Raw genomic sequence first — 57,411 nt, forward strand, 5'->3', positions numbered from 1 at the left:
CGCGCCCGCCCCCCGCCCCGCGGCGCGGGGGGGCCGGCGCCCCCCGCCCCGCGCCCCCCCCCCACTTCAGCGTTCAGGCGGCCGTCGCGAGGCCCGGGGCGCCGGTCGCGGCCCGGCGCGGCGCGCGCACCCGGTCCCAGCCGAGCGGCGGCCGGTCGAGCTGGGCGTACCAGAGGCAGAACACCATGACCGCCCAGACCTTGCGGGCGTGGTCGGCCTCCCCGGCGCGGTGCGCGCGCAGCAGGCCGCGCGCGTAGTCGAGGTCGAGCAGGTGTCCGCAGCCGCTCGCGGCCAGCACGTGGTCGGCCCACTCGAACATGGGCCCGGCCAGCCACTGCCGGTGCGGGGTCGGGAAGCCGAGCTTCGGACGCTCGACGATGGCGGGCGGCACGAGTTCCGCGACGGCCCGGCGCAGCGCGGTCTTGGTCTGGCGGCCCTGCAGCCGGTGCTCGACGGGGATCCGCGAGGCGGCCTCCCACACGACGCGGTCGAGGAACGGGACCCGCAGCTCCAGGCTGTGCGCCATGGACATCCGGTCGGCCTTGACGAGGATGTCGCCCTTCATCCAGGTGTGCAGGTCCAGCTGCTGCATGCGCGTGGTCGGGTCGAGGTGCGCCGACTCGTCCCAGACCGGGTCGGTGACGGCGCGGTGCGGCGGGCCCTCCCGGCGCAGGAGCCGGCGCTTGTCGTCGCCGGTGAAGATCTTCGCGTTGCCGACGAACCGCTCGCGCAGCTCCGCGGTGCCGCGCTCGAGGAAGCTCTTGCCCTTGACGCCTTCGGGGAGGACCGCAGAAGCCTTGCGCAGCAGGCCCTTCGCAGGATCGGGCAGGGCTTCGAGACGTTTGAGCGAATGCGGTTCGCGGTAGATCGTGTAGCCGCCGAAGAGCTCGTCGGCGCCTTCACCGCCGAGGGCGACGGTGACGTGCTCGGCGGCCTTCTTCGCCACGAAGTAGAGCGGGACCAGGGCCGGATCGGCGACCGGGTCGTCCAGGTGCCACACGATCTTCGGCAGTTCGGCGATGACGTCGTCGACCGAGACGGGCGCGGGGATCGAGCGCACCCCGAGGGCCGCCGCGGAGGCGGCGGCGACCGGCAGCTCGTCGTACAGGCCCGGGTCGGTGAACTGCGCGGTGAACGTCAGCAGTCCGGGATTGACTTCACGGGCGAGGGCGACGACGGCGGTCGAGTCGATGCCGCTCGACAGGAGCGCCCCGACCGGCACGTCCGAGCGCATGTGGATCCGCACCGAATCACGCAGGGCCGCAAGGATCTCGGCGTGGAGGCGGTCGGCATCGGCCACGGGCTTCGGCCGGAACATGGGCTGGAAGTACCGCTGCGGGCGCAGCGCGGCGCCGGGCCGGAACATCGCGAAGTGCCCGGCTTCGAGGCGGTGGACGTGCCGGTGGAGGGTGGCGGGCTCGGGCGCGTACTGGAAGGTCGCGTAGTGGGCGACCTGATCGGGGTCGACCAGGTCGGGGTGGGCGAGGCCGGGGAGGGCCTTCTTCTCGCTGGCCAGCCAGGTGGCGCCGTCCCACTGCGTCCAGTAGAGGGGTTTGATCCCGAAGGGGTCGCGGGCGGCGAAGAGCAGGTCCGCGACGCGGTCGTGGATCACGAACGCGAACATGCCGCGGAGGCGGTGGACGAGGTCCGGTCCCCAGTGCCGGTACCCGGCGAGGATCACCTCGGTGTCGCCGCGGGTCGTGAACACCTCGCCGTGGACGCGCACGAGCTCCTCGCGCAGTTCGAGGAAGTTGTAGACCTCCCCGTTGAAGACGATCGTGTAGCGGTCGGGGTCGGCGCCGTCGCCGCGGCGCATCGGCTGGTGGGAGCCTTCGACGTCGATCACCGAGAGCCGCTTGAAGCCCATGAGGGCCTGGTCGCCCGCGGCGAGGACCGCGGTCTCGTCGGGACCGCGGTGGCCCAGGCGCGCCAGGGCCGCGGCGAAGTCGCCTTCGGAATCGGTGCGCGCTCCGGCGCGGACAGCGAAGCCGCACATGGTGCCTCCAGTTCGGGGGTGGGGTGGACTTCCAGACTCGTCCGCGGCGGCGGCGTCCGCCTCCGGCGAAGTGCCGGAACCGCCCCGGTGAAGGTCCCTCCGCGAAACCGTCCGATGGACTCGTCCGGATGCAGCCGAACGTCTGCAATGCACCCGCCGCAAGTCGGGTGCGTCGCTCCGCCATGTGGATGGGACTGCACCCGACCTTCGACGGGTGGCCGGCCGTGTGGATGATGAGGACTCATATAACGAATAGGCCACCGGGAGGCGCACGTGATCCGAGTGCTGATCGTCGACGACGAGGCGCTGATCCGATCGGGGTTCACCCACATCCTCAGCGCCGCCGAGGACATCGAGGTCGTCGGCGCCGTGTCAGGGGCCGACGCCCTGGACCAGGTGCTGGCGCTGCGGCCGGACGTCATGCTCCTCGACATCCGGATGCCGGACATGGACGGCCTCACGATCCTCAAACGGCTGCGGGAGCTGTCGCACCCGCCCGTGACCGCCGCACTGACCACCTTCGACACCGACGAGTACGTGTACGAGGCGCTGCGGCTCGGCGCGGCGGGCTTCCTCCTCAAGGACACCGAACCCGAGCACCTGGCCTACCAGGTGCGGGCGCTGGCGACCGAGGGCGCGGTGCTCTCGGCGAAGGTCACGCGCGCCGTCGTCGCCGGATACCTCGACCGGTCGGCGGAGTCGAAGCCGAACCCGCGGATCGAGCGGCTCACCGAACGGGAGCGGGAGATCCTGCTGCTCCTCGCCGAGGGGAAGTCGAACGGCGAGATCTCCGCAGAGCTGTTCCTGGGCCTGGGCACCGTCAAGGACCACGTCAGCTCGATCCTCACGAAACTGCAGGTCTCCAACCGGGTGCAGGCCGCGCTGACGGCCCACGACGCCGGCCTGCTCAAGGACACCGGCCGGTGACGAGGCTCGGCCTGCCCGAGCGCTTCCCCCAGTGGGCGTGGGACACGGCCATCATGGGCGTCGCCATCGCACACCTGGCGTTCGTCATCGACCTCTCCAACCAGCCGGTCGCGACGCTCGCGTGCGTCGGCGTCCTGGCCCTGGTGCTGCGCCGGCGGTGGCCGTTCGCGGTGTTCCTGGTGACCCTGCCGGCGGCGTTCCTCGTGTTCGAGAAGGTCGCGTCGATGATCGCGCTCTACACGATCGCCCGCGAGTCCCGCCGCCCCTGGCTGCCGCTCACCGCGACGGCGCTCCTCGCGTTCTGCTTCATCTTCCAGGGGAGCCAGGTCTTCTACCTGTTCTTGGGTCCGGGGCGGGTCACGCCGTTCACAGCGGCCATAGAGGTTCTGCCGCAGTTCATCTCCCCGTACGAGTCTTACCTGCGTTCGGCCCTCTTTTACACGGCGATGGCGGCGGTGCCCGCGATCCTCGGCTACAGCCAGCGCGCCAGGCAGTCCATGGCCGACCGGTTCGCCGAGATCCAGGAGGCGCGCGAGCACGAGCAGCTGCTGCTCACGCAGCAGGCGCTGGCGGCCGAGCGGGCCCAGTTGGCGCGGGAGATGCACGACGTGGTCTCCCACCAGGTCAGCCTGATCGCGGTGCAGGCCGGGGCGTTGCAGGTGCTGTCCACGGACGAGGAGGGGCGCCGGATCGCCTCGACGATCCGGCGCCTCAGCGTCACGACTTTGGAGGAGCTGCGGCACATGGTGCAGGTGCTGCGGGTCTCCGGGAGCCGGGCGACGGAGCTGACCCCGCAGCCGACCCTGGAGGAGCTGGGCGCGCTCGTCGCCGGGTCCGGGATCGAGGTGGAACTGCACGTCGAGCGGATCATCGGCCTCGACCCGGCCGGGCAGCGCGCGGTCTACCGGACCGTTCAGGAAGCGCTCACGAACGCCCGCAAGCACGCCCCGGGGGCGGCGGTGGCGGTGTCGGTGGTGAGCTCCGGCGACGGCGCGGAGGTGAGCGTCGTGAACGCGCCCGGGGCGCGGCCGGTGCTGGAGCTGCCTGGTTCGCGGCACGGACTGCTGGGGCTGCGGCAGCGCGCCGAACTGCTCGGCGGCCGCTTCGAGGCGGGGCCGACCCCCGAGGGCGGCTGGGCGGTGCGCGTGTGGGTGCCGCGGATCGCCGCGGCCCGCTGAGCCCCTACTGCCAGCGGCGCCCGGTGAGGAGCTCGTACGCCTCGATGTAGCGGGCGAGGGTCGCGTCGGCGACGTCCTGCGGGATCTCGGGGGCCTCGGCGTCGTCGGGTTTCCAGCCGGTGGACCGGGCCCAGTCGCGCACGTACTGCTTGTCGAAGGACGGCTGCGTCTGGCCGGGCTTCCAGGCGGCGGCCTCCCAGAAGCGGGACGAGTCGGAGGTGAGCACTTCGTCGGCGAGGCGGAGCGTGCCGTCGGCGTCGAGCCCGAACTCGAACTTCGTGTCCGCGATGATGATGCCCTTGTCCAGGGCGATCTCGGCGCCGCGGTTGTAGATCGCGAAGGTGAGGTCGCGGATGCGGGCGGCCAGGTCGGGGCCGAGCTTGGCCGCGGTCTCCTCGTAGGTCATCGGGAGGTCGTGGTCGCCGATGTCGGCCTTGGTCGTCGGGGTGTAGATCGGCTCGGGCAGGCGCGAGCCGTCGACCAGGCCCGCGGGCAGGTCGTTGCCGCACACGGTGCCGCGCTTGTCGTACTCGGCGAGGCCGGAGCCGGTGAGGTAGCCGCGCACGACCGCCTCGACCTTGAGGATCTCGAGGCGCTTGACGCGCAGCGCGCGCCCGGCGAACTCGGCGGGCACGTCATCGGCGGAGATCACGTGGTTGGGGACGATGTCGGCGAGCTGCTCGAACCACCACGCGCTCAGGGCGGTGAGGAGCGCGCCCTTGCCGGGGATCGGCGTCGGCAGGACCACGTCGTAGACGCTCACGCGGTCGGAGGCGACGAGCACCAGGTCGCCGCCGTCGGCGTAGACGTCGCGGACCTTGCCCTGGTGAATGAGTTCCACAGTTGCTCCTCTACTCGACTCGCACTCATTAGAGCAGCGGGAACGTCATCCTACGTTTCATCGAAGCCGCCGCTGTGCCCAGCGACACCTGCCGACCGGCGCCTGCGCGGCGTAGGCTGGGCCGGTGACTTCCGTACAGCCTGAAGGACGCCGGATGCTGCGCCTCGAAGTGCGCAACGCCCAGACCCCGATCGAGAAGAAACCCTCCTGGATCAAGGTCAAGGCAAAGACCGGCCCGGAATACACCGAACTGCGAAGCCTCGTCAAGAGCGAAGGCCTGCACACGGTCTGCCAAGAAGCCGGTTGCCCCAACATCTACGAGTGCTGGGAGGACCGGGAGGCGACGTTCCTCATCGGCGGCTCCCAGTGCACGCGGCGCTGCGACTTCTGCCAGATCGACACCGGCAAGCCCGACGCGCTCGACCGCGACGAGCCCCGCCGGGTCGCCGAGTCGGTGCAGACCATGGGCCTGAAGTACGCCACGATCACCGGCGTCGCCCGCGACGACCTGGACGACGGCGGCGCCTGGCTCTACGCCGAGACCGTGCGCCAGATCCACGCGGCCGTCCCCGGCTGCGGCGTCGAGCTCCTCATCCCCGACTTCAACGCGGTCCCCGAGCAGCTCGCCGAGGTCTTCTCCTCCCGCCCCCAGGTGCTCGCGCACAACGTCGAGACCGTGCCGCGCATCTTCAAGCGCATCCGGCCCGCGTTCCGCTACGAGCGGTCCCTCGAGGTCATCACCAAGGCCCGCGAGGACGGCCTGGTCACCAAGTCGAACCTCATCCTCGGCATGGGCGAGACCCGCGAAGAGGTCTCCCAGGCCCTCAAGGACCTGCACGCCGCGGGCTGCGAGCTCATCACCATCACGCAGTACCTGCGCCCCACCAAGCGCCACCACCCGGTGGACCGCTGGGTCAAGCCCGAGGAGTTCGTGGAACTCACCGCCGAGGCCGAGGAGATCGGCTTCGCCGGTGTCATGAGCGGCCCGCTGGTCCGCTCCTCCTACCGGGCCGGACGCCTGTACCAGCAGGCGATCGAGGCACGCGCCGCCGCCACGCCTGTGTAGTAGAAAGCCGCAGATCAGCCCGGTCCTGCGGGTCCCCGACCGCCCATTAGAATTGACGACATGGCAAAGCAGCAGGAAAAAGAGACGTTCGGGTCGCGCCTGAAGACCATCGGGATGGCGATCAAGTTCACGCACCAGCGCGACAAGTTGTTCGTGCCGCTGGAGGCCGCCGCGATCCTGCTGCCGTTCGCGATCATCACCGCTCTGGTGATCTTCGCGAAGTTCTCGCTGCTCTGGTATGTCAGCGCCCTGTTCGTGGCGCTTCTGGCCGGTTTGATCGTGCTCAACATGCGCACCAGCAAAGTGGTGAACAAGGAGGCCGTGGGCAAGCCGGGGGCGGCGTACGCGCTCATCGACGGCATCCGCGGCTGGCAGGTCACGCCCGGTGTGGCGGCCCTGTCCGAGACGCAGATGGTGCACCGCGCGGTCGGCAAGGCCGGCGTGGTCCTCCTCGGCGAGGGCGGCCCCAAGGTCCGCAAGCTCCTCGGCCAGGAGAAGAAGCGCATCTCCCGCGTGGTCGGCTCGACCCCGGTCTACACGTTCCTCGTCGGCGAGACCGGCGGCGACGACTTCTCGGTCACCGAGGTGCGCAAGCGCCTCATGAAGCTGCCCAAGAACATCGACTCCAAGGACGCCAACCACATCGCCAAGCGCCTTGACGCGCTCGGCATCGGCATGGCCATCCCGAAGGGCCCGATCCCGACCAGCGCCAACGCCGGCAAGGGCGCGCGCCGCGCCATGCTGCGGGGCCGCTAGGCCGAGCCGCCGCGCTCAGCACGGCACTCAGGGCGTTCAGCTCGGTCGCCCGGGCGCTGCGAGGCCAATGACTGCGAGGCCAGTGAACGTGAACCGGCCCGGCGGGGGAACTCCCCCGCCGGGCCGGTTCTTCGCGCTGCCGGTCGTGCCGCAGCGCGCGAAGTCGATCAGAAGTGAATCAGAAGATGTCGCCGTTGTCGCGGCGGCGGCGCCACCGCTCCTCCATGCGCGAGGTGAATCCACCGGGCTTTGGGGGCTTCGAGCCGCCGACCGAGCGGCTGGCCTTGCCGTCGACCGCCTTCAGCTTCACATTCGTGCCGCGGCGCTGGGCCCATAGACCGAGGATCAGACCGCCGAACATGAGCACCGCGCCGATCGGGGCGCCGAACACGGCGACGTCGCCCCCTGCGATCACGGAGCCGATGACGACGCCGATCCCTAGGACAGTGACGATGCCGGCCAGGATGAGCCTGCGCCGGGTCACGTGCGCCGGGTCGTGGGCGCGCACAGCAGAGGCGAACTGCGGGTCTTCGGACAAGGACTGCTCGATTTGCTCGAACAGACGTTGTTCGTGGTCGGAGAGCGGCACGACACTCCTCCTGCGCTAGTGCTCGACGGAGCCACCGCCACGGCGACTCCACTGCTTGCATCCAAGTCTACGAGGCTTTCGCCCGAGGCGGAAGGCAGTTCGTGCTTGAATCAGTCCGTTCTGGCCTGGATGCGCGAGCTGACAGGGGTGCTTCGGTGCAATGCTCATCTACAGCTCGCAAGCTTCGCTGAGGCCCGGTGCTCACCGGCCCGGGTTCCCCGATTCCGGGGTGTCTACACGCGAGTCACGGCGGGCCAGCCGGCCCGCCGACCGGACCGCGCCCTTCCCGAACTTCGCGCTCGCCTGATCGATCACCGTCTCGATGTCGCGCCACCCGTGCTCGGGCTCGCCGAGCGCCACCTGCCGGCCCACCGCGGCGGCCTCGACCAGGTGATCGAGCTTCACGCCGATGAGCCGCACCGGCGCCGTCGCCGCCGCGTCCGCCAATTCCCTTGCGGCGGCGTAGATCTCACGCCCCACATCGGTGGGTGCCGCGAGCATCCGCGAACGCGTGATCGTGCGGAAGTCCCCGAAGCGGATCTTCACCGTCACCCCGCGGCCCGCCCAGCCCGCCTTGCGGGCCCGCGACGCGACCTTGCGGGACAGCTCCAGGAGCACCGGGCCCCACACCGCTCCGTCCGGGGCGTCGCGGTCGAACGTCGTCTCATTGCTGATCGACTTCTCGACCCGCTCGGGCCGCACCGGCCGCGGGTCGATGTTCCGCGAGAGCGCGTACAGGTGCTCGGCGCTGGCGTGGCCGACCGAGGAGGCGAGGCTGTCCACGTCCAGGCGCGCCAGGTCGCCGACCGTGCGCATGCCCAGGCGGGTGAGTTTCTCGGCGGTCTTCTCGCCGATGCCCCACACGGAGCGGATCGGGAGGCGGTGCAGGAACTCGAGCTCGGTCGCGGCGGGGACGACGCCGAGGCCGTCGGGTTTGGAGGCCTCGCTGGCGAGTTTGGAGAGGAATTTCGTGGAGGCGATGCCCACGGTGCAGGTGATGCCGTGGTCGGCGCGGACGCGCTCGCGGATCGCGCGGGCGATCGCGACGGGCGGGCCGATGAGGCGGCGCGCGCCCGCGACGTCGAGGAACGCCTCGTCGACGGAGATCGGCTGCACGTGCGGCGTGAACTCGCGGAAGATCGCCATGACCGCGCGGGAGACCTCGCCGTACGAGGTGGTGGGGGTGATGAAGACGCCGTGCGGGCAGCGGCGGCGCGCGATCGCGGTCGGCAGGGCCGAGTGCACGCCGTACTCGCGTGCCTCGTACGAGGCGGCGGAGACGACTCCGCGCGGCCCGAGTCCGGCGACGATCACGGGCCTGCCGCGCAGCGAGGGGTCGCGCGCGATCTCCACGGACGCGAAGAACGCGTCCATGTCGACGTGCATGATCCCGAGACCGTCATCGGACAGCTCGGGACCGATGAACCGATGAAGATCGCTGGCCACCCCCGAAGCCTAGCCAGCGGGTCCGACAACCGCCCGCAACCGCTCCGCCCCCGACCCGACGATCGCCCCTGAACTGCGCAAACGCCGCAATGGCGGACCCGTATGGGAGTGTGGTCCTTTTCGGTTGGTCGGAGGCGGATGCGGGTGGGAAGGGGCACGCCCTACGCGCCCGCCGCGGTCGCGGCGGCCCGCCGAACGGCGCCCATGGCCACGGCTCACGGCTCACGGCTCACGGCTCACGGCTCACGGCTCACGGCTCACGGCTCACGGCTCACGGCTCACGGCTAGATCCTGCCCCGGCCTCGGCCGCTCCCCCGCTCAGTCTTGGAGCCACTCCCCCGCTCAGCCTCGGGGCCACTCCCCGCTCAGCCGTTGCGGTAGCTCCACAGCGGGACGGCCATCTCCGCGGCGGTGAGGCCGCCGTGGTGGCCGATGAGCCTCGCCACGTGCGGCGGCTCGCCCTCGACGCCCACGATCGCGAACGTGCCGCGGCAGGCCACCACCAGGTCGCCGATGCGCTCGCGGCTCGACTCGGTGACCTTCGGGCCGTACCAGCCACGGTCGATCGCCTCGTCCCGGCCGATCACCTCGGCGCGCTCGCCGACCGCCGCCGCCCACGCCTGCCGCACGTCCTCGACCGCGCCCGGCGCGGCGTACAGGTACCGCATCCGGCCGTCGCCGGCGACCGCTTCGACCCCGGTCGCCAGGTCGGGCCGCCGGTCCAGGTGCAGCCGGTCGGTGATGTTCACCATGCCGTGGTCGGCGGTCACCAGCAGCGCCGCGTCCCGCGGCAGGCCCGTGAGGATGCCGTCGATCGCCTCCGACACCTTCGCGACGGCCTCGAGCCACTCGGGCGAGCCGATCCCGTGGAAGTGCCCGGCGGTGTCCACGTCCGGCAGGTACCCGTACACGAGGCTCCGGTCGCCGCGCGCCAGCGCGGCCAGGATCCCTCCGGCGACCTCGTGCGGGGCGATCGCGGGGAGCCAGTCGGCGCCGCGGTAGATCGCGCGGGTCAGGCCGGTGTCCCGGAACGTCCCGTTCGAGACGATGGTGCAGGCGACCCCTTGGGCGTCGGCCTGCTCGAAGCAGGTGGGCTCGGGCTGCCAGGCCTCCGGGTCGGGGGCGCCGTCCCAGCGGATGTGGGTGACGAGGTCGCCGGTGTCGGGCACGCGCACGGTGAAGCCGATGATGCCGTGCTCGCCGGGCGGGAGTCCGCACGCGAGTGACGCGAGGCTGATCGGGGTCGAGGAGGGGACCGTGGCGGTGATCGGGGTGAGGGTGCCGAGTTCGCCGTGGTGGATGGCGCCGACGGTGTCGCTGGCCTGGGCGGCCTGGCCGAGGAGGTGGAAGCCGAAGCCGTCGAGGAGGAGCACGGCGATGCGGCGGACGCCGTCGAGCTCGGCGCTGCGCAGGTTGACGCCGCGGGCGGGGATGCCAAGGGCCGCAAGCGCGGTCGGCATGACATCGGCGAGGGTGCCGGTGCCGTAGGCGGGTTGGACCGCCGTGAGGTGCGGGCTCGTGGGCATGGCCCGAGGCTAGCCGGTTTCGTGTCGGTTCGGCCACACCACGTGTGAAAGCGGCCGAGTCGGCGGGATTGTCAGACCTCGGGGACGTCGAGGCCGGAGCGGTAGGCGATGGCGACGAGGCCGGCGCGGTCGCGGGCGGCGAGCTTCGTGAGGAGCTTCCCGACGTGGGTGCGGACGGTGGCGGGGCTGATGAACAGGCGCCCGCCGATCTCGTCGTTGGGCAGGCCGGTGGCGACCCAGCGGAGGATCTCGAGTTCGCGTTCGGTGAGGTCGGGGAGGTTCGGGTGGGGCTTGCCGGCGCCGGTGCCGCGTTCGGCGTACGCGTTGATGACCTTGCGGGTCACGTCCGGGCTGAGGAGGGAGTCGCCGGCGGCGGCGAGGCGCACGGCGCGCAGGAGGTCTTCGGGGGGCGCGTCCTTCATGACGAATCCGGCGGCGCCGTTGGAGAGGGCGTCGAAGATGTAGTCGTCGACCTCGAAGGTGGTGATCATGACGACGCGGGTGGTGGCGAGGTTCGCGTCGCGGCTGATGCGCCGCAGCACTTCGAGCCCGTCGATGCCGGGCATGCGGATGTCGAGCAGGGCGACGTCGGGGCGCAGCCGCGAGACGAGCTCCCAGGCCTCCTGGCCGTTCGCGGCCTCGGCGGCGACGTGGACGTCGTCTTCGCCGTTGAAGAGGTTGCGCAGGGCCATCCTGATGAGGCTCTGGTCGTCGGCGATCACGAGTTCGATCATGCGCGGTCCTCCGCTGCTGTTCTGTCGGGCCGGTACTGCACTGTAGGCGGGGGCGGCGAGCCGCGCTCGGGGCGAGGCTCGCGGGCGGTCAGTCGGCGCTGCGGGTGTACGGCATGTCGGCCTCGACGGCGAAGCCGCCGCCGCGGGCGGGCGCGGCGCTGAAGGTGCCGCCGCTGGTCTCGACCCGCTCGGTCATGCCGGTGACGCCTTGGCCGATCCGGTCGGGGGCGACGGGTCCGCCGCGGCCGTCGTCTTCGACGAGGATGCGGATATGCGTTGGGCCGCAGTCGATCCGGACGGTGGCCTTGGTGGCCTCGGCGTGACGGATGACGTTCGTCAGGGACTCCTGGACGACCCGGTACGCGGTGGCGGCGATGTTCGTCGGCACGAGGCCGGGCTCCCCGGCCACGGTGTACTCGACCTGGAGGCCGCCGGTGCGAACAGAATCTACAAGGGAGGGAATGTCGGCGATCGCGCCGGTGGGGCGCAGGTCGGGCTGGCGGCCCTGCCGCAGGGGCGCGAGGGTGGCGCGCAGGTCCTGGAGGGCGCGGGTCGAGGCGTCCCTGATGGCCTGGAGGTTCTCGACGACCTCGGGCGGGACCGCGGCCCCCTCGCCCCGTCCCCGCTTCTGCAGACGGTGCTTTTCCAAGACGTGCAGGGCCACACCGGCGTTCATGCTGACCACGGCGAGGCTGTGGCCGACCACGTCGTGGATCTCGCGGGCCATCTCGACGCGCTCGTCGGCGCGGTACCGCTCGCGTTCGGCCTCGCGCTCGCGGGCCCGGGCGTGCCGGGCCTCGCGGACGATGCGCCCGCCCGCGGCGGCGATGCCGAGCCACACGAACGTGATGCTGGCGTTGACCCACAGGTCCGGGATGTCGTTGATCGCGAACGTCTGGAAGGCCGTGTTGACGACGAAGAGCACGGCCAGGACGGTCAGGACGGTCTTGAGGGGCCGCGCGAACGCGTAGAAGAAGACCGCGAACGCCGGGAGCATGTAGATCGGGCCCTCGGGGAGGCCCAGGTAGAGGTAGGCGTACAGGCCCGCCAGCGACCCGGCCAGCGCGATCTCGGGCCAGTGGCGGCGCACCGCCAGGAACGCGGCGGTGGCGCCGATGAGCACGAACGCGAGCGGGCCGGGGTGGTGGTCGGCGGTGGCGCCGATGGTGGTGCCGCTCGTGAGGACGCCGAGGAGCACGGCGAGGCCGATGTCGAAGGCGAGGGCCGGGAGCCTGGTCCGTGCGGCGGGTGGCGAGGTCACGGGTCCAGGCTACGGTCCGGCGGGCCCGTCGCCTTCGGCGTGCGGACGTAACCGCGTCTACGCGCCTCGACGTAGACGCGGCCGTCCGCGGGCGGTCAGCGCATGGGTTTGCGGGCGAGGAGGTGGATGTGGGTGGCCATGTCGCGGAAGGGGACGCGTGAGGCGGTGGCGAGTTCGAACTCGCGCAGTGCCTCGCCGCCGCCGGTCTCGCTTTTCGCGGCCGTGGGGAGGAGGTCGCCGACGACGCCGACGCCGTGGACCTGTTCGGTGACGAGGCCGGAGCCGCCGACGAGCGCGGTGAGGGTGGCGGTCTCGAAGCGGCGCTTGATGGTGTCGCGGCCGGCGATGACACCGTCGACGTGGGCGAGGAGGTCGATCGCGGCCGGGAAGTTCCCGGCGAGGGCCTTGCCGAGGACGGCGGCGATGCGGTTGGCGACGAGGATGCTGACGCCGCCGCCGGGCGCGCAGACGCGGCGGAGGGCGTCGAGCGCGATGTCCGGGTAGTCGACCATCTCCAGGACCGAGTGGCACAGGACGAGGTCGGCGGTGCCGGGCTCGGCCACGTCGGGGAGTTCGTCGGCGTCGGCCTGGACGGCGCGGACGCGGTCGGTGACGCCCGCGTCGGCGGCGCGCTGCCGCAGTGACGCGAGGGCGTTGGCGCTGGGTTCGACGACGGTGACGTCGTGGCCGAGTTCGGCGAGGGGGACGGCGAAGCCGCCGGAGCCGCCGCCGACATCGAGGATGCGGAGGGTCGCTCCGGTGCCTGCGGCGAATCGCTCGATCTCGGCCGACAGGACCGACCACACGACGGCCATGCGGGGGTGGTGCCCGGTGTGCGTGATCTCTTTGGGAATGTCGACCATGCGCCACAGCCTAGCGCCGCCGCGCCGTCTGGGGCAGGAGGGCGGAATGAACGGTGCGAGTCCGTGCGGGCGGCGCTTGGGGGACGCCTCGACGAGTCGGCGCCCGAGTCCGCACGGCGCGAAGGCCCGTCCGAGGTCTCGGTGAATCTGAGGGGGCCATTGCGAGCGGCCGGACGGCGGTCGGCGGGGTTGCTCAGGTGCCCTCAGACCGCGGTGTCGGCGCCCGATTCCATACCGGCGCAAAGGTCCGTCCGAGGTCTCGGCAAATCTGAGGAGCGGTCGTTGCGAGCGGACCGGATAACGGCCGGAAGGGCTGCTCAGGCACCCCTAGACCGCGGTGTCGGCGCCCGATTCGGTACCGGGCGAAGGCCGGTCCGAGGTCTCCGCGAATCCGAAAAGCGGTCGTTGCGAGCGGACCGGATAACGGCCGGAAGGGCTGCTCAGGCACCCCTAAACCGCGGTGTCAGCTCCCTGCAATGCAGCGACGGCGTCGGCGTCGCCGGTGAGGCGGACTTCGGCGGCGTCGCGGCGGCCGCTGAGGTACAGGAGCAGTTCGGTCGGTTCGCCGTGCAGCACGGCGCCTCCGGGGGATCCGAAGCGGCGGGGGCTGCCCCCGGGCGGGCGCAGTTCGAGGCCATACGGCCGGATGCGGCGGGCGGCGCGGCGTCCGGCGAAGCCGGTCATGCGCCAGGCGAGCGCGTCGAGGTCGGGGCGGTCGGGGCGCCGTCCGAGGCCGTTGGCGCGGCGCACGTCCTCGTGGTGGATGAAGTACTCGAGGCCGTTCATCAGGGTGCGGAGGCCGGGCACGCGCCAGGGCACGGGCGGCGGTCCGGTGCGGAGCCGGGCGATGAGGGCGGGGAGGCCTTTGGCCTTCTCGGCGGCCATCTGCTCGTCGGTCCCGCGCTTGAAGTGCTCGCGCAGCACCAGGTGCGCGGCGAGGTCGGCGGTGTCCCAGCCCTCGCAGAGGGTCGGTGCGTCCGGTCCGAGTTCGGCCAGCAGGTCGCACAGTGCTTCGCGTTCGCGCATGTCGATCGGTGCGGTGCCCATCCGTCGCTCCCTTGCCCGGTCCGGCGGCGAAGGTCGCCGCCGGTTCCGATGCTATGCCGCTGCGGCCGCCGCCCGTGAGGACGGCGGCCGCAGCGGTGTCGCACTAGTCGCGCAGGAACGGGGGCCGTTTGCGGATCTCCCGCAGGTAGGCCGGGTTGTTCTGGAAGTAGCGGCGCCAGAGCCGCTTGGGCTCCTTCGTGAGCCGGAACAGCCATTCGAGGCCGTTGCGCTGCATCCACGGCGGGGCCTGCGGGACGAGCCCGGCGTGGAAGTCGAACGCGGCGCCGACGCCGAACATCGCGGGGGCGTTCAGGCGGTCGCGGTGGGCGGCCATCCAGCGCTCCTGCTTCGGCGTCGAGAGCCCCACCCACACCAGCTGCGCGCCGGAGTCGTTGATGCGCTTGACGATCGCGTCGTCCTCTTCCTCCGTCAAGGGACGGAACGGCGGCGAGTACATGCCGGCGAACTTGACGCCGGGGATGCGCTCGGCAAGCTTCTCGGCGAGCAGTTCGGGCACGCCGTCCTTGCCGCCGTAGAGGAACGAGGTCCAGCCGCGCTCGGCGGCGCGGGCGAGCACGTTGAGCATGAGGTCGGGCCCGTAGACCCGGTCCATCCAGTCGGCGCCGGCCTTGTGCCCGGCCCACACCATCGGCATGCCGTCGGGCGTGGTGAGCCCGGAGGCGTTGTGGATGGCGAGGAGCTCGGGGTCGCGCTGGGACTCCATGACGCCGTGCACGCCGGTGACGCACACGTAGTGCCGTTCACCGTTCTCGACCCAGCGGGTGACCTCGGCCAGCGCCGTCCCCTGGTTGACGGTGGAGACGCCGACGCCGAGTACGTCGACGCGGCGGAGCTGCGGGTCGGCCATTAGCGGTTGTACTGGGCTTTGACCTGGTCGTAGACCCACTCGTAGGTCTTGGTCATGCCTTCGCGGAGGCTGATGGACGGCTCCCAGCCGTAGTACTTCTGGATGAGCGTGTTGTCCGAGTTGCGGCCGCGCACGCCCAGGGGGCCGTCGATGTGCTTGAGCTCGATCTCGATGCCCGCGATGTCGGCGACCAGGTAGTACAGGTTGTTGATGGTGGTCAGCTCGGAGGAGCCGAGGTTGAGCGGCTCGGTGACGTCGCCGCGGGTGAACATCTTGGTGCCCTGGACGCAGTCGTCGATGTAGGTGAAGGAGCGGGTCTGCTCGCCGTCGCCCCAGATCTCGACGCTCTTCTCGCCCTTGAGGGCGGCGAGGGCGATCTTGCGGCAGGTGGCGGCGGGGGCCTTCTCGCGGCCGCCGTCCCAGGTGCCTTCGGGACCGTAGATGTTGTGGTAGCGGGCGATGCGGGTCTCGAGGCCGAAGTCCTCGCGGAAGTGGCGGCACATGCGCTCGGAGAACAGCTTCTCCCAGCCGTAGCCGTCCTCGGCGTCGGCGGGGTAGGCGTCCTCTTCCTTCAGGGGCGCGATGTCGGCCTCGGTCTGCTTGTAGCCGGCGTAGACGCACGCGGAGGAGGAGTAGAAGAAGCGGCCGACCTCGGCGTCCTTGGCGGCCATGAGCATGTGCGTGGAGGGGAGGACCGAGAGCATGCACAGGGCCTTGTTGTTCTCGATGAAGCCCATGCCGCCCATGTTGCAGGCGAGGTTGTAGACCTCTCCCGCGCCGTCGCCGACGGCTTCGCGGCAGGCCTCGAGGTCGGCGAGGTCGCGCTGGAGGTTCTCGGTGTCGCCGTGGACCTGGTACCACTCGTCGAGGGGCTTGACGTCGACGGCGCGAACGGTCTTGCCTTCGGCGAGGAGGCTCGCCACCAGGTGCCCGCCGATGAAGCCACCGGCTCCCGCCACTACCGCGTCCACGCTTGCCGCCATCGTCACTCCTCAAGGTTTCGGATACGGGGAAAGAAGCCTCAGCCTACCCGTCGCGTCTGCGCCCCCACCAGCCGGGAAATGGGGTGTAAGTCACCGTTAGGAGCGGTTTCCGGGGCGTTCGCGGACTCGTTCGCGCCGCGCCGCAGGAGCTGCGCGGGGCCGATCACGAACAGGTCCGGGTCGGGGTCGGCGGTGATGGCGGCCTCGACGCGGGGGGCGATGCAGTAGAGGCGCGCCTTGGGGTCGCCGAGGAGCCGCTTGACGTAGCGAAGGCGCTTGAGCTGGCGTTCGACCATCTGGAACTTCCAGCGGATGGTGCCCAGGGCGATCGGTTCGCCCGCGGCGTTCCACGCGGCGAGCTCGATGGTGCGCAGCTGCCGGAACCGCGGGTCGGGGACGGTGACGCGGGTGGTCTGCGCGGCGGCGGGGTCGTTGAGGGCCCATTCGCGGGCGAGCCGGTGGAACTCGGGGCGGCACACGTACCGGTCGTAGCGGGCGTGGGTCATCCGCCACAGTTTGTCGGTGATGTACCCGCGGCGCCAGCGCGGGAGGTGCTCGGCGAGCATGGCGTAGTGGAAGCGCGCGAAGCGGTGGTCCATGGTCCAGAAGGGCGCTTCGGGGTCGAGGGGGTTCGCGTCGGCGCGGACGAGCCCGGCGGCTTCGAGGTGCGGGAGGAGCACGTCGAGGTCGGCTTCGGCGAGGCCGGTGACGGCGCGCAGGTCGTAGGGGGTGCGCGGCCGGGTGGTGATGGCTGCGAGGGTCTCGTCGACGGCCTTGTCGGGGGCTTCGCCGAGGGCGTCTTCGACGGCGCTCGCGGCGATTTCGAGGAAGGGGCCCTCGGGGCGCAGGAACATGGTCTTGACCCAGGCGTCGACGGCGCTGCGGCGCTGGGGGAGGTCGCCGGCCAGGGCCAGGAGGTCGGGGTCGGAGCCGAGGAGGGCGTGGACGCTGACGGCCGTCTCGGGGTCGGCCACGCCTACGGAGAGGATGGACTCGCGCAGTTCGTTCATAGCAGTTGCGATGCTACACAGGGGCTGCGCGGCTCACAGTTCGCGGAACATGAGGTGCATGCCGACCAGGCCCTGGACGGGGTGCCGGAACGTCCCCGGGAGGACCGCGAGAGTGCGGAAGCCGAGGGCGTGCCAGAGGTCGACGGCGCGGGTGTTGGTGGCGACGACGGCGTTGAACTGCATGGCCGCGAAGCCGTCTGCCTTGGCGCGGGCGAGCGCGGCCTCGCCGAGGGCGCGGCCGACGCCCTGGCCGCGGACGGCGGGGTCGACCATGAACCCGGCGTTGGCGATGTGCGAGCCGCGGCCGGGCTGGTTCGGGTGGATCTCGGCGATGCCGACGACGCGGCCCTCGGCCGCAACGTCCGCGCCGGTGCCGTCTTGGCCGGTGCTGTTGTCGCCAGTGCCGTCTTCGAGGACGGCGACGAGGGCGCTCGCGGGCGCCTCCTTCTCGATCCAGTAGGCGCGCAGCCGCTCTTCGGAGGTGTCGCCCTCCCACACGAAGTGCTCACCGGAGGCGATGATCGGCTCGGCGAAGGCCCACACGGCGGGCCAGTCCTCGGGGCGGGCGTCACGGATGCGCATGGCACGCAAGCGTAATCGTCGACCGGTGCCCGCGCCAGCGCGCTGCTACGCCGTTGCGCCGTTGCGCCGTTGCGCCGTTGCGCCGTTGCGCCGTTGCGCCGTTGCGCCGAACGGTGTCGTACCCGCATGTCAGGGTTGATACCGGGGGCCCATCGATGTCCGATTCGCCGGGACCCTCCGTTCACATTCGGCCCCAACCGCAGTTGTCGTACCCGCATGTCAGGGTTGATACCGGGGGCGATCCTTCAGCGCGGCGGCTGCCAGTCCGACAGCGACGCCGCCTGGTGCTGCACCCACGAGTCGGGCACCGCCCGCAGGAGGCTCTTGGTGACGCCCCTGCCGCCGGACGCGATCGTGTGGACGCGCCGCGAGAGGCGCGCGACGCGCTTGATCCGCGCCATGCGGGCCCGGTCGTAGGAGCCGAGCGCGGCCGGTATCGACTCGGGGGTGCGGCGCAGCGCCCAGCCGAGCGTGACCGCGTCCTCCAGGGCGAGGCTCCCGCCCTGCGCGAGGATCGGCGCGACACCGTGCGCGGCGTCGCCGATCAGCACCAGGCCGCCCTGGCCCACCGCCTGGTGGAACACGGGCGGGACCGGCCAGACGTACCGGACCGGCTGCTGCGTCAGTTCCGAGGGGCGGGTGGCGGCGATGAACTTGCCCACGGGCGCGGGCCAGTCGGCGAACCACCGGTTGATGAGCTCGTGCTGGATCTGCGGCGACTCGGGCCGCATCCCGCCGGGGACCGTGGCCCACCAGCAGGCGCCGGCGTGCCCGAGGTCGCCGTAGCCGAAGCGGCGGCGGTCGGGCCCGTAGATCTCCACGGCGTCGGTGGTGCGCTCGGGGGCGCGGTGGGCGGGCACGAGCCCGCGGAAGCACACCGCCCCGGCGTCCACAGTGGGCGAACCGGGGGCGATGATGGCGCGGCTGGGCGAGTCGATGCCGTCGGCGGCGACCACGAGCTCGGCGTCCCAGCGCCGCGAGGCGTCACCGGCGGCCAGGTCGACCATGTCGATCCGGTCGACCTGCGTCGCCGGGTGCACCTGCACGTTGTCCCCCAGGCGCGACACGAGCGCCTCATAGAGCATCGCGGTGTGCACCATCACCGAGGGCGTGCCGTCGTCGGCGCCGAGCATCGCCGCCGCGAACGAGCTCGACAGGCGCTCCTCGTTGCGCAGTTCGAACCGGTCCACCGGGGTCCCGGAGGCGTCGAGCAGCGCGTCGACGCCGAGCGCGCGCAGTGCGCGCACGCCCGAAGCCCACAGGACCATCCCCAGGTTCTCGCCCTTCAGGCGCTCGCGCCGCTCCAGCAGCGCCACCTGCCAGCCCAGCCGGGACAGGACGATGGCGCTGGCGAGTCCGGCGACGCCGGCGCCGACGACTACGGCTCTTCGGTTCTGCATGCGCACCTGCCCGGAGGGGTTGGGTCAGCTGTCGTCGCGGGGCTTGCCCGCGCCGGCCGAGGGCTCCTCGGCAGTCGGCTCATCGGGGATCACGTCGTCCTCGGGCCGGTCGGGTTCGGGCTCGTCCTCCGCTTCCTGCGCGGCGGACTCGATCTCGCCCGGTTCGGTGCCCTTGGGGAGGGCGCCGTTCACGTAGCCGGCGGTCGTCGCCTCGGCGGAGTCCCAGTCCACGGTGACGCGCTCGCCGCCGTCGAGGACGAACACCTGGCGGGTGCCGCGCGCGAAGATCAGGTACGCGACGGCGAGGACGACGACGATGACGCTCATCCACTGGTTGAGGCGCAGGCCCGCGAAGTCCTCGGCGGGGTCGATGCGCAGGCCCTCGATCCAGAACCGGCCGATGCCGTAGAGGGCGACGTAGAGGGCGACGGCGCGCCCGGCCCCGAACTTGGCCTTGCGGTCGGCCAAGAGCACGGCGAGCGCGACCCCGACATTCCACAGCAGTTCGTACAGGAACGTGGGGTGGAACGTGCCGTACTGCGCGTACCCGGCGACCCGGTGGTCGAAGTCGATCGAGACGGCCCACCACGTGTCGAGCGGCTTGCCGTACAGCTCCTGGTTGAACCAGTTGCCGAGGCGGCCGATGGCCTGCCCGACCGGGATGCCGGGGACGATCGCGTCGGCGGTCAGCGCGAACGGCAGCTTCAGCTGGCGGCAGCCGAGCCACACGCCGACCGCGCCGAGGGCGACGGCGCCGGGGATGCCGAGACCGCCCTCCCAGACGGCGAGGGCCTTCCACGGGTCGCCGTCCGGGCCGAAATAGGCGTCGGGGCTGGAGAAGACGTGGTAGAGGCGGGCGCCGACGATGCCGAACGGCACGGCCCACACGGCGAGGTCGAGCACGGCCCACTTGGGGGCGCCGCGCGAGCGCATGCGCGCCTCGGCGATCCAGCAGGCGGCGACGATGCCCGCGATGAGGCACAGCGCGTACGCGCGGATCGGGATGGGGCCGAGGTGCCAGACGGACTCCGACGGGCTCGGGATATATGCGAGGTCCACGACGAGTAAACCTATCGGTTGCGCGAGCGGGACGTGGCACGGGCCCGAGCCGGTCCCATGGCGCCGCTCCCGAAGCGGCGGTGCCGCTCTCGCATACCGCGCATTTCGGGCGGTGAAGCCCCGCGGGCGGTGCCCGCGGGGCCGGTCGCTAGCGGCGCACGCCCGCGGCGAGGTCCGCGGTGAGCTCGGCGAGCTTCTGGTGCCCCGACGGGATGTCGTCGGACTCCAGGTAGCAGTTGACGATCGCGGAGCCGACGATGACCGCGTCCCCGTACGCGCCGATCTCGGCGGCCTGGTCGCCCGAGCGGACGCCCAGCCCCACGCCGATCGGCAGGTCGGTGTGCTTGCGGGTGCGCTCCACGAGCGCGGGCGCGACCGCGGAGGTGGCGGCGCGGGCGCCGGTGACGCCCATGACCGACTGCGCGTACACGAACCCGCGGCAGGCCGCCACGGTGGAGATGATGCGCTCCTCGGTGGAGGACGGGGCGACGAGGAAGACCCGGTCGAGGTCGTGCTCGTCGGAGGCCTTGATCCACTCCCCCGCCTCGTCGGGGATGAGGTCGGGCGTGATGAGCCCGGCCCCGCCCGCGGCGGCGAAGTCGCGCGCGAAACGGTCGACGCCGTACCGCTCCACGAGGTTCCAGTAGGTCATGACGAGGATCGGGACGCGGCCGGCGACGGCCTCGGTCACCTCGAACACCTGCCTGGTCCGGAACCCGGCCGCGAGGGCCTGGTCGGCGGCCTTCTGGATCGCCGGGCCGTCCATCACCGGGTCGGAGTACGGCAGGCCCAGCTCGATGATGTCGGCCCCGTGGTCGATCATGATGTCGACGGCCTTGATGGAGTCGGCGAGCGTCGGGTAGCCCGCGGGCAGGTAGCCCACCAGCGCGGCCCGGCCCTCGGCCTTGGTCTTCGCGAAAGCGTCAGCGGCGTGCACGGCTACGCCCCCCTCTTCTCAGGGGCGCCTGCGAAGCCGAAGTACTCGACGACGTTGCCCATGTCCTTGTCGCCGCGCCCGGAGAGGTTCACCAGGACGCGCGCGCCGGGCTTGAGGCCCTTGGCGAGGCGCAGCGCCCCGGCCAGGCCGTGCGCGGACTCGATCGCGCAGATGATGCCCTCGGTGCGCGCCAGCTTCTCCAGGGCCGCCATGGCCTCCGCGTCGTCCACGGGCTCATAGGCGGCGCGGCCGGTGGCCGCGAGGTGCGCGTGCTCGGGGCCGACGCCCGGGTAGTCCAGGCCGGCGGAGATCGAGTGCGACTCGATGGTCTGCCCGTCCTCGTCCTGCAGGACGAACGTGCGGGCGCCGTGGAGGACGCCGACCTGCCCGGCGGTGATCGTCGCGGCGTGGCGGCCGGTGTCGTACCCGTCGCCGCCCGCCTCGAACCCGAAGAGCTTCACGTCGGCGTCGTCGAGGAACGCGGTGAAGATCCCCATCGCGTTCGAGCCGCCGCCGACGCACGCGGCGACGACGTCCGGCAGGGCGCCGGTGCGCTCGAGGAACTGGGCGCGGGCCTCGTCGCCGATGCCGCGGCAGTAGTCGCGCACGAGCTGCGGGAACGGGGCGGGGCCGCCGACCGAGCCGATCAGGTAGTGCGTGTGGTCCACGGAGGCGACCCACTCGCGCAGGGCCTCGTTCATGGCGTCCTTCAGCGTGCGCGAACCGGTCGTGACGGGCACGACCTCGGCGCCGAGGAGCCGCATGCGGGCGACGTTCAGCGCCTGGCGGCGCGTGTCCTCCTCGCCCATGTACACGGTGCACTCGAGCCCGAAGTAGGCCGCGGCGGTCGCCGAGGCGACCCCGTGCTGACCCGCGCCGGTCTCGGCGATGATCCGGGTCTTGCCCATGCGCTTGGTCAGCAGGGCCTGCCCGAGCACGTTGCGGATCTTGTGCGCGCCCGTGTGGTTGAGGTCCTCGCGCTTGAGCCAGACCTCGACCCCGGCCTCCTCGGAGAGCCGCTCGGCGAAGTACAGCGGGGACGGCAGGTTGCCGTACTCGCGGCCGAGCTTCTCGAGTTCGGCGGTGAACGCGGGGTCGGCGAGCGCGGCCGTGTGGGCGGCCTCGAGCTCGTCGAGCGCGGCGATGAGCGCCTCGGGGACGAAGCGGCCCCCGAATTCGCCCCAGTGGCCGCTGGCATCTGGATTAGGCACGGTGTCTCGCTCCCCTTCGCAACTCGCTGCCCGGGCGCGCGCACGCGCGCACAGGCTCACCTGTGTGTTCGTCCGCGACCGCTAGCTCGGGCGCGGCGTTGCCGGGTGGGACCCGGCGGTGACCAGCTCGGCGACGGCGTCGCGCGGGCTCTTCGTCTTGACGACGCCCTCGCCGACGAGCACGGCGTCCGCGCCGGCGCTGGCGTAGCGGATGAGGTCGCGGGTGCCCCTGACGCCCGATTCCGCGACTTTGACGACGTCGCGGGGCAGGCCGGGGGCGATGCGCTCGAAGACCGAGCGGTCCACGTCGAGCGTAGTCAGGTCGCGGGCGTTGACGCCAATGACTTTCGCGCCGGCGCGCAGGGCGCGGTCGGCCTCGTACTCGGTGTGGACTTCGACGAGGGCGGTCATGCCGAGGCCTTCGATGCGCTCGTGGAGCGAGACGAGGGTGTCCTGGTCGAGGGCGGCGACGATGAGGAGCACGAGGTCGGCGCCGTGGGCGCGGGCTTCGAGCACCTGGTAGGGGGAGACCACGAAGTCCTTGCGGAGCACCGGGATCTGGACCTTGGCGCGGACGGCGTCGAGGTCGTCGAGGCTGCCCTTGAAGTAGTGCTGCTCGGTGAGGACCGAGATGACGGCGGCGCCGCCCGCGGCGTACTCGGCGGCGAGCACGGCCGGGTCGGGGATGTCGGCGAGGGCGCCTTTGGAGGGGGAGGCCCGCTTGACCTCGGCGATGACGCTGACGCCGCCGCCGGAGAGCGCGGCGTACCCGTCGAGCGCGGGGCGGGCGGCCTCGGCGCGTTCGCGGATCTTCTCGATGGGGATCGCGGTCTGGCGCCGTTCGAGATCGGCGCGGACTTCGGTGATGATCTGCTCCAGCACGTTCACCTAAGATCGTCCCTTCTCCTGCGCCGATGCCGTGATATTAGGCGACGAGGGGTCCTCGCCGGAGTCGAGGGCGTTCCACAGGGACACCGGGTCCTCTGCTATGGCGGACGCCTTGTCGGGGGCCGCTTCGTAGCGGTCGCTGCTGTCGGGCCAGGCGCCGGCGCGCGCGGTGGTGGCGGCCCCGGCGAACGCGAGGACGAGCGCGGCCGCGCCCATGGCGATCGGCCAGGGCCCGGCGTCGAGGTTGAGGGCGCCGCCGAGGGCGGTCGCGAGGCCGGCGAGGGCGGCGACGACGCCGAGGACGCGGCGGGCGCGGTTGCCGGTGGCGAGCATCGCCAGGAAGGCGGCGCCGCCGGCGAGGGCGCACGGCAGGGCCCAGGAGGCGAGGTCGGTGCCGGCCTGGGCGGTGGTGGCGGTGATCCCGGCGTGGCCGGTCTCGTTGGTCGCGGTCCAGTCGCGGGAGGCGGCGAGCGCGCTGAAGGCGGCCGCGAGGATCCCGGCGAGGAGCACGCGAGTGCGTTCGGCGGCGCGCTTGTCGGCGGGACTGGTCTCGGCGGTGCCCTGATCGGCGGCGCCGTCTCCTGCAGCGGTGTCGCCGCTGGTCGGTTCGCTCATGCGATCTCCCTTCCGGTGAAGCAGGTGCGGGTGCCGGTGTGGCAGGCGGGGCCGGTCTGGTCCACCTGCAGCAGGACGGTGTCGCCGTCGCAGTCGACCGCGACCGAGACGACCGCCTGGTGGTGGCCGGAGGTCTCGCCCTTGACCCAGTACTCGCCGCGGCTGCGCGACCAGTAGGTGGCCTTGCGGGTGGCGACGGTGCGCCGCAGCGCCTCGGCGTCCATCCACGCGAGCATGAGGACCTCGCCCGTGTCGTGCTGCTGCGCGATGGCGGGGACGAGCCCGTCGGCGTTGAACGTGAGGTTCGCGATCACGTCGTCGCTGGTCTGTCCTGCTTCCACGTCTACCGATTGTGATCGCACCCCTGCGGGGTCCGCCACCCGGCCCCGGTCGGGAGTGCATCGTGGGATTCTCGGGGGCATGGAGCGCCCTTATGTGATCGTTTCGGCCGCGATGAGCATCGACGGCTTTCTCGACGACGTCTCGCCGGAGCGGCTGATGCTGTCGAACGCGGCGGACTTCGACCGGGTGGACGCGGTGCGCGCGAGCGTCGACGCGATCGCGGTCGGGGCCGGGACGGTGCGCGCGGACGACCCGCGGCTGCTGGTGCGGTCGGCGGAGCGCCGCGAGGAGCGGTTGGCGGGCGGGAGGCCGGCGACGCCGCTGCGGGCCGTGATCTCGCCGTCGGGCCGGCTGGAGCCGGGCGCGAGGCTCTTCAACCGGGACGCGGACGACGCCGCCGGGCCGGTGGTGGTGTACACGAGCACCGAGGGGGCCCGGACGTTCCCGCTCGGGCCGGACGCGGACGAGTTCGGGCCCGCGACGTGGCCGGAGGGCTCGGCCCACCCCGAGGTGGTGGCGGTCGGCGAGAACGCCGTGGCGCCTCTCGCGGTCCTGGAGGACCTGGCCCGGCGCGGCATCGGGCGGGTCCTGGTGGAGGGCGGCGGGATCGTGCACACCGCGTTCATGTCGGCCGACCTCGTCGACGAGGTGCACTTGGTGGTCGCGCCGTTCCTGCTGGGAAGCGCGGGCGGGCCCCGCTTCGTGCACGCCGCGGCGTTCCCGCAGTCGCCCGACCGCCCCCTGAAACTGGTCGAGGCGCGCGCGATCGGCGAGGTCGCGCTGCTGGTCTACCGGCGGGACTGACTGCACAGCTGATCCAGCAGTGGGCGTGCTTCACCGGAACGACTGATCTACCTGCGCTGCTGATCTACCCGTACGACTGATCTGCCTATACGACAGTGCGGCGCGGCGCGCTGTCGTACCTGTACGACGGTGCGGCGCGGCGTCGCCGAATCGGACGGACACGCGCGTTTCGTCACTTATGGTGACTGAAGCGCCACTCCACCGACGAACGGAGCCCGTCCGATGGCAACGACCGCGACGCCGCCCACCGACCCCGGGGAGACCCCGCCGCCCGCCGTGCCCATCGAGGCGGAGGAGCGCCAGACGACCTACCCGGTCGACCGGCCGGTGTTCTGGATCAGCGCCGTCGTCATCCTCGCCGTGATCGTCTTCGGAGCGGTCTACCCCGACCAGTTCGAGACCGGCTCGACCGCCGCGCTCAATTGGGTCATCGTCAACTTCGCGTGGCTGTTCATCATCGCCGGCAACATCTTCGTGGTCCTCGCCATCTACATCGCCGCCAGCCGTTTCGGCGCCATCAAGCTCGCCGCGAGCGCGGACGAGGAGCCCGAGTTCGGGACCCTCCCGTGGATCTCCATGATGTTCGCCGCCGGCATGGGCATCGGCCTCATGTTCTACGGCGTCGCCGAGCCCCTGGCTCACTACTTCGAGGCGCCCCCGCCGCTCGAGCTCAACCCGGCGTCCCCCTTCTACAACGACCAGCTCACCGAAGGCGCCCTCGTCTACTCGTTCTTCCACTGGGGACTGCACCCGTGGGCGATCTACGCCGTCGCCGGCCTCGCCCTCGCGTACTCCACGTTCCGGAAGCAGCGCGGCAACAACATGAGCGACGCGTTCGCGCCCCTCACCGCCGGGAAGCGCTGGGGGCCCATGACCGGCAAGGCCATCGACCTGCTCGCCGTGTTCGCAACCGTGTTCGGCACCGCCGCCAGCCTCGGGCTCGGCGCCCTCCAGGTCGCGGTGGGCCTCGAGATCGTGGTCGGCGTCCCCGAGTCGACCCAGCTCGAACTGGTCGTCATCATCGCGCTCACCGCAGCGTTCGTCGCCTCGGCGTTCTCCGGCGTCCACCGCGGCGTCAAATGGCTCTCCACCACGAACGTCGTCCTCGCCCTGTTCCTCATCGTGTTCGTGTTCTTCGCCGGCCCGACCCTCTTCATCCTCGACGCGTGGCCCAACGCCATCGGCGGCTACCTCTCCGAGCTCGCCGGCATCTCCAGCGCCACCGGCGCGTTCGGCGGCGGCGAATGGCTGGGCACCTGGACGATCTTCTACTGGGCGTGGTGGCTGTCGTGGGCGCCCTTCGTGGGCACCTTCATCGCCCGCATCTCCCGCGGCCGCACCATCCGCCAGTTCATCGTCGGCGTCCTCCTCATCCCCTCGGCCGCGTCCACGCTGTGGTTCGCGATCCTCGGCGGCACCGCCCTGTGGCAGCAGAACCACGGCGAGGACTTCAGCGACGCCGTCGCCCTGGGCGAGGAGTACTCCCTGTTCGCGCTCCTGGAGTCGCTCCCGCTGTACAGCCTGCTCTCGGGGCTGTCGATGGTGCTCGTCGCCATCTACTTCGTCACCGGCGCCGACTCGGCCTCGCTCGTGCTCGGCTCGCTCTCCAGCCACGGGTCCCTCGCCCCGAAGAAGCCGCTCGTCGTGTTCTGGGGCGCGACCATCGGCGCCGTCGCGGCCGTGCTCCTGCTCTCGGGCGGGCTTCAGGGCCTCAAGAACGCGACGATCATCGTCGCGCTCCCGTTCGTCATCGTCATGCTCCTCCTCTGCGTCTCGCTCATGAAGGAGCTCGCCACCGACCCCGCCGGGCACCCGCTGCGGCACCAGCTGCGGCACAAGGGGTTCCGGGACGCGATCCGCAAACTCGTCGGCGAAGAGGTCGACTCCCGCACCGCGAACCCCAACAAGTGGAGCCGCGGGCGCGTGCGCTTCGGGGTCGGCAACGGCAAGCGCGGCGGCACAGAGGAGTAGGCGGCGCCGGGCGCTGCTATTTTATGGGGTGACCCTGCGGCGGAAGGAAACCCCATGAAGGCGATCGTGGTCGAGCAGACCGGCGGGCCGGGCGTCATGCGAGTCCTGGAAGGCGAGGACCCGGGCCCCCGCCCCGGCCAGATCGCCGTCAAGGTCGCCGCCGCCGGCGTCAACTTCATCGACGTCTACCACCGCACCGGCGCCTACGGCCTCCCGCTGCCGTTCACACCCGGCCTCGAAGGCGGCGGGTACGTCGCGGCCGTCGGCGCCGGCGTCACCGGCTTCGACGTCGGCGACGAAGTCGCCTGGAAGAGCGTCCCCGGGTCCTACGCGGACCTCGTCGTCGGCGACGCCGACCAGTTCGTGCTCGTCCCAGAGAAAGTGGCGGTCGAGACCGCCGCGGCCGTCATGCTCCAGGGCCTCACCGCGCACTACCTGTGCAACACCGTCCACCCCGTGCAGGAGGGCGACACCGTCATCGTGCACGCCGCCGCCGGCGGCATGGGCCTCCTCCTCACCCAGATGGTCAAGTCCAAGGGCGGCAAGGTCATCGGCACCGTCTCCACCGACGCGAAGGCCGAACTCGCCCGCCAGAACGGCGCCGACCACGTCATGCGCTACGAGGGCTTCGGCGCCAAGGCCCGCGAGCTCACCGGCGGCGAAGGCGTCGCGGCCGTCTACGACGGCGTCGGCAAGACCACCTTCGCCGAAGGGCTCACCGCACTGCGCCGCCGCGGCGTCATGGCGCTCTTCGGCCAGGCCAGCGGCCCCGTCCCGCCCGTGGACCCGCAGGACCTCCACCGCGGCGGCTCGCTCGTCCTCACCCGGCCCACCCTCCACGACTTCACCGCGACCCGCGAGGAGTTCCTCTGGCGCGCGAACGAGGTCTTCCAGATGATCGAGGACGACGACCTGCTCGTGCGCGTCGGCGAGACCTTCCGCCTCGAAGAGGCCCCCGAAGCCCACCAGGCCCTCGAAGCCCGCAAGACCACCGGGAAGCTCCTCCTCATCCCTTAGCGCCACTCCACATCACGCACGCACGTCACTCCATAGCGGACACCGCGGCCCGCTCGCGGAACGTGCGGCGGTACGCCGACGGCGACACCCCCAGGACCGCCCGCAGGTGCTGCCGCAGCGACACGCCCGTGCCCAGGCCCGCCCGGTGCGCGATCTGGTCCACCGTCAACTCGCTCGACTCCAGGAGCCGCCGCGCGTGCTCCACGCGCTGCCGGGTGAGCCACTGGGCCGGGCTCTGCCCGGTCTCCTCGCGGAACCGCCGCGTGAAAGAGCGACGGCTCATCCGCGCCCGACTCGCCAAAGCATCGATCGACAATGGACTGTCGAGGTGCTGCAGCGCCCACTCGCGGACCTCCGCGGTCCCCGCCCCGGTCACCTCCGGCACCGGCCGCTCGATGAACTGCGCCTGCCCGCCCTCGCGCCACGGCGGCATCACGCAGCGGCGCGCCACCGCGTTCGCGACCTGACTGCCGTGGTCGCGCCGCACCAGGTGCAAGCAGAGGTCAACGGCCGCACCGGCTCCGGCCGACGTGAGGATGCGCCCCTCGTCCACGAACAGCACGTCCGGATCGACCCTGACCTCCGGATGGCGCTCACTGAGCCGGTCCGTGAGCATCCAGTGAGTGGTCGCGGCGCGGCCGTCGAGCAGCCCCAGGTGGGCGAGCACGAACGCGGCACTGCAGAAGGAGACGATCCGCGCCTCGGGCCGGATCCGCGCGAAAGCCGCCCCGAGCCCGGCGGGCAGGTCAGGGAAGTCGCAGGTCGGCCCCTCCACCGGGTCCACAGTGGCCACGATGACGGTGTCGGCGCCGGCCAGCAGCTCTGGCCCGTGCTCCACGTTGATCGTGTACCCGGCGGTGGTGCGCACCGGCCCGCCGTCGAGGGAGCACACGCGCACCTCGTAGCGGTCGGTCCCGTCGGCGCGGCCGGCCGAGGCGAAGACGCGCTCGGGGATGCCCAGGTCGAAGGTGATCACCCCGTCGAGGGCGAGGACCGCGATGCGGTGGGGCGCATTGGGTTCCGTCATGGCCCGATTCTTTCATATAACGGCCTTCAGGTCACTAGGCGAAGCCGCGCCGCTCGCGAAGACTGGGGGTCACCGAAAGGCCACTGTCAGAAAGGCAACGCCATGACCACCATGCGCGCCATCGTCCAGAACGCCCTGGGCGGATCCGAAGTCCTCGAGCTCGCCGAGGTCGAACGGCCCGAACCGGGCGCGGGCGAGATCCTCGTGAAGGTGCACGCCGCCGGCCTGAACCCGGTGGACTGGAAGGTGCGGACCTACGGCGCGATCACCGGCGACCCGACCCCGTTCACCGTCGGCTGGGACGTCTCGGGCACCGTGGAGGCCGTCGGCCCCGGCGTGCGGCTCTACCGGGTCGGCGACGAGGTCTACGGCATGCCGCGGTTCCCGGAGTTCGCCGGCGCCTACGCCGAGTACGTGACCGCGCCCGCCCGCCACTTCGCCCCCAAACCCGCCGGGCTCAGCCATGAGGAGGCCGCGGCCCTGCCGCTCGCCGCCCTCACCGCCTACCAGTCCCTCGTGGACATCGCGGGCCTCCAAGCGGGCCAGAAGGTCCTCATCCACGCCGCCGCGGGCGGCGTCGGCCACCTCGCGGTCCAGATCGCGAAGGCCAAGGGCGCCTACGTGATCGCCACTGCCAGCGCCGCCAAGCACGAGTACCTGCGGGGCCTCGGCGCCGACGAGGTCATCGACTACACGGCCGGCGACTTCGCCGAGCAGGTGAGCGGTGTCGACGTGGTGCTCGACGGCGTCGGCGGGGACTACGCCGCCCGCTCCGCCGCGGTGGTCCGCGACGGCGGCCACCTCGTCATCCTGCCGAGCCCGGCCGAAATCCCCGAGTCCGAGCTGGCCCGGATCAACGCCGGCTACAACATCGTCGAACCCGACCTGGGCGGGCTCAAGGCGATCACCGCGCTGGTCGAGTCAGGCCGGCTCACGCCCACGGTCTCGGAGACGTACGCGCTCGAGGACGCGGCCAAGGCCCACGAGTCGCTGGAGCAGGGCCGCACGATCGGCAAGATCGTCCTCACCATCGCCTAATCGCCTGGCCAGTTATCCACAGACTCTTCACCAGGCAACAAAAGTCAAGCTCACGAAGTTATCCACAGGCAGAAAACTCTTGTTGCCGTCCAACTACCCCACATGTTGTAGTAGATAGCAAAAACGCCATCTGGCACCGGCGGGATGGCGGCGACACAAGGGGATTCGCGAACGTCGCCATACCGAGACCGCGCGCGGGAATCCACCCGCGCGCGGTCCCCGCCAGGTGCCACACCCCTCCGCCTCCGCGGAGGCCGAGCGTGGGGGGGGGGGGCCCCCCCCGGCCCCCCCCCCCCCCCCCCCACAGCGCCACAGCGGGGGGGGGGGGGGGGGGGGCGGCCCCCCCCCCCCCCCCCCACGCCACAACACCATTCAGCTCAGCCCAAGACTCGACTAAAGCACTCAGCTCAACTCAGCCCGAGACTCGAACCAAAGCATTCAACTCAGCCGAAGCCCGACTCAGCATTCAGTTCAGTCCAGCTCGAAACCCAGACGCACATTCAACTCGACTCACCACTCGGCTCAACTCGAGCGGGTCTGCTCGACCCACGAGCCGTGCAGCCCGGCATAGACCGAGCCGGGCTCGGCGGCGAGTTCGGCGTGCGGCCCGTGCTGCACCAGGTTCCCCGCGTCGAAGACCAGCACCTCGTCCGAGGTTTCGGCCGTCGACAGGCGGTGCGCGATGATCACCGTGGTGCGCCCGCGCGTGACCGCGTCGAGGGCCGATGAGAGCCGCAGCTCGGTGGCCGGGTCGACGGCGCTCGTGGCCTCGTCGAGGACGAGCAGGTCCGGGTCGGCCACATAGGCGCGCACCAGCGACACCAATTGGCGCTCGCCCACACTCAGGTTCGCGCCGCTCTCGCCGAGCGGCGTCTCGAGGCCGGCCGAGAGCGTCTCGAGCCAGTCGTCGAGGCCGAGCTCGGCGAAGGCCACGTAGATCTCCGCGTCCGTCAGCTCGGGCCGGGCGAAGCGCACGTTGTGCGCGAGGGTGCCGTTGAACAGGAAGCCCTCCTGGGGCACCATCATCACCCGGCTGCGCAGCGACGCGAACGTGACCCCGGTCAGCGGCACGCCGCCGATGACCACGCTCCCGGAAGTCGGGTCCATCAGGCGGGTCAGCAGTTTCGCGAACGTGGTCTTGCCCGAGCCGGTCTCGCCGACCACGGCGACCTTCGAATGGGCCCGGATCTCGACGTCGATGCCGTGCAGCACCTCCTCGCCGCCCGGGTAGGCGAAGCGCACGCCTTCGAAGCGGACCCCAAGGGGCCCTTCGGGAAGGGCGACGCCGTCGACCGGGTCGGCGACGTCGGGCTCGGTGTCGACGATGTCGAGCACGCGCCGCCAGCCGGAGACCGCGTTCTGGGCCTCGTTGAGCGTCTCTGTGCCGATCACGATGGGCTGGGTGAAGAGGATGACGAGGAACAGGAACGCCGTCAGCTCGCCCACAGTCATCGATCCGTCGGCGACGAGGAACGCGCCGAGGACCACCACGATCACGTTGACGCCCAGGTAGACCAGCTCCCCCGCGCCGAACGAGAATGCCGAGCGGCTGATCGCGCGGGTCTGGTCGCGCCGGTGCTCGTCGATCGACGCGTCGAGCCGCTCGCTCGTGCGGGCCCCGACCCCGTACGCGCGCACGGTGCCCGCGCCGACCACGGACTCGGCGACGGCCGAGAGCATCTTGGACACGCTCTTGCGCACATCCGTATAAGCGGCGGCCAGGTGCCCCTGGAGCCATTTGATCAGCCAGGTCACGGGGATGAACACGACCCACACCGCGATCGCCAGCTGCCACGAGTAGACCGCCATGACCACGGTGGCGACGACGATCTGCGCCGCCGCGGTCACCAGCACCATGCCGCCCTGCTGCAGGAACGTGCTCACCTGGTCGATATCGGTCGTGACACGCGCGGTCAGCGCACCGCGCCGCTCGGACTGCTGGTGCAGCATCGACAGGTCGTGAATGTGGCGGAACGTCCTGCGCCGCAGCGACGCCAGCGCGTGCTCCGAGACGACGAACAGGCGCCGGTTCATGAGGTAGTTGGTGCCGGTGGTGACAAGGAGGGCCGCGACGCCGATGGAGGCGACGAGTACGACGTACCCGATGTCGGGTCCGCCTTCGCCGAGGAGGCCTTTGTCGAGGACCTGCTGCGCGCCGATGGGTACGACGAGGCGGCCGATGGAGGTGACGGCCGCGAGGAACACGGTGAAGCCGAGGCCGCGGCGCAGCTCGGGCGAGAGCCGTAGGCCGCGTTTGACGGTCTGCCACGGGCCGGGCTGCGTCTGGGTTGCTTCTTGCGCGCTCACGCCGTGGTCTCCTCTTCGTTGCGCTTGGTGCCGTTGAGGCCGGCGTCGTAGAACTCGGTGTCGTTCAGTTCGCCGTCGAATTCGGGGGCGCTGAATTCGGGGTCGTCGAACTCGCTGTCGAATTCGCGTTCGGCTTCGGCCCGCTCGTAGGCGGTGACGAGGTCGGCGTAGGGCTGGTGGGTCTTGAGGAGGTCCTGGTGGGGGCCGCGGGCGGTGATGCGGCCGTTCTCGAGGAAGACCACTTCGTCGGCGAGGGCGATGGTGGCTCTGCGGTAGGCGACGACGAGGACGCTCGCGACTTCGGAGGAGTCCTTGAGGCCGGTGAGGATCTGCGACTCGACTTTCGGGTCGACGGCGCTGGTGGCGTCGTCGAGGATGAGCATCCGGGGTCTGCCGGCGAGGGCGCGCGCGAGGGTGAGTCGCTGGCGCTGGCCGCCGGAGAGGGTGGTGCCGCGTTCGCCGACCTCGGTGTCGAGGCCGTCGTCGAGGGCGGCGATGAACTTCTCGGCGCCGGCGGCGACGAGGGCGTCCCAGAGTCGGTCGTCGGTGAGCCCGGCGCGGTCGAGGGCGAGGTTGGCGCGGACGGTGTCGTCGAAGACGAACGGGATCTGCTGGACGAGCGCGGTGGTGCGGGCGAGGCTCGCGTGGGTGAGGTCGCGCAGGTCTTCGCCGTCGAGGGTGACGGTGCCGCGGCTGGGGTCGACGAGGCGGGCGGCGAGGTGGGCGAGGGTGGATTTGCCGGAGCCAGTGGCGCCGACGAGGGCGACGGTGGTGCCGGCTTCGACGGAGAAGGTGACTTCGTGGAGGGCTTCGTGGCCGTCGGGGTAGGCGTAGGCGACGGCGTCGAATTCGAGGCGCGCGGGGGTGGTCGTGTCGGGGAGTTCCTTGTCGCCGTAGGTCATGTCACCGGTGGCGGAGAGGACGTGGTCGACGCGGCGGCGTCCGACGACGGAGCCGGGGAGGTCGCCGAGGACCCAGCCGATGGCGCGGACGGGGAAGGCGAGCACGGAGAACATGAAGGAGACGGTGACGAGCTGGCCGAGGTCGATGGCGCCGGCTTCGTAGCGGGCGAGGCCGACGAGGAGGGCGACGAGCACGCCGATCTCGGGGAGTCCGGAGATCGCCGGTTCGAAGGCGGCGCGCAGGCGCCCGACGCCGATCATGGCGTCGCGCAGGTCCTCGGCGGTGGCGGTGAACCGCTCGGTCTCGGCCGCTTCGCGTCCCATTGCCTTGACGACGAGGGCGCCGTCGAAGGATTCGTGGCCGACGGCGGAGACTTCGGCGCGCAGTTCCTGGGCGCGCTTGGCGCGGGGGGCCATCTTGGTGGCGAAGAGGGCGTTGAGCGCGAAGAGGGCGGGGAACATGCCGAGGGCGACGAGCGCGATGGCCCAGTCGATCCAGAGGAAGGCGCCCATGGCGACGACGACCATGAAGAGGGTGCCGACCGCGAACGGGAGCGGGGCGAGGGGGCGGGTGGCGGCTTCGACGTCGGCGTTCGCGTTGGAGAGGAGGGTGCCGGTGGGGTGCTTCTGGTGCCAGGAGACGGGGAGGGCGAGGTAGCGGCGGGTGATCTGGCGGCGCCAGTGGGCCTGGACGCCGAACATCATGACGCCGGCGCCGATGCGGCGGGCGCACATGGTGGAGAAGCGGACGATGGAGGTGCCGACCAGTGCGGCGACGCCGATCATGACGGTGCCGAAGACGACTTCGCCGTTCTCGTAGGCGGGCACGGCGATCGCGGAGACGACCCACCCGACGACGAAGGAGAGGAAGAGTGTCATCGCGGTGTTCGCCATGGCCCCGGCGGCGCCAACCGCGAACGGTTTGGGTTCGAGGCGGATCATGTCGCCGATGTTGCGCAGTCCTTGGCGGAGGATGCGGTCGTCGGCGGGTTGGTCGTCTAGGGACGACGGTGTGTCGGCGCCGGTGGGCAGCGTCATTGGGTCTCCGGTCGGTGGGTACGGGCGCCAGCCCTGGGAGGCGCTGGCTAGCCGGTCGGCAAGCAACCGCTAGCAATCATGCCTCGCGCCTGCGACAGTCGCCAACCGCAATTCCACCCGACGGCATCGAACGGCATGATCACGCACGGTTCAGCACCAGTCGACAAATTGTCGTACCCCTAGGTCAGGGTTGATACCGGGGGCCCATCGATGTCCGATTTGCGGAGACCCTCCGCTCACGTTCGCTGTCCTCTCGGCAGGTGTGGCGAATTCCCGCGCCGATCACTCCTCGGGCGGGGCCAGCGCTCAAGCCATTTCAGACTCGACCCTCGACCTCACTCGGCTCGGCTCGGCTCGGCTCGGCTCGGCTCGGCTCGGCTCGGCTCGGCTCGGCTCGGCTCGGCTCGGCTCGGCTCGGCTCGGCTCGGCTCGGCTCGGCTCGGCTCGGCTCGGCTCGGCTCGGCTCGGCGAAGTCTGCGCGCCGATGACCGGCGGCGCGGTCGTTTCACAGAGACGCTTCGCTCACGTCCAGCAAAGCGATCGGTTTATCCGACCGGGCGGCCCATGGGGCGGTCGTTTCGCTGAGACGCTTCGCTCGCGCCCAGCGATGCCGGCCGCTTCAGCGGACCGGGTGGCCCGTTTCGCGTAGTTCCTGCTTGACCTCGCCGATCGCGACGTCGCCGAAGTGAAAGATCGAGGCCGCGAGGACCGCGTCGGCCCCGGCGTCGACGGCGGGCGGGAAGTGGGCGGCCTTGCCGGCGCCGCCGGAGGCGATGAGCGGGATGTCCACGGCCGCGCGCACGGCGGCGATGAGTTTGAGGTCGAAGCCCTGCTTCATGCCGTCGGAGTCGATCGAGTTGAGCAGGATCTCCCCCGCCCCCAGTTCGGCGGCGCGGGCGCACCATTCGACGGCGTCGAGGCCGGTCGAGCGCTTCTGGCCGCCGTGGGTGGTGACCTCCCAGCCCGATGCGGTGTCGCGGCCGGAGGCGACGTCGGCGGAGAGTACGAGCACCTGGTTGCCGAACCGCTCGGCGATCTCGGAGATGACCTCGGGCCGCGCGATGGCGGCGGTGTTGATGCCGACCTTGTCGGCGCCGGCGCGCAGGAGCCGGTCGACGTCGTCGGGGGTGCGGACGCCGCCGCCGACGGTGAGGGGGATGAAGACCTGCTCGGCGGTGCGGGCGACGACGTCGTACATGGTCGCCCGGTCGCCGGAGGAGGCGCTCACGTCGAGGAAGGTGAGCTCGTCGGCGCCGGCGGCGTCGTAGGCGGCGGCCAGTTCGACCGGGTCGCCCGCGTCGCGCAGGTTCTCGAAGTTCACTCCTTTGACGACCCGCCCGGCATCGACGTCCAGGCAGGGGATCACACGCACCGCAACAGTCACGTGGCAAGCCTACAGGCGCCGGTGGGCCGTGTCGTCCGCCATATTTCCGTATCATTCTTGAACATGTTCAAGACGCGGGTGTAGCTTGAAATCAGAAGTTGAACATGTTCAACTCAAGCCCGAACCACACCCCGCACAGAACGGAGCACTGCCATGGACCTGGCAGTCATCGGCTACATCGCCTACCTCCTCGTCGCCATCCCGCTCACCGTCTGGGTCGCCCGCACCCTCGGCGCCAACGGCTTCCACTTCATCAAGGACGTCTTCGCCGGCGACGAGCAGCTCGCCCAAGCCGTCAACAAGCTTCTCCAGGTCGGCTTCTACCTCCTGAACTTCGGGTTCGTGGCGCTGTGGCTGCGCACCGCCGACCCGGTCTACGACGCCCGCGGCGTCTTCGAGACCGTCGCCGTCAAGATCGGCGCCGTGCTCCTCGTGCTCGGCGTCCTCCACGTCCTCAACATCCTGGTGCTCAACGGCTTCCGCAAGCGCGGCCACGTCGACGCCCGCGCCCTCGCCACCCTTGAACCGCCGCGCCCGCCGCAGCGGCCGCAGGCGTACGGCGCCTGAACCGCAGTAGGATCGCCTGCGTGAGCACCGAAGCCGAGTCCTCTGACGCGTCCGCCCGCCCCTCCTCGAAGGGCGAGCGGACACGTCAGCGCATCATCGAGACCGCGCTCGACATGTTCGCCGAACGCGGCTACGACAAGACGACGATGCGGGCGATCGCCGCCGAGGCCGGCGTCTCCGTGGGCAACGCGTACTACTACTTCAAGTCCAAAGAGCACCTCATCCAGGGCTTCTACGAGCAGGCCACGACCCGCCACGCCGAGCTCACCCCGCGCCTGCTCGACGGCAAGGAGACGCTCGCCGAGCGGATCGAGGCGGCGCTGCTCGCCTGGCTCGACATCGCCGGGCCCTACCACGCGTTCGCGGGCCAGTTCTTCCGCAACGCCGCCGACCCGTCCAGCCCGCTGAGCCCCTTCTCCGCCGACTCCACCGAGAGCCGCGACCGTGACATCGCGCTCTACCGCGAAGTCCTCGAAGGGTCGAAGACCAAGGTCCCCAAGGACATGGCGGACATCCTGCCCGAGATGCTCTGGCTCCACCAGATGGTCGTGGTCCTGTACTGGGTGTACGACGCCTCGCCGGGCCAGGAGAAATCGCGCGAGCTGGCCCGCCGCACCGCGCCCCTCGCCGCCCGCGTCGTCGCCCTCTCCCGCCTGAAGATCCTGCGCCCCTTGGTGAAGCAGGGCGAGGAGCTCGTGCGGGACTTCCTCATCACCAGGCGCCCCGAGTAGACGCGAAACGGGCCGGCGGGACGAGTGTCCCGCCGGCCCGTTCAGCCTGTGCCGCAGCGCAGTGGCTCAGGGGTCAGCAGTCGCGCAGTTCCGGCGACTGGTTGAGCAGCTGCCCGCGCGGGGAGATGAACTTGCGGTACGTGTCCGAGTCGACCTCCGCCAGCGGGAACGCCGCGATCCGGTGGCAGTTCTGGAACGCGAGCTTCACGCCGTAGTGGCGTTCGAGCGCGCCGCGCATCGAGTCCGAGGCCAGCACCCGCAGCAGCTGCCCGCGGGCCTGCTCGTCCGGTGGGGGCGTGGTGTTGTCGGCGAACTGCGTCGAGCCGCTCGACGAGACCACCCCGTTCTTCAGGTCGTTCACGACCTTGGCGATGAGCTCCCATGCGAACGGCAGCGACTGCTTGACGCAGTCGATGAAGTCGGCGTCGCCGACCTCCCCCGCTTCAGCCTTGTGCAGCAGGTCTTCAGAGACGTCAAGGGACATGCGTTCTCCTCTCGGTTCGAATCGGTTCATTGTGCTCGGTCCGGTCACCGTCCGCTGTCGGGTAGTCGACGCAGAAGGGTCTCCGGACCGGGACGTCCAGGCCGGCCGCACGGCGCTGTGCGGCCGGGCCGCTAGACGGTCTGCGCCCGCAGCAGGTGCTCGCCGAGGACGAAGTCGGGCACGATCTGGTCGGCCAGGTCGACGCCGGCGCGGTCGTTGCCCCACGCGAGCGCGGCCTTGCGGTGGAACTCGTGGGCCTGGCGGGTGAACTTGGCCCAGTCCTTGCCAGCGGCCACGGCCCGCTCACGGGCGGCGTCGACCACGGCCAGGTTCTCCGGTTCGAGGTCGGCCACGGGCCCGACGCTGCCGCGCTCGGCGGCCTTGACGTACTTCGAGCGCGAGCACCAGCCCAGGAGGGCGTCGCCGACGTGGCCGCGCAGGAACGCGACGTCGTCCGCATCGTCGATCTTGTTGCCGATGACCGAGATCCGCACGTCGTAGTCCTCGGCGTACCCGAGGTACTGCTTGTAGACGCCGACGCTGCGCAGGGTCGGCTCGCAGACCAGGAAGGTGTGGTCGAAGCGGGTGAACATGCCGGAGGCGAAGGCCTCGGCCCCGGCGACCATGTCGACCACGACGAACTCGTCGGCGCCGTCCACGAGGTGGTTGAGCAGCAGCTCGACCGCCCCGACCTTCGAGTGGTAGCAGGAGACGCCGAGGTCGTCGTCCACGAAACCGCCCGTGGCGGCGAAGCGGATGCCCTCGTGCTCGGTGAAGAGCGCGTCGAACACCGGGTTCGACTCCCCCACCGTGAGCAGGCGCGAACCCGGGCCGGGCGGCGTGGTCTTGAGCATGAGCTCCGCCGTCGGGATGAGCGGGTTGCTCCCGCGCAGGTGCTCCTTGATGTCGCCGAGCCGCTCCCCGAGGACCGGACCCATCGCGGCGGCCTCGGCGTCGAGACCGAGCGCAGCGGCCAAGTGCTGGTTGATGTCGGCGTCGATCGCCATGACCGGGTGGCCGAGGGCGGCCGCGCGGCGCGCGAACAGCGAGGCCATCGTGGTCTTGCCCGAGCCGCCCTTGCCGACGAAGGCGAGTTTCATGCTGTGGTCCCCCACCAATTGAAAATGGTTGTTGATTTCAAAAGGAGCGTAGCAGGGCCCGAATGTGCTTGCGCCTCATATTGGTCGGTGGTACGGACGGCGCTTGTTGATGCCGGTGGGTGCACTGAGGGCCCCGCCGCGGTGATGCGGCGGGGCCCTCAGTGGTACGTGATGCGTGATAGGTGATGTATTACTCGGCGACGGCGGTCGCCTCGATCTGCCGCACCCGCGCCAGCGGGGCCGCCGTCTTCGTGCGCATGCGCCGCTCCACGACGACCACCAGCTTCGAGAGGGCGTAGGCCATCGCGAAGTAGATGAACGCGGCGATGATGAGCGCCTGCAGATAGGACTGGCCGTAGTCGTGGCCGATGATGTTGGCCGAGTGCAGCAGCTCCGGGTAGGTGATCACGGCGCCGAGCGACGTGTCCTTCAGGAGGATCACCAACTGCGCCAGCACCGCCGGGAGCATGTTCCGCACCACCTGCGGCAGCACGACCAGGCGCTGCACCTGGCCGTGGTTCAGCCCGACCGCGTACCCCGCCATGGCCTGGCCCGGCGGAAGCGCCGCGACGCCCGCCCGCAGGATCTCGGCGAGGACCGCGCCGTTGTAGATGCCGAGGCCCAGCACCAGGAACACCAGGCGCCGCGTGTCGCCGTCCCAGCCGAACGTGTCGCCGGTGAACCTGAACGCCCCGTCGATCGTGAAGGAGATCCAGATGAGCAGCACCAGCGGAAGGGAGCGGAAGAACTGGACGTAGCCCGTGGCGGCCCAGCGGGTCAGCGCGAACCGGGAGATCCGGCCGAACCCGAAGACGACGCCGAGGACGATCGCCAGGACCGACCCGAGCGCGAACGCCAGGAGCGTGTTGAGGATCGCCGGGATCCAGGTGTTCTCCACGACGAGCACGTCGAGCGGGTTGGCCCAGCGGGTCTCCTCGAAGAAACCGTCCCGGGCGAGTGCCAGTGCGCCCCAGCCCAGCAGGGCCAGGATCACCGCGCCGGAGATGATGGAGGCGATGAGCGAGCGCTGCCGGCCCTTGGGGCCGAGCGCGTCGAACAGGACCGTGCTTTCTTGCTGTCTGGTCATGAGTCACCCGCCTTCATCGGACGAACGCGGCGCGCCGCTCGGCGAGCCGGACGAGGTAGCTGAGGACAAAGGCGATCGCCAGGTAGCAGACGGTCACGCTGATCGTGACGCCCCACAGGTCGTACCGGGACTGGGGGTCGTCGATCAGGCCCCGCGAGGTCGAGTACAGCTCGGTGATGCCGACCGCGTACACGAGGGCGCTGTTCTTGACCAGGGCGATCAGGAGCGACCCCAGCGGCGGGATGACCGCGCGGAAGGCCTGCGGGAGGATCACGTTCTGCAGCGACTGCCCGAAGGTCAGGCCGATCGAGCGGGCCGCCTCGGCCTGCCCGAGGGGGATCGAGTTGATGCCGGACCGCAGGGTCTCGCCGGCGAACGCCCCGGTGTACATGCCCAGGCCGAGCAGGCCGACACCCCAGGAGGTGGTCTCGATGCCGATGGACGGCAGGCCGAAGTACATGATGAACAGGACCGCCAGGAGCGGCACGTTGCGGAACAGCTGGGTGTAGGCGTTCGCGGCCCAGCGGGCCGGCGCGGCGGGGCTCACGTGCATGACCACCAGGACCATGCCGATCGCGAGGGCGATGGCGTAGCTGGCGAGCGTCACGACCACGGTGATGCGCGCGCCCTCCAGCAGGGCTTCGGCCATCGAGGCGAAATTGTCGAACAAGCGGACTCCTCCATAAGGCGGGCGGGGGGGGGGGGGGGGGGGGGGCCCCCCCCCCCCCCCCCCCCGGGGCGGGGGCGGGGGGGGGGGGGGGGGCCCCCGCGGCCAAATTGCCCACACCCGCGCCCCCCCCCCCCCGGGGGGGGGGGGGGGCGGGGCCCCCGCCCCCCCCCGCCTCACCGAACGGTCGCGGACCTAGTAGCGGTTGGGTTCCGGGAGCGCCTCGGGGGTGGGCATCCCGGCGGCGCCGAAGGTCTTGTCGAAGGCCTTCTGCCAGTCGCCGTTGGCGATGATCGCGTCGATCATGTCGTTGACGAAGTTGCGGGCGTCGGTCTCGCCGAGGGGCATCGCGACGCCGTAGGGCTCGTCGGTGAAGATGTTCGCGGAGTCGAGGACGCGGTAGGCGTCCGGCTTGTCGACGGTGAAGCCGTACAGGATGGTCTCGTCGGTGCTGACCGCTTCGGTCTGGCCGTTCTCCAGGGCCAGGGCACAGGCGGCGTAGTCGGCCAGCGGCGTGATGTTCGCCTCCGGGTTCGCGGCCTCCAGGTTCGCGATCGAGCCGGAGCCCTCCGCGATGCACACGTCGCGGCCGGCGAGGTCGGCCACCGACTGGATGTCGGTGTTGTCGGCGGCGACCATGACGTTCTGGCCGGTCTCGAAGTACGGGCCGGCGAAGTCGAACTGGGTCAGCCGCTCCGGGTACATCGAGTAGGACGCGATGACCACGTCGACGGTGCCGTCGTTGATGTACGTCTCGCGGTTCTGCGAGGTCGTCTCCACGAAGCGGAGGTTGCCGTCGTCGCCCTCGGTGACCTCACCGAAGATGTAGGTGGCCAGCAGGCGGGCGATTTCGGCGTCGAAGCCCTCGACCTCGCCGGTGGCGGTGTTCATCTGGCCGATGAGCGGCTGGTCGTACTTGACGCCGACCGTGATGAAGCCCTTGTCCTGGATCTCCTGGATGAGGCCGGCGGGAATCGCCTCGGCCTGGCCCAGCGAGTACTCGCCGACCGAGGCGTCGACCGACTCCTGCTCCTCGGCGTCCTGGCTGGCTTCGCCAGAGCAGGCGGCGAGCGACATGGCCACCGCAGCTAGCGCTGCGACGACGGTTCTACGACTCGTGCGTTTGAAAGACGTGCGCATTCGGATGTGTCCTTCCTAAAAGGGCGAACGGTGTGGTGGTTTCAGGTGGCTCTAGTGCGTCATGACCTTCGCGAGGAAGTCCTGCGCGCGCGCGGTCTTCGGGTCGTCGAAGAACTCGTCCGGGGTGGCGGTCTCGACGATCTGGCCCTCGGCCATGAACACGACGCGGTTGGCCGCGCGGCGGGCGAAGCCCATCTCGTGGGTCACCACGACCATCGTCATGCCCTCGCGGGCGAGGTCCTGCATGACGTCGAGGACCTCGTTGATCATCTCGGGGTCGAGCGCGGAGGTCGGCTCGTCGAACATCATGAGCTTGGGGTCCATGGCCAGGCCGCGGGCGATCGCCACGCGCTGCTGCTGGCCGCCGGAGAGCTGCGACGGGAAGACGTCCGCCTTCTCGGCGAGGCCGACGCGCTCGAGGAGCTGGCGGGCGCGGGCCTCGGCCTTCGCCTTGGGGGTGCGGCGCACCTTGATCGGGCCCAGCGTGATGTTCTGCAGCACCGTGAGGTGCGCGAACAGGTTGAAGTGCTGGAAGACCATGCCGACGTCGGCGCGGAGGTTCGCGAGCGCGCGGCCCTCGGCGGGGAGCGGCTTGCCGTTGACGGTGATGTCGCCGGAGTCGACGGTTTCGAGCCGGTTGATGGTGCGGCACAGGGTGGACTTGCCGGAGCCGGAGGGTCCGATGAGGACCACCACCTCGCCGTCCTCCACGGTCAGGTCGATGTCCTTGAGCGCGTGCAGGTCTCCGAAGTGCTTGTTGACGCCGGAGATGCTGACCATCGGTGCCTTCGGCTGCGTTGCTTCCATTCGTGTCCCTGTTGTCGTGTGCAACCCTCGACTGGCGCGGGGCGAGCGGATTGGCTTGAGTACCTGGAAATAGTAGTGTGACAGCTCACGCGCGGTTAGCGGGGCGGCCAGAGCCGCAACTAGTCGGCAATTAAGTAACAGCATCATAAAGAACGACCAGGGCATAACGGATACGACCCATCGCTGGAACAACCGTGACGCATCCGGCGTCCGGTGGCCGCGGGGGCGCGGCGCGGATTAATGTCGTCCCCATGACCGCAACCGTGGGAACCGCGAGCGTCGCAGGCGGGAAGATCACCGTCGAACGGCGCGGCCTGGTGGACTACCAGGAAGCCTGGGACTACCAGAAGGCGCTGCAGCAGCGGCGGATCGACGACGAGATCGGCGACACCGTGCTGCTCCTCGAGCATCCGAGCGTGTACACCGCCGGGCGGCGGACCGAGACGTGGGCGCTGCCGCAGGACGGCACCCCCGTGGTCACCGTGGACCGGGGCGGGCAGATCACCTGGCACGGGCCGGGGCAGATCGTGGGCTACCCGATCATGAAGATGCGCAACAAGGTCGACGTCGTCGGGTACGTGCGGCGGGTCGAGGACACGATCGCGGCGGTCTGCCACGAGTTCGGGGTGACCTCGGCGCGCGGGCGGATGCACGACCGCACGGGCGTGTGGCTCCCGGAGGACGACAAGGGCCCGGAGCGGAAGATCTGCGCGATCGGCGTGCGGGTGCGGTGGGCGACCACGATGCACGGCTTCGCGTTGAACTGCAACCCGGACATGAGCTACTGGGAGCGGATCGCGCCGTGCGCGATCACGGACGCGGACGTCACGAGCCTGTCGCAGGAGCTGGGCCGGGAGGTCACTGTCGCGGAGGTCCTGCCGGTGGTGGAGAAGCACCTGGGCCTGCTGCTCGAGCAGGACTAGCGAGACCTGAAGGGACGGGCGCGGTGCGTGCCGCGCCCGTTTCGCGTACCCCGGGCCCGCCTCGCTACGAGCAGGGCTCGTAGGCCTCGGGCTGCTCGTCGGCGAGGTCGGGGGTCTCGTTCATGAGGACCTTGAAGATGTTGTTCCAGGCGTCGGACTCGGGGTAGAAGATCTCCGAGTGCGAGTGGACGCCTTCGACGGGCTTCCCGGAGATGCCCTGGTCGGAGAGGCGCAGGCCGTAGTCGTCGACGGCGTCGGGGTCGTCGGAGAGGTTGCCGGTGACGAGGTTCCGGTTGCCGGGGAAGTCGTCGGGGTCGGCGCCGTGGCCCAGGAGCGGCACGTACGGCATGCCCTGGACGTAGGAGATCGGGTCGCCCGGGCCGGTGATCGAGTAGCGGGGGCGGCAGGGCTCGGTGTAGTCGGCGGGGCTGTACACGTCGTTGCCCATGCCGGCCGAGGCGATGTGGAGGACCTGGTCGGCGGCGACGTCGTAGGTCTCGGCGTAGCCGATGACCGCGCCGCCGTAGGAGTGGCCGGCGAGGGTGAACGGGGTGTCGTTCCCGATCTGGTTGCGCACGTCGAACGTGAACGAGGCGAGGCTCTCGGCCGCGACCTGCGACCAGGACGCCCAGGACTCCTCGACCCAGCCCGAGGGCCAGGACGCGGCGGCCCAGACGATGACCGCGAGTTCGCCGTCGGCGGCGTCGACGAACGACTTGGCCCGGTTGTAGTAGAGCTCGAAGTTCTCGCTGGAGAGCACGGCCGAACCGCCGGGGACGAGCACCGCGACGTTCGCGGCCGTGTCGAGGTCGCCGACGACCTCGATCCAGGAGCCGTCGCCGTTGTTGTTGTACGGGTCGAGGTACAGGAACTGCCGGTCGGTGCCGACGAGGGCCTGGAGCTCCTCGCGGGCGGGCCGCTCGGCATCGTCGGTCCACGGCCGGGTCGGGCTGTCGTACGTGGTGGAGGCCTCGGTGGTGGCCTTGAGGATGAGCTGGTTCGCGGTGATGCGGGCGTCGAACGGCGCGCCGGGCATCTCGGCGACGATGGACGGGTAGAGGACGGCGAGCCAGGCGGTCGCGTCCTCGCCGAGGCCGTCGTAGAAGGCGTTCACTTCGAGGGGGTCGAGGCTGCCGCCGGCGTCGTGGAGCTCGGCGAGGGCCGCCCCGAGTTCGCCGGAGTCGGCGGTCGGTTCGGCGGCGACGAGCTCGGCGGCGATCGCGGGGTCGGCGAGCGCGGTCTCGAGCGCTGCGGCGGGGTCGTCACCGGCGATGGGCGCGTCGGCGCGGAGCGCCGAGAGCTCGTTCACCGGGTCGGCCGCGAGGACGGGGACCGGGTGGAGCTGGTCGGCCTCGGCCTCGCCCAGGCGTGTCAGGCCGGCGAGGTAGACGAGCGCGAAAACGGCGACGGCCGTCACGACCGTCGCACGCCACCACCGAAATCTCACCGGGCCAGCGTAACCGAGGCCGCCCAGGCCCGGCGAACGCTGCGCGTGTGAGGGCAGCCTCCGGGCGGAGCAAACGAGGGCAGGAGTCGAGCCGCTGGGGGCCGTGTTCCGGGCCCCCGGTATACACCCTGACATGCGGGTACGACATCCGCGCGGACCGGAGTCGACCTCACATTGAGGCCGGTTTTCACGGCGGCGGGCCGAGCCGCCGAGAGCCGTGTTTCAGGCCCGGCGATGCTTGCGGCTGGTTCGCGCCTGGCCCGCGGTGGCGAATGCGCCAGCGCGAATCAGGCTCGTGTTCGGGTCCGTTTCGAGGGCAGGATCCGAGCCGCTAGGGGCCGTGTTTCGGGCCCGGCCTCGGCGACGCTTGCGAGCCGTAAATGAGCGCAGTCAATACCCTGACACACGGGTCTGACATTCCGGCGCGACCCGACTACGGCTCGCATTTGGCGCCGCTGTTGGGGCGCGGATGGTCGGTCAGGAGGCCGTGGCGGTGAAGCGGTCGCCGTGGGCGGTGAGGGTGAGCGGGAGGCCGAAGGCCTTCGAGAGGGTCTCCGAGGTGAGCGCCTCGGCGATCGGGCCTGCGGCGATCACGCCGCCGCCGGAGAGGACGAGCGCGTGGGTGAACCCGGGCGGGATCTCCTCCACGTGGTGGGTGACCAGTACCAGGGCGGGTGCGGACTCGTCGCGGGCGAGGCCGGCGAGGGTCGCCACGAGTGCTTCGCGCGCGCCCAGGTCGAGTCCGGCGGCGGGCTCGTCGAGGAGCAGCAGTTCGGGGTCGGTCATGAGCGCCCGGGCGATGAGGACGCGCTTGCGCTCGCCCTCCGAGAGCGTGCCGAACAGGCGGTCGGCGAGCTGGGCGACGCCGAGCCAGCGCATGAGGGAGGCGGCGCGCTCGTCGTCCTGCGAGTCGTACTCTTCGCGCCAGCGGCCCATCATGCCCCAGGCGGCGGTGCGGACGACGTCGAACGCCCGCTCGTCGTTGGGGATGGCGTCGGCGACCTGGGTGGTGGTGAGGCCGATGCGGGGGCGCAGTTCGAACACGTCGACGCGGCCGAGGCGTTCGCCGAGGATCTCGACCACGCCGGAGGTGGGGTGGTTGCGGGCGGCCGCTAGGTTGAGCAGCGTCGTCTTGCCGGCGCCGTTGGGGCCGAGGACGACCCAGCGCTGTGCGGCGTCGACTTGCCAGTCGACGCCGTCGAGGAGCTGGTTGCCGCCGCGTCGCACGGTGACGCCGGACAGGTCGAGGACGCGTTCAGACTGAGCCACGGGTCAATGAAACCACGGGCCCCCGACGATCGGTCGCGGGCGGGCCTCGGCGGCGGTGCTACGACACACGGGCGAACGCCCGGCGGCGCGTCTGGAGTGAATGCCCGGGCCGTGCAACGACGCCGCGTTTGGCGGCGTCTGAACTATCAGACGCCGGACCCCGGTGCCGCCGCTCGCGGGGCCGGGCACTTTGACCATGCAAGTCCTGACTGGAATGAGCAGATGCCCCCCATCATCGAGATATCGGGGCTGAGGAAGACCTATTCGAGGGCCTTCCGTCAGCCGCACAACGCTTTGGACGGCCTCGACCTTGAGGTCGCCGCGGGCCAGGTGCACGGTTTCCTGGGCCCCAACGGGTCCGGGAAGACCACGACCCTGCGGGCCCTGCTCGGTCTCATCCGTGTTGACGGCGGGACCATGCGGATCTTCGGCGAGGAGGTCCCCCGCCGCCTTCCCGAGGTCGTCGGGCGGATCGGCGCGGTCGTGGAGTCCCCGCAGTTCTTCAAGCACTTCTCCGGGCGCCTGACCCTCCAGCTGCTCGCCGAGAGCGCGGGCGTGTCGAAGGCGCGTGTCGAGGAGGTCTTGGAGCAGGTGGGCCTGCGCGATGCCGCGAAGGCGTCCGTCAAGGGCTACTCGCTGGGCATGCGGCAGCGGCTCGCGGTGGCGCAGGCGCTGCTGAAGCAGCCGCAGCTGCTGATCCTGGACGAGCCGGCGAACGGGCTGGACCCGGCCGGGATCCACCACATGAGGGAGCTGCTGCAGTGGCTCGCGCATTCGCAGGGTGTGACCGTGGTGGTCAGCTCGCACCTGCTCTCCGAGGTGCAGCAGTTGTGCGATTCGATGACGATCGTCTCCAGGGGACGTCGGATCGTCGACGGAAAGGTCGCGGACATCATTGCGGGGCACGGGGATTCGAGTCTCACGGTGCGGTTCCCGGATGTGGCGTCGCTACCGGAGGCGGCCGAGGCCCTTGCGGCGGCTTCGGGTTCGCCGGGTGCGGCCGCGGTGTCGGCTGCGGTCGACCGCGACCGGCTGGTGGTGAGGGGCGCGCCGGAGGCGGCGTGGGTGACGAGGACGCTCGCTGACGCGGGGATCTACCTGTCCGAGCTGCGGATGGAGACGAAGAACCTCGAGTCGGTGTTCTTGGAGCTGACCGGCACTGCGCCGGTCCCGGGGCAGACCGTCCAGATCGGGGAGTCGGTGGTGGTGCCGCAGGGTCCGCCCGTGGCGGTCTCCGACGGTGTCGTTTCCATCGAGGTCGAGTCTGAAGGGGCCGAGCGGTGAACCTGTTCAAAGCCGAACTGCGGCGCTTGGCGCGCCGCCGCCTGTCGATGGTCTTCGGGATCATCGCCGCGGCGGGTCTGCTGGTGCTGGCCGGTGTCTTCTGGTTCACGTCGAGCAAGGGCCCGACGGCGGCCGAGCTCGCCGACGCGCAGGCCGAGGCGGACCGGATGAACGAGGAGAACTACGAGTACGACGAGTGCGTGGAGGACGAGGCGTACTTCGACACCGAGGAGTACGGCTACCTCGAGGACGAGCCGTACTACGCGGACATGACCCACGAGGAGCTGTGCGCCGACTGGTTCGGCGTGTGGACCGCCGAGGACCTCATCTACACGTACACGTTCGACTTCGCCGAGGAGAGCCCGCTGATCCTCATCGGCGCGGCGGTCATCACGGGCCTGATCATGATGATGCTCGGGTCCTCGGCGATCGGCGCCGAGTGGTCGAGCGGCGGGTTGGCGAACCTGCTGCTGTGGCACCCGAACCGGATGAAGGTGTGGGGTGCGAAGCTCGGTGCGGCTTCGGCGGTGTGCGCGGGGGCGGTGATCGCGGTGCTGCTGCTGGCCTTCGGGCTGCTGTACGTGACCGCGGCGGCGCGCGGGGAGGTCGGCACCCTGAATGCGGCCTGGTGGGACGAGAACCTGCCGAAGCTCGCGCGCGCCGGCCTGCTGTCGGTCGCGATGACCGTGCTCGGTGCGTCGCTGGCGATGCTGGGGCGGCACACGGCGATCTCCGGCGGGATCATCGCCGGTTACCTGATCGTGGGCGACATGCTGGTGCGGTTCGCGGGCATGGCGATGCAGATGCCGTTCTCGGAGCGGTTGTCCCTGTACACGTGGGTGACCGCGTGGATCGACGGGAAGATCGAGCTGCAGGACTGGAGCGACATGTACTCGGAGTACCCGGACGTCATGGTGATCACCTCGAGTGAGGCCGGGCTGCTGCTGGGCGGGATCGTGCTCGCCTTCGCGGCATTGGCGACCTGGGCGTTCCAGCGGCGCGACGTGTCGTAGCCGCGCTGGCGCGGTAGCGCGTCACGCGTGATATACCACTGTGGTCGGAGCCCGGAGCCCGGAGCCCGGAGCCCGGAGCCCGGAGCCCGGAGCCCGGAGCCCGGAGCCCGGAGCCCGGAGCCCGGAGCCCGGAGCGGTGGCGTGTGATGCGTGGCGCGTGACATATCACCGCCTGAGCGATTGAGCGAGTAGACGAGACGCCGCCCGCGGATTCCGCGGGCGGCGTCTCGTTTGATGTTGCAGGGCGGCGCGCGTAAAGCCGCCTCGATCAGTCGAAGAGGCTTTCCCGGACGGCGTCGAGGCCGTGCAGGATCGCGCCGCGCATGACCGGCTCGTCCATGACCGAGCCCGCGACCACGCTCGGGTTGACGGGGGCGAGCTGGGAGGTCTGGGCGGCGACGCGGCCGGCGAGCTCGAGCCCGCCCGCGTAGCCGACGGGCCCGCCGAGGACCACCACCGTGGGGTCGAGGAGGACGCAGACCGCGACGATGCCGAGCGCGATGCCGCGGGCGATCTCGTCCAGGCACGCGGCGCCCTCCGGGCCCGCGTCGATCGCCGCGGCCAGGACCTCTCCGGGTTCGGCGGCCTCGAAGCCGTGCTTCGCGCCGATGTCGACGACCGCGTCACCGCCGATGACACGCTGGTAGGAGCCCTTGGAGAGGCGGGTGACGACGCCGCCGGTGGGCAGTTCGCCCCCGGGCACGGGCAGGAAGCCGATCTCGCCGGCCGCGCCGCTGGCGCCCCGGTACAGCTGCCCGTTGAGGATGACGCCGAGGCCGAGGCCGCCGCCGAACCACGCGTACACGAAGTCGGTGGCCCCGCCGGCGCCGCCCGAGCGCTGCTCCGCGAGGCAGGCGAGGTTGACGTCGTTCTCGATCTCGACGGCCGGGGTGAACTCCTCGTTCAGCGCGGTGCGCAGGCCGCGGTGCCAGGCCGGGAGGTTCCAGGAGAAGCCGATGTCGCCGCTCGCGGGGTCGATGACGCCGGGGGTGCCGAGGACGATCCGCTGCACCTTGGACATCTCGACTCCCGCGTCGGCGACGGAGTCGGTGACGACCCGGCGGACCACGGCCACCGGGTCGGTCGAGTGCTCGACGTCGATCTCGGCGCGGCCGACGATGCGGCCGGTGAAGTCGGCGCAGGCGCCCTTGGTGGTCACGGGGCCGACCTCAACACCGACGACGTACGTGAAGGCCGGAACGGCCGCGTACAGGGACGCGTTGGGGCCGCGCCCGCCGGACTTGGAGCCGACGACCTCGACGAGGCCGCGGCTCTGGAGGCGCTCCATCATCTGGGAGGCGGTGACCTTGGACATCGAGGTCCGCTCGGCGAGCTGGGCGCGGGTCTGGGGGCCGTCCTCCAGCAGGAGTTTCAGCGCGGCCTGGTCGTTCAGGACGCGAAGCAGTTTGGGCACCCCGGGGGTGTGGCTCTTCGGCATTCGTACTTCCTTATTCTCCGAGCCCACATTATCCACGCGGGCCCACCCGCCCCAACCGCAGCTAGCGCGCGAAAGCCGAACGCATGATCGTTAGAGGCCGACTGACGGCACGGACGCACCGCCTCCGACCGGTTCACGGGCCGGCCGCGAACCGGTCGACCGGGAATGTCGTACCCCTATGTCAGGGTATGAGCTGTCCCGATTAACGGCTCGCAAGCTTCGCCGAGACCGGGCCCGAAACACGGCCCCCAGCAGCTCGGACCCTGCCCGCGAACGCCACGGCGGCCCCGTCGTAACGGCAGGACCGCCGCCCTGGAGGAGCCGTGCCGGCGCAGGCGTGGAGCGGCTTCGCCGCCGACCGCGCGGTCCGGCACCTAGCCCCGGCACGCGGCCTCGTCTACTCCCCGCCGGTCTCGACCAGGCTCCTGATCTGGCGCAGCGACACCGACAGCACGGCGAGCTTCTCGTCCGAGCGGGAGGCCTCGGCCGTCGCCTCGTGGATCCGCTCGATCTCGGCGGCGTTCCGCTCGGCCCACGAGCCGACCGCCTCGGCCGGGTCCGTGCCAGGCTTCGCCCGCATCACGCTCGCGGTCAGGCCCGCCATCGCGCCGTACAGGTCGTACCGCAGCGCCGAGCGCGCGAGCGTCTGCCACCGGTTCGTGCGCGGCAGCGCCGAGATCTCGTTGAGGATCGCGTCGAGGTGCACCCGCGCAGCGATCCCGTAGTACACCTCCGCGGTCTGGTCCAGGTCCGTCTCGTTCAGGCGCGCGCACTCGACGACGTCGACCAGGCCGAACCCGAAGATCGGCGCCGAGGCGTCCCGCGCGATCTCCGCGGGCATCCCCTGCTCCTCCAGCTCGTCGCAGAACTCCTCGAACCCGACCGCCTCGGAGTCGTGGAGCAGCTCCGGCAGCCGCGGCTGCAGCACCGCGAGCCCCGGCCGCAGCCGCTCGGTCTCGGCCGCCACGTCCAGTGCCCCGCGCCGGTGCTGCACGAGCCAGCGCACGCCCCGGTCGAGGAGGCGGCGGATGACCAGCATCCCCGCGATCTGGGCGTCCTGCGGCACCTGGTTGTCGAGCGCTTCGATGCGCCGCCACAGGCCCGGCAGGCCGAACGCGTCGCGGATGATCACGTACGCCCGGACCACGTCCACGACGTCGGCGCCGGTCTCGTCGGCGATGCGGAAGAGGAAGGTCGTGCCCGCCCGGTTCACGGCCTCGCCGACGACCGCGGTCGCCACGATCTCGCGTCGCAGCGGGTGGTCGGCCATGAGGTCGGCGTACGGTTCGCGAAGCGGCGCAGGGAAGTACGAGCGGAGCACGGGCGCGGTCCACTCCTCGTCGGGCAGGCCGGAGTCGAGCACGGCCCGCTTCGCCCAGATCTTCACGTACGAGAGCAGCACGCAGAGTTCGGGTTCGGTCAGGGCCGTGCCGGTCGCGACCCGCTCCTTGAGCTGCTTGTCGCTGGGGAGCCCTTCGATCTCGCGGTCGAGGCCGACCGTCTTCTCCAGGTGCTTCATGAGTCTGATGTGGACGGGCAGGAGGCGGGCGCCGAGGCGTGTCGCGTTCGCCAGGGCCATGTTCTGGCCGTAGTTGTCGGCGAGGACGGCGTCGGCGACGTCGTCGGCCATGTCCATGAAGAGCTTGTTGCGGTGGTCGGGTTCGACGCGGCCGGCGAGTGCGGCGGAGCGGAGGAGGATCTTGATGTTGACTTCGTGGTCGGAGGTGTCGACGCCGGCGGAGTTGTCGATGAAGTCGGTGTTGCAGTGGCCGCCGGTGCCGTCGGGTCCGCCGGTCTGGGCGTATTCGATGCGGCCGAGCTGGGTGAAGCCGAGGTTGCCGCCTTCGCCGATGACGCGGCAGCGGAGCTGTTCGCCGTTGACGCGGACGGCGTCGTTGGCTTTGTCGCCGGCGTCGGCGTCGGTCTGCGCGGCGGATTTGACGTAGGTGCCGATGCCGCCGTTCCAGAGGAGGTCGACGGGGGCGGTGAGGATCGCGCGGATGAGTTCGGGCGGTGTCAGGTCTTTGACGTCGGCGTCGATGCCGAGTGCGGTGCGCACTTCCGGGGAGACGGGGATGGATTTCGCTGAGCGTTCCCAGACGCCGCCGCCGGCGGAGATGAGGGTGGGGTCGTAGTCGGCCCAGGTGGAGCGGGGCATGTCGAAGAGTCGGCGGCGCTCGGTGTAGGAGGCGGCGGCGACGGGGTTGGGGTCGATGAAGATGTGCATGTGGTTGAACGCGGCGACGAGGCGGATGTGCTCGGAGAGGAGCATGCCGTTGCCGAAGACGTCGCCGCCCATGTCGCCGATGCCGACGACGGTGAAGTCCTGCGCCTGGGTGTCGACGCCTTCCGCGCGGAAGTGGCGTTTCACGGATTCCCATGCGCCCCTTGCGGTGATGCCCATCTTCTTGTGGTCGTAGCCGACGGAGCCGCCGGAGGCGAAGGCGTCGCCGAGCCAGAACCCGTATTCGGCGGCGACGCCGTTGGCGATGTCGGAGAAGGTCGCGGTGCCTTTGTCGGCGGCGACGACGAGGTAGGGGTCGTCGCCGTCGTGGCGGACGACGTTGGGCGGGGGGACGACGGTGTTGTCGGCGTCGCGGTTGTCGGTGATGTCGAGGAGGGCGGAGATGAACTCGCGGTAGCGGGCGACGCCTTCGGCCTGGAGCGCGGCGCGGTCGGGGAACTCGGTGCGCTTGAGGACGAAGCCGCCTTTCGCGCCGACGGGGGTGATGACGGTGTTCTTGACTTCCTGGGCTTTGACGAGGCCGAGGATCTCGGTGCGGAAGTCCTCTTTGCGGTCGGACCAGCGCAGGCCGCCGCGGGCGACGCGTCCGTATCGCATGTGGACGCCTTCGAAGTGCGGGGAGTAGACGAACACTTCGAACATGGGTCGGGGTTTGGGGAGGAAGTCGAGGGCGCGGGCGTCGAATTTGAACGCGACGTACTCCTTGGGGCGGCCGGAGTCGGCGCGCTGGAAGTACGAGGTGCGGAGGGTGGAGCGGATGAGGGTGAGGAAGGCGCGGAGGATGCGGTCGGCGTCGAGGTTGGGGACGGCGGCGAGGCCTTCGGCGAGCGTGTCGTCGATGCGGGCGACGGCGGCGTCGCGGTCGGCTCCGACGCGGGGGTCGAAGCGGGCTTCGAAGAGCCGCACGAGGTTCGCGGCGATCTCGGGGTAGGTGCCGAGGGTGGCGGAGATGAACGCCTGGGAGAACACGAATCCGCACTGGCGGAGGTATTTGGCGAGGGCGCGGAGGACGACGACCTGCCGCCAGGTGAGGCCGGCGGCGATCACGAGCTCGTTGAAGCGGTCGGATTCGGCTTCGCCGATCCAGGCGGCGCGGAACGCGTTCTCGAAGCGGACGCGCAGTTGCGGCACCGATTCGGCGGCGCGGCCGGGGAGCTGGAGGCCGAAGTCGTGGAGGTGGATGGTGCCGTCGACGCGTTTGATGTGGTACGGGCGTTCTTCGGAGACTTTGACGCCGAGGTGGCGCAGGACGGGGAGGGCTTCGGAGAGGCCGACGGCCTGTTCGAAGGCGTAGATCTTGAAGTGGACGTCGTCGTCGCTGCCGCCGCGGCGGAACAGCTGGAGTTCCATCTCGCCGCTGTCGCGGAGGGTCTCGAGTTTCGCGATGTCCTTGGCGGCGTCGATCGGCGAGTGCTCGGCCTTGTAGGCGGGCGGGTAAGCGTGGGCGTAGGCCTTGGCGAGCATGCGGGCCTGCCCTTCGCCGATGTGGTGGTCGAGCTGGAGGGCGAGGTCGGCGTCCCAGGAGCGGGTGGCGTCGGCGAGTTCGGCCTGGATGGATTCGACGTCGACCGGGGGGTGGTCGGCGAACGGGTCGATGCGGACGACGAAGTGGAGGCGGGCGAGCACCGATTCGGTGACGCGGGCGTCGTAGTCGATCTGGGAGCCGTTGAGGCGGCGGCGCAGGATCTCCTCGATGCGCGTCCGGTTCTCGGTGTTGTAGCGGTCGCGCGGGAGGTAGACGAGGCAGGAGTAGAAGCGACCGTAGACGTCCCGGCGGGCGAACAGGCGCAGGCGGCGGCGCCCGGCGAGACGGAGGACGCCCATCGCGGTGGTGTACAGGTCGTCGGTGCGGGCCTGGAACAGCTCGTCGCGCGGGTAGGTCTCGAGGGCGGTGACGAGGTCCTTCCCGGAGTGGGAGGAGAGGGTCACGCCGGAGCGGGCGAGGACGTCCTGGACCTTGCGTTTCACGACGGGCAGTTCGGTGACGCTGGAGAGGTACGCGGCGGAGGTGAACAGGCCGAGGAACCGCAGTTCGCCGTCGGGGTTCCCGTCCGCGTCGAACGTCTTCACGCCGACGTAGTCCATGAAGGACGTGCGGTGGACGGTGGAGCGGGCGTTCGACTTCGTGATCACCAGGAGCCGCCGCGCGCCGATCTGCGCGCGCGCGTCGGTGTTGAACGAGGCGAGCGGGCGCGGCGCGGCCGGGGCCTTGCGCAGCAGGCCGAGGCCGGTCTCCCCCATCGGGGTGAGCGCCTCGTCGTCGCCTTCGCCGGTGAGCCGGTACTGCCGGAAGCCCAGGAACGTGAACTTGTCGTCGGCGAGCCAGCGCAGGAGTTCGACGGTGTCATCGATGTCTTTAGGAGGCACGGGGAGCGGTGTGGTGCCTTCGGCGCCGGTGGCGGCGCGGTCGAGGTCTTCGGCGATCTGGAGGGCCTTGGCGCGCATGGCCTGCCAGTCGGCGACGCACACGCCGACGTCGGAGAGGACTTCGAGGATGTCCGCTTCGAGTTCGGCGAGGAACGCGGCGTCGGCGACCCGCTGGGTCTCGATGTGCATCCAGGATTCGGCGCGCCCGTCCGCGGCGGGGGCCTCCTGGAGGTTGCCGTCGGCGTCGCGGCGGACGGGGACGATGGGGTGGACGAACACGGAGACGTCGACGCCGTGCTTGTTGAACAGGCCGGTGATGGAGTCGACGAGGAACGGGGAGTCGTCGCAGACGATGTCGACGCGGGTGGAGGAGGCGGCGTCGGGGCCTTCGGCGTCCTCGGGGCAGTCGAGTTCGAGGATGATCTGGCCGGGGGCGCGGACCTCGGCCATGCGGCGGTGGTGGGCGGTGGTCTCGAGGAGCTGGTGGGCGCTGCGGCCGACGAGGTCGTCGTCGGCCACGAGGCTCCAGTAGAGCTCGACCAGCCTCGCCAGGGATTCGTCGGGGCCGGCCAGTCGGGCGGCCTCCTGGAGCAGTTCCTCCCGGTCGGGGAGGGTCTCGCGGAACTCTTCGTCGCCGATGAACGCCAACACGTCTCGATCTCCAGTCCGAATCGACTCGGCCCACCTCGTCGTGGGCCGCCTACAGGCTAGATCCTATGGATCTGCGCCGGCATCGTAGGGTTCTCACGCGACACTGGTGTTACACCCGCGTTGCCGAACTGCGGTGCCACCGGCTTTGCCAACTTGGCGGTAGAGTGACGTCAAGGAACCATCCCGCACCCACTCTGTGAAGGCAACGCCATGGAAGCCGTCATCATCCTGCTGCTCATCGCCGCCGTCGTGTTCGGCGGCTGGTGGTTGTGGCGCAGGAACTCCCGCAAGAACGAGCCCGTCCCGCCGCGGCCCCCGGCCGACCCGTTCGCGGACGCCGACACCGACGTGCTGCGCGGCGACCCGCTGCGGCTCAAGGCCGCCGACCTGGTCGAGCTGTACGGCAAGACCCTCGCCGTGCGCGGCACCCTGCGCCTCTCGGAGGGCGACTACCAGTGGGCCGAGCACTTCCTCGACACCGGCACCGGTGTGCGGCGCTGGCTGTCGGTCGAGGCCGACCCGGACGTGGAGATGGTGCTGTGGGAGGAGGTCACCGACACCGACCTGCAGCCCGGCGCGCGTGAACTCAGTCACGAAGGCGTCTCGTTCAAGTCGGACGAGAAGGGCAAGGCGAGGTACGTGAGCGAGGCGACGACGGGCCTGGCCCCGGCCGGTACGCTGCGCTACCACGACTACGCGGGCCCCGAGGGCCAGAAGCTGTCGTTCGAGGCGTTCGGCGACGACGCCAAGTGGGAGGTGGCGAAGGGGCTTACCCTGGACCGCAACCAGGTCACGATCTACCACCAGAGCGACGAGGCCTGAGCCCCGTTCCCCCGCGATCCCCCGCTCGCCTTCCCCACTGGAGCACACGCTGATAGCGCATATCGAGGTGCCGTTCGTCGACGTCTCGGCGGCCTCGCTCACCTTCCGGCCCGACGCCCCGTCGATGCCGGTCCTCGACCTGCTCGAACGCGACGCCGGGCCGCTGCGGCTCTCGCTGCGGCTGCTCGGCGCGAGCCACCAGGCGGTCGTCGCGACCCCTGACGGGCTCCTCTCGGAGACCCTCGCGTACCGGTCCGACTTCGGGCCGGACCTGCCCGAGGCGTTCAGCCAGCGGGTCGGCTCGTGGCGGCACCGCTACGAGTGCAAGGTCGAGAAGCTCACGGTTCCCGAACTGCGGCAGCGGGTCCGGGCCCTGCGCGACCGCGCCTTGCTGCGCACCGGCGAACCGGACCTGCTCGTGGGCGTGTTCGGGGAGGACCTGGACGCGCTCACGGCCCTGGAGGTCACCGGGACGGCGCCGCTCTCATGGCGGACCGTCCACACCTACCCGCAGTACGGCGAAGTCGTGACCACCCAGAGCATGGTCGTACCGACGTAGTCGCCGTGCGCCCGTAAGCTGAACCGACTCCCCGACAGGACGACCCGAGGACCACCGATGAGCAATCCGCACCCGCCCCCTCCGCCGCCCGCCACCCGCGGCCTCAACTGGAAGCACTGGACGGCGATCATCGTCGTCATCGCCCTGTGCTGCGGCGGGGTCTTCCTGATGAACTCGAACTTCTCGAACCCGACGAACACGATCCGCGACCACTACACGCGGGCCGCGAACCTCGACGAGGGCGGCGGCAGGGCGTACACGTCGCCCAACTCCCCCGCGACCGTGGCCGACCAGATCGACGACGACGCCGAGGCGCGCTCGGAGCGGTCCTCCGGCGGCACGTACTACCTGCAGTACTCCAAGCACATCGTGGCCGTCTCGCCCTACAACGGCGGCTCGAAGATCCTGCTGCACGACTACCGCAGCGGCTACAACCACTACTCCTCCGTGTTCATCCTGTGGGGATGGTCGTCCTCACCCCCCTCGCCGTTCCGCGGCGGCGGCCCCGGCTCCGGCAAGTAGCGCGAACCCAACCCAGACAAGGAAAGGCAATCCAACATGCTCGCACAGGTTGAAAGTCAACTGGGAGGGTTCGGGGGCGACGTCGTCGGCGCACTCGCCTACAGCGTCATCGGCATCGTGCTGATGGTGCTCGGGTTCTTCATCGTCGACTGGCTCACCCCCGGCAAGCTCGGCGAACTGATCTGGACCCAGCGCAACCGCAACGCCGCACTCCTGCTCTCCTCCAACCTGGTCGGCGTCGGGCTCATCGTCGTCGGCGCGATCTGGGCCTCTGAGGGGAACCTGATCGGGGGCATCATCTCGACGTTCGTGTTCGGCGTGATCGGCCTCGGCGCGATGGCCGTCGCGTTCCTCATCCTCGACGTGATCACCCCCGGGAAGCTCGGCGCGCTCGTCGTCGACGAGGAACCGCACCCGGCCGTGTGGGTCAGCTCGGCGATGCACCTCGCCCTCGGCGGGGTCATCGCCATGGCGCTCTCGTAATGCCGGTGCGTCTTGACCGCTGAGGCCGCCCCTCGAACCGTGATGCCGGCGCGCCGGGTTCGCCTGGCGCGCTTCGGTCTGCTCGCCACCGCCTTCGCGGTCTCGGCGTGCGGGCTCGTGTACGAACTGGCGCTCATCACCCTGGGCGCCTACCTGGTCGGGAACACCGCGAAGCAGGCGTCGATCGTCCTG

General features: G+C 70.8%; 52 protein-coding genes (1 of these 52 only partly in view). 18 read left to right on the forward strand and 34 right to left on the reverse strand.

Annotated features, from left to right (window positions below):
- Positions 1–73: 73 nt before the first annotated feature.
- Positions 74–1,996: an asparagine synthase (glutamine-hydrolyzing) gene (gene asnB, locus O2L52_RS04650; RefSeq protein ID WP_270114158.1), complete on the reverse strand. Its 1,923-nt coding sequence runs from the start codon at positions 1,994–1,996 to the stop codon at positions 74–76.
- Positions 1,997–2,269: 273 nt separating this feature from the next.
- On the opposite strand from asnB, the gene O2L52_RS04655 reads away from it, so the two are divergent.
- Together O2L52_RS04655 and O2L52_RS04660 are read left to right on the forward strand one after the other, a co-directional pair.
- On the forward strand, positions 2,270–2,923 hold the full coding sequence (locus tag O2L52_RS04655) for a response regulator (protein WP_270114159.1): 654 nt from the start codon (positions 2,270–2,272) through the stop codon (positions 2,921–2,923).
- Complete coding sequence (locus tag O2L52_RS04660) at positions 2,920–4,101, forward strand: sensor histidine kinase (RefSeq protein WP_270114160.1); 1,182 nt, start codon at positions 2,920–2,922, stop codon at positions 4,099–4,101. Before O2L52_RS04655 ends, O2L52_RS04660 begins: the two co-directional genes overlap by 4 nt.
- Positions 4,102–4,105: 4 nt before the next feature.
- On the opposite strand, the gene O2L52_RS04665 is transcribed toward O2L52_RS04660, so the two are convergent.
- Positions 4,106–4,942 carry a phosphoribosylaminoimidazolesuccinocarboxamide synthase gene (locus O2L52_RS04665; RefSeq protein WP_270114161.1) on the reverse strand — a complete coding sequence of 279 codons (837 nt, stop codon included), beginning with the start codon at positions 4,940–4,942 and terminating at the stop codon, positions 4,106–4,108.
- A 154-nt stretch (positions 4,943–5,096) separates the two neighbouring features.
- On the opposite strand from O2L52_RS04665, the gene lipA reads away from it, so the two are divergent.
- Both lipA and O2L52_RS04675 read left to right on the forward strand, forming a co-directional pair.
- Entirely contained in the window at positions 5,097–6,008 is a 912-nt protein-coding gene (gene lipA, locus O2L52_RS04670) for a lipoyl synthase (RefSeq protein WP_373897056.1), read from the forward strand.
- Between the two features lie 60 nt (positions 6,009–6,068).
- Positions 6,069–6,764: a DUF4191 domain-containing protein gene (locus O2L52_RS04675; RefSeq protein ID WP_270114163.1), complete on the forward strand. Its 696-nt coding sequence runs from the start codon at positions 6,069–6,071 to the stop codon at positions 6,762–6,764.
- A gap of 178 nt (positions 6,765–6,942) precedes the next feature.
- On the opposite strand, the gene O2L52_RS04680 is transcribed toward O2L52_RS04675, so the two are convergent.
- The 18 genes from O2L52_RS04680 to hisI form a co-directional block, all read right to left on the reverse strand.
- On the reverse strand, positions 6,943–7,353 hold the full coding sequence (locus O2L52_RS04680; protein ID WP_270114164.1) for a DUF3040 domain-containing protein: 411 nt from the start codon (positions 7,351–7,353) through the stop codon (positions 6,943–6,945).
- Between the two features lie 201 nt (positions 7,354–7,554).
- The gene (dinB, locus tag O2L52_RS04685) at positions 7,555–8,739 is read right to left on the reverse strand and encodes a DNA polymerase IV (protein ID WP_373897055.1); all 1,185 of its coding nucleotides are present in this window, start codon (positions 8,737–8,739) and stop codon (positions 7,555–7,557) included.
- A gap of 425 nt (positions 8,740–9,164) precedes the next feature.
- The gene (locus O2L52_RS04690) at positions 9,165–10,325 is read right to left on the reverse strand and encodes an alkaline phosphatase family protein (protein WP_270114166.1); all 1,161 of its coding nucleotides are present in this window, start codon (positions 10,323–10,325) and stop codon (positions 9,165–9,167) included.
- A 71-nt stretch (positions 10,326–10,396) separates the two neighbouring features.
- Positions 10,397–11,059 carry a response regulator gene (locus O2L52_RS04695; protein ID WP_270114167.1) on the reverse strand — a complete coding sequence of 221 codons (663 nt, stop codon included), beginning with the start codon at positions 11,057–11,059 and terminating at the stop codon, positions 10,397–10,399.
- A gap of 88 nt (positions 11,060–11,147) precedes the next feature.
- Positions 11,148–12,320 carry a sensor histidine kinase gene (locus tag O2L52_RS04700; protein ID WP_270114168.1) on the reverse strand — a complete coding sequence of 391 codons (1,173 nt, stop codon included), beginning with the start codon at positions 12,318–12,320 and terminating at the stop codon, positions 11,148–11,150.
- A 95-nt stretch (positions 12,321–12,415) separates the two neighbouring features.
- Positions 12,416–13,183: a methyltransferase domain-containing protein gene (locus O2L52_RS04705; RefSeq protein ID WP_270114169.1), complete on the reverse strand. Its 768-nt coding sequence runs from the start codon at positions 13,181–13,183 to the stop codon at positions 12,416–12,418.
- Between the two features lie 450 nt (positions 13,184–13,633).
- Entirely contained in the window at positions 13,634–14,230 is a 597-nt protein-coding gene (locus O2L52_RS04710) for a maleylpyruvate isomerase family mycothiol-dependent enzyme (protein WP_270114170.1), read from the reverse strand.
- Positions 14,231–14,333: 103 nt separating this feature from the next.
- Positions 14,334–15,098 (reverse strand): WecB/TagA/CpsF family glycosyltransferase, encoded by a 765-nt coding sequence (locus tag O2L52_RS04715; protein ID WP_270114171.1) that lies wholly within the window; start codon positions 15,096–15,098, stop codon positions 14,334–14,336.
- On the reverse strand, positions 15,098–16,081 hold the full coding sequence (locus tag O2L52_RS04720) for an NAD-dependent epimerase/dehydratase family protein (protein ID WP_270114172.1): 984 nt from the start codon (positions 16,079–16,081) through the stop codon (positions 15,098–15,100). The genes O2L52_RS04715 and O2L52_RS04720 overlap by 1 nt, the downstream gene beginning before the upstream one ends.
- A 38-nt stretch (positions 16,082–16,119) precedes the next feature.
- Positions 16,120–17,091, reverse strand: coding sequence for a hypothetical protein (locus O2L52_RS04725; protein ID WP_270114173.1), 972 nt, complete (start codon positions 17,089–17,091; stop codon positions 16,120–16,122).
- A 33-nt stretch (positions 17,092–17,124) separates the two neighbouring features.
- Positions 17,125–17,673, reverse strand: coding sequence for a GNAT family N-acetyltransferase (locus O2L52_RS04730; RefSeq protein ID WP_270114174.1), 549 nt, complete (start codon positions 17,671–17,673; stop codon positions 17,125–17,127).
- A 245-nt stretch (positions 17,674–17,918) separates the two neighbouring features.
- Positions 17,919–19,073 carry an FAD-dependent oxidoreductase gene (locus tag O2L52_RS04735; RefSeq protein WP_270114176.1) on the reverse strand — a complete coding sequence of 385 codons (1,155 nt, stop codon included), beginning with the start codon at positions 19,071–19,073 and terminating at the stop codon, positions 17,919–17,921.
- A gap of 24 nt (positions 19,074–19,097) precedes the next feature.
- On the reverse strand, positions 19,098–20,132 hold the full coding sequence (lgt, locus tag O2L52_RS04740) for a prolipoprotein diacylglyceryl transferase (RefSeq protein ID WP_270114177.1): 1,035 nt from the start codon (positions 20,130–20,132) through the stop codon (positions 19,098–19,100).
- A 148-nt stretch (positions 20,133–20,280) separates the two neighbouring features.
- Positions 20,281–21,069, reverse strand: coding sequence for a tryptophan synthase subunit alpha (gene trpA / locus O2L52_RS04745; RefSeq protein ID WP_270114179.1), 789 nt, complete (start codon positions 21,067–21,069; stop codon positions 20,281–20,283).
- Between the two features lie 2 nt (positions 21,070–21,071).
- On the reverse strand, positions 21,072–22,280 hold the full coding sequence (gene trpB, locus O2L52_RS04750; protein WP_270114180.1) for a tryptophan synthase subunit beta: 1,209 nt from the start codon (positions 22,278–22,280) through the stop codon (positions 21,072–21,074).
- Between the two features lie 81 nt (positions 22,281–22,361).
- Positions 22,362–23,162, reverse strand: coding sequence for an indole-3-glycerol phosphate synthase TrpC (gene trpC, locus O2L52_RS04755; RefSeq protein WP_344472584.1), 801 nt, complete (start codon positions 23,160–23,162; stop codon positions 22,362–22,364).
- Positions 23,163–23,168: 6 nt separating this feature from the next.
- Entirely contained in the window at positions 23,169–23,783 is a 615-nt protein-coding gene (locus O2L52_RS04760; RefSeq protein ID WP_270114182.1) for a Trp biosynthesis-associated membrane protein, read from the reverse strand.
- Positions 23,780–24,124: a phosphoribosyl-AMP cyclohydrolase gene (gene hisI / locus O2L52_RS04765; protein WP_270114183.1), complete on the reverse strand. Its 345-nt coding sequence runs from the start codon at positions 24,122–24,124 to the stop codon at positions 23,780–23,782. The genes O2L52_RS04760 and hisI overlap by 4 nt, the downstream gene beginning before the upstream one ends.
- Before the next feature lie 79 nt (positions 24,125–24,203).
- On the opposite strand from hisI, the gene O2L52_RS04770 reads away from it, so the two are divergent.
- The 3 genes from O2L52_RS04770 (at position 24,204) to O2L52_RS04780 (ending at position 27,917) form a co-directional block, all read left to right on the forward strand.
- Positions 24,204–24,929, forward strand: coding sequence for a RibD family protein (locus O2L52_RS04770; protein ID WP_270114184.1), 726 nt, complete (start codon positions 24,204–24,206; stop codon positions 24,927–24,929).
- A 222-nt stretch (positions 24,930–25,151) separates the two neighbouring features.
- Positions 25,152–26,900, forward strand: coding sequence for a BCCT family transporter (locus tag O2L52_RS04775; protein WP_270114185.1), 1,749 nt, complete (start codon positions 25,152–25,154; stop codon positions 26,898–26,900).
- A gap of 54 nt (positions 26,901–26,954) precedes the next feature.
- Positions 26,955–27,917, forward strand: coding sequence for a quinone oxidoreductase family protein (locus tag O2L52_RS04780; RefSeq protein ID WP_270114186.1), 963 nt, complete (start codon positions 26,955–26,957; stop codon positions 27,915–27,917).
- 25 nt (positions 27,918–27,942) lie between these two features.
- Here O2L52_RS04780 and O2L52_RS04785 read toward each other — a convergent pair whose 3' ends face one another.
- Positions 27,943–28,944: a GlxA family transcriptional regulator gene (locus O2L52_RS04785; protein WP_270114187.1), complete on the reverse strand. Its 1,002-nt coding sequence runs from the start codon at positions 28,942–28,944 to the stop codon at positions 27,943–27,945.
- A 111-nt stretch (positions 28,945–29,055) separates the two neighbouring features.
- On the opposite strand from O2L52_RS04785, the gene O2L52_RS04790 reads away from it, so the two are divergent.
- Positions 29,056–29,982, forward strand: coding sequence for an NADP-dependent oxidoreductase (locus tag O2L52_RS04790; protein WP_344472587.1), 927 nt, complete (start codon positions 29,056–29,058; stop codon positions 29,980–29,982).
- Between the two features lie 522 nt (positions 29,983–30,504).
- Here O2L52_RS04790 and O2L52_RS04795 read toward each other — a convergent pair.
- From O2L52_RS04795 to hisF, 3 genes are all read right to left on the reverse strand, one after another.
- The gene (locus O2L52_RS04795; protein ID WP_270114189.1) at positions 30,505–32,289 is read right to left on the reverse strand and encodes an ABC transporter ATP-binding protein; all 1,785 of its coding nucleotides are present in this window, start codon (positions 32,287–32,289) and stop codon (positions 30,505–30,507) included.
- Entirely contained in the window at positions 32,286–34,166 is a 1,881-nt protein-coding gene (locus O2L52_RS04800; protein ID WP_373897054.1) for an ABC transporter ATP-binding protein, read from the reverse strand. The genes O2L52_RS04795 and O2L52_RS04800 overlap by 4 nt, the downstream gene beginning before the upstream one ends.
- Positions 34,167–34,848: 682 nt before the next feature.
- Positions 34,849–35,613, reverse strand: coding sequence for an imidazole glycerol phosphate synthase subunit HisF (gene hisF, locus O2L52_RS04805; RefSeq protein ID WP_270114191.1), 765 nt, complete (start codon positions 35,611–35,613; stop codon positions 34,849–34,851).
- Positions 35,614–35,766: 153 nt separating this feature from the next.
- Between hisF and O2L52_RS04810 the strand changes: the two genes are divergently transcribed.
- Positions 35,767–36,180, forward strand: a complete 414-nt coding sequence (locus O2L52_RS04810; RefSeq protein WP_270114192.1) for a hypothetical protein — start codon at positions 35,767–35,769, stop codon at positions 36,178–36,180.
- Positions 36,181–36,200: 20 nt separating this feature from the next.
- Positions 36,201–36,911: a TetR/AcrR family transcriptional regulator gene (locus tag O2L52_RS04815; protein ID WP_270114193.1), complete on the forward strand. Its 711-nt coding sequence runs from the start codon at positions 36,201–36,203 to the stop codon at positions 36,909–36,911.
- 73 nt (positions 36,912–36,984) lie between these two features.
- On the opposite strand, the gene O2L52_RS04820 is transcribed toward O2L52_RS04815, so the two are convergent.
- From O2L52_RS04820 to O2L52_RS04845, 6 genes are all read right to left on the reverse strand, one after another.
- Entirely contained in the window at positions 36,985–37,395 is a 411-nt protein-coding gene (locus O2L52_RS04820) for an SCO5389 family protein (protein ID WP_270114194.1), read from the reverse strand.
- A gap of 131 nt (positions 37,396–37,526) precedes the next feature.
- The gene (locus O2L52_RS04825) at positions 37,527–38,495 is read right to left on the reverse strand and encodes an ATP-binding protein (RefSeq protein ID WP_270114195.1); all 969 of its coding nucleotides are present in this window, start codon (positions 38,493–38,495) and stop codon (positions 37,527–37,529) included.
- 190 nt (positions 38,496–38,685) lie between these two features.
- Entirely contained in the window at positions 38,686–39,582 is an 897-nt protein-coding gene (locus tag O2L52_RS04830) for an amino acid ABC transporter permease (RefSeq protein ID WP_270114196.1), read from the reverse strand.
- Positions 39,583–39,595: 13 nt separating this feature from the next.
- Positions 39,596–40,252 carry an amino acid ABC transporter permease gene (locus tag O2L52_RS04835; protein WP_270114197.1) on the reverse strand — a complete coding sequence of 219 codons (657 nt, stop codon included), beginning with the start codon at positions 40,250–40,252 and terminating at the stop codon, positions 39,596–39,598.
- 192 nt (positions 40,253–40,444) lie between these two features.
- The gene (locus O2L52_RS04840; protein WP_270114198.1) at positions 40,445–41,389 is read right to left on the reverse strand and encodes a glutamate ABC transporter substrate-binding protein; all 945 of its coding nucleotides are present in this window, start codon (positions 41,387–41,389) and stop codon (positions 40,445–40,447) included.
- A gap of 51 nt (positions 41,390–41,440) precedes the next feature.
- Positions 41,441–42,196: an amino acid ABC transporter ATP-binding protein gene (locus O2L52_RS04845; protein WP_270114199.1), complete on the reverse strand. Its 756-nt coding sequence runs from the start codon at positions 42,194–42,196 to the stop codon at positions 41,441–41,443.
- Between the two features lie 251 nt (positions 42,197–42,447).
- Here O2L52_RS04845 and lipB point away from each other — a divergent pair, with 251 nt between their 5' ends.
- A complete protein-coding gene (gene lipB, locus O2L52_RS04850; protein ID WP_270114200.1) occupies positions 42,448–43,119 on the forward strand; it encodes a lipoyl(octanoyl) transferase LipB in 672 nt (223 codons plus the stop codon).
- Positions 43,120–43,183: 64 nt separating this feature from the next.
- Here the strand turns inward: lipB and O2L52_RS04855 are convergent, their stop codons facing one another.
- Positions 43,184–44,566, reverse strand: a complete 1,383-nt coding sequence (locus tag O2L52_RS04855) for an alpha/beta hydrolase (protein WP_270114201.1) — start codon at positions 44,564–44,566, stop codon at positions 43,184–43,186.
- 477 nt (positions 44,567–45,043) lie between these two features.
- Entirely contained in the window at positions 45,044–45,835 is a 792-nt protein-coding gene (locus O2L52_RS04860) for an ABC transporter ATP-binding protein (RefSeq protein WP_270114202.1), read from the reverse strand.
- A gap of 222 nt (positions 45,836–46,057) precedes the next feature.
- Between O2L52_RS04860 and O2L52_RS04865 the strand changes: the two genes are divergently transcribed.
- Both O2L52_RS04865 and O2L52_RS04870 read left to right on the forward strand, forming a co-directional pair.
- On the forward strand, positions 46,058–47,119 hold the full coding sequence (locus O2L52_RS04865; protein WP_270114203.1) for an ABC transporter ATP-binding protein: 1,062 nt from the start codon (positions 46,058–46,060) through the stop codon (positions 47,117–47,119).
- On the forward strand, positions 47,116–48,132 hold the full coding sequence (locus tag O2L52_RS04870; RefSeq protein WP_270114204.1) for an ABC transporter permease subunit: 1,017 nt from the start codon (positions 47,116–47,118) through the stop codon (positions 48,130–48,132). The genes O2L52_RS04865 and O2L52_RS04870 overlap by 4 nt, the downstream gene beginning before the upstream one ends.
- A gap of 268 nt (positions 48,133–48,400) precedes the next feature.
- Here O2L52_RS04870 and O2L52_RS04875 read toward each other — a convergent pair whose 3' ends face one another.
- Both O2L52_RS04875 and O2L52_RS04880 read right to left on the reverse strand, forming a co-directional pair.
- A complete protein-coding gene (locus O2L52_RS04875) occupies positions 48,401–49,570 on the reverse strand; it encodes an ROK family transcriptional regulator (RefSeq protein WP_270114205.1) in 1,170 nt (389 codons plus the stop codon).
- A gap of 397 nt (positions 49,571–49,967) precedes the next feature.
- Complete coding sequence (locus O2L52_RS04880) at positions 49,968–54,833, reverse strand: NAD-glutamate dehydrogenase (RefSeq protein ID WP_270114206.1); 4,866 nt, start codon at positions 54,831–54,833, stop codon at positions 49,968–49,970.
- A 210-nt stretch (positions 54,834–55,043) separates the two neighbouring features.
- Between O2L52_RS04880 and O2L52_RS04885 the strand changes: the two genes are divergently transcribed.
- The 5 genes from O2L52_RS04885 to O2L52_RS04905 form a co-directional block, all read left to right on the forward strand.
- Positions 55,044–55,655, forward strand: a complete 612-nt coding sequence (locus O2L52_RS04885) for a DUF4178 domain-containing protein (RefSeq protein ID WP_270114207.1) — start codon at positions 55,044–55,046, stop codon at positions 55,653–55,655.
- 67 nt (positions 55,656–55,722) lie between these two features.
- Positions 55,723–56,214 (forward strand): DUF2617 family protein, encoded by a 492-nt coding sequence (locus O2L52_RS04890; RefSeq protein WP_270114208.1) that lies wholly within the window; start codon positions 55,723–55,725, stop codon positions 56,212–56,214.
- A gap of 57 nt (positions 56,215–56,271) precedes the next feature.
- Complete coding sequence (locus O2L52_RS04895; protein ID WP_270114209.1) at positions 56,272–56,736, forward strand: DUF4247 domain-containing protein; 465 nt, start codon at positions 56,272–56,274, stop codon at positions 56,734–56,736.
- A 36-nt stretch (positions 56,737–56,772) separates the two neighbouring features.
- Entirely contained in the window at positions 56,773–57,219 is a 447-nt protein-coding gene (locus tag O2L52_RS04900; RefSeq protein WP_270114210.1) for a DUF350 domain-containing protein, read from the forward strand.
- A 42-nt stretch (positions 57,220–57,261) separates the two neighbouring features.
- On the forward strand, positions 57,262–57,411 hold the 5' portion of the coding sequence (locus O2L52_RS04905; RefSeq protein WP_344472590.1) for a polyamine aminopropyltransferase. Its footprint extends 1,398 nt past the window's final position; the window shows 150 of its 1,548 coding nt (coding positions 1–150); it begins with the start codon at positions 57,262–57,264; its stop codon lies beyond the right edge, outside the window.

This window comes from Glycomyces algeriensis (assembly GCF_027622855.1).
Classification (GTDB): domain Bacteria; phylum Actinomycetota; class Actinomycetes; order Mycobacteriales; family Micromonosporaceae; genus Glycomyces; species Glycomyces algeriensis.

Coding starts and splice junctions, on each gene's coding strand:
- O2L52_RS04845 (WP_270114199.1), bottom strand. CDS start 42,196: ATGGAAGCAACGCAGCCGAAGGCACCGATGGTCAGCATCTCCGGCGTC.
- O2L52_RS04695 (WP_270114167.1), bottom strand. CDS start 11,059: ATGATCGAACTCGTGATCGCCGACGACCAGAGCCTCATCAGGATGGCC.
- O2L52_RS04760 (WP_270114182.1), bottom strand. CDS start 23,783: ATGAGCGAACCGACCAGCGGCGACACCGCTGCAGGAGACGGCGCCGCC.
- O2L52_RS04790 (WP_344472587.1), top strand. CDS start 29,056: ATGCGCGCCATCGTCCAGAACGCCCTGGGCGGATCCGAAGTCCTCGAG.
- O2L52_RS04720 (WP_270114172.1), bottom strand. CDS start 16,081: ATGGCGGCAAGCGTGGACGCGGTAGTGGCGGGAGCCGGTGGCTTCATC.
- O2L52_RS04820 (WP_270114194.1), bottom strand. CDS start 37,395: ATGTCCCTTGACGTCTCTGAAGACCTGCTGCACAAGGCTGAAGCGGGG.
- lipB (WP_270114200.1), top strand. CDS start 42,448: ATGACCGCAACCGTGGGAACCGCGAGCGTCGCAGGCGGGAAGATCACC.
- O2L52_RS04885 (WP_270114207.1), top strand. CDS start 55,044: ATGGAAGCCGTCATCATCCTGCTGCTCATCGCCGCCGTCGTGTTCGGC.
- O2L52_RS04705 (WP_270114169.1), bottom strand. CDS start 13,183: ATGGTCGACATTCCCAAAGAGATCACGCACACCGGGCACCACCCCCGC.
- asnB (WP_270114158.1), bottom strand. CDS start 1,996: ATGTGCGGCTTCGCTGTCCGCGCCGGAGCGCGCACCGATTCCGAAGGC.
- lipA (WP_373897056.1), top strand. CDS start 5,097: ATGCTGCGCCTCGAAGTGCGCAACGCCCAGACCCCGATCGAGAAGAAA.
- O2L52_RS04775 (WP_270114185.1), top strand. CDS start 25,152: ATGGCAACGACCGCGACGCCGCCCACCGACCCCGGGGAGACCCCGCCG.
- O2L52_RS04710 (WP_270114170.1), bottom strand. CDS start 14,230: ATGGGCACCGCACCGATCGACATGCGCGAACGCGAAGCACTGTGCGAC.
- O2L52_RS04830 (WP_270114196.1), bottom strand. CDS start 39,582: ATGACCAGACAGCAAGAAAGCACGGTCCTGTTCGACGCGCTCGGCCCC.
- O2L52_RS04900 (WP_270114210.1), top strand. CDS start 56,773: ATGCTCGCACAGGTTGAAAGTCAACTGGGAGGGTTCGGGGGCGACGTC.
- O2L52_RS04730 (WP_270114174.1), bottom strand. CDS start 17,673: ATGCGCATCCGTGACGCCCGCCCCGAGGACTGGCCCGCCGTGTGGGCC.
- O2L52_RS04675 (WP_270114163.1), top strand. CDS start 6,069: ATGGCAAAGCAGCAGGAAAAAGAGACGTTCGGGTCGCGCCTGAAGACC.
- O2L52_RS04895 (WP_270114209.1), top strand. CDS start 56,272: ATGAGCAATCCGCACCCGCCCCCTCCGCCGCCCGCCACCCGCGGCCTC.
- O2L52_RS04810 (WP_270114192.1), top strand. CDS start 35,767: ATGGACCTGGCAGTCATCGGCTACATCGCCTACCTCCTCGTCGCCATC.
- O2L52_RS04825 (WP_270114195.1), bottom strand. CDS start 38,495: ATGAAACTCGCCTTCGTCGGCAAGGGCGGCTCGGGCAAGACCACGATG.
- O2L52_RS04690 (WP_270114166.1), bottom strand. CDS start 10,325: ATGCCCACGAGCCCGCACCTCACGGCGGTCCAACCCGCCTACGGCACC.
- O2L52_RS04875 (WP_270114205.1), bottom strand. CDS start 49,570: ATGCCGAAGAGCCACACCCCCGGGGTGCCCAAACTGCTTCGCGTCCTG.
- O2L52_RS04770 (WP_270114184.1), top strand. CDS start 24,204: ATGGAGCGCCCTTATGTGATCGTTTCGGCCGCGATGAGCATCGACGGC.
- O2L52_RS04715 (WP_270114171.1), bottom strand. CDS start 15,098: ATGGCCGACCCGCAGCTCCGCCGCGTCGACGTACTCGGCGTCGGCGTC.
- dinB (WP_373897055.1), bottom strand. CDS start 8,739: ATGCACGTCGACATGGACGCGTTCTTCGCGTCCGTGGAGATCGCGCGC.
- O2L52_RS04735 (WP_270114176.1), bottom strand. CDS start 19,073: ATGCAGAACCGAAGAGCCGTAGTCGTCGGCGCCGGCGTCGCCGGACTC.
- O2L52_RS04840 (WP_270114198.1), bottom strand. CDS start 41,389: ATGCGCACGTCTTTCAAACGCACGAGTCGTAGAACCGTCGTCGCAGCG.
- O2L52_RS04785 (WP_270114187.1), bottom strand. CDS start 28,944: ATGACGGAACCCAATGCGCCCCACCGCATCGCGGTCCTCGCCCTCGAC.
- O2L52_RS04725 (WP_270114173.1), bottom strand. CDS start 17,091: ATGAACGAACTGCGCGAGTCCATCCTCTCCGTAGGCGTGGCCGACCCC.
- O2L52_RS04865 (WP_270114203.1), top strand. CDS start 46,058: ATGCCCCCCATCATCGAGATATCGGGGCTGAGGAAGACCTATTCGAGG.
- O2L52_RS04780 (WP_270114186.1), top strand. CDS start 26,955: ATGAAGGCGATCGTGGTCGAGCAGACCGGCGGGCCGGGCGTCATGCGA.